This window comes from Streptomyces sp. NPDC052114 (assembly GCF_040680155.1).
In the GTDB taxonomy this organism is placed as follows: Bacteria; Actinomycetota; Actinomycetes; order Streptomycetales; family Streptomycetaceae; genus Streptomyces.
The window spans coordinates 225,335-277,350 of the sequence record NZ_JBFAWC010000013.1; the positions used below are offsets into that span (position 1 = coordinate 225,335).

The window sequence follows — 52,016 nt, forward strand, 5'->3', positions numbered from 1 at the left end:
GCGGGGCGGCCGCCGGGCCGTCGTCATGACCATGGGCGCCCTGCACGACGGACACGCCTCCCTGATCCGCGCCGCCCGCCGCATGGCCGGCACCGAGGGCGAGGTCGTCGTCACGGTCTTCGTGAACCCCCTTCAGTTCGGGGCAGGAGAGGACCTGGACCGCTACCCCCGCACCCTCGACGCCGACGTCAAGATCGCCGAACAGGCGGGCGCGGACGCCGTGTTCGCCCCCGCGGTCGACGAGGTCTATCCCGGCGGCGAGCCCCAGGTCCGCGTCGGCGCGGGCCCCATGGGCACCGTCCTCGAAGGCGCCACCCGCCCCGGCCACTTCGACGGGATGCTCACGGTCGTCGCCAAGCTGCTGCACCTCACCCGGCCGGACGCGGCGCTGTTCGGACAGAAGGACGCCCAGCAGCTCGCCCTGATCCGCCGCATGGTGCGCGACCTGAACTTCGACGTGGAGATCGTCGGCGTCCCCACCGTCCGCGAGGACGACGGCCTGGCCCTCTCCAGCCGCAACCGCTACCTCTCCCCGGACGAGCGGCGTACCGCCCTCGCCCTCTCCCAGGCCCTCTTCGCGGGCCGCGACCGGCATGCCGCGCAGGAGGCGCTGCGCGCGCGGGCCGCCAGCGCCCCCGCCACGCGCGCGCGTGCCGTCGCCCTCAGCGCGATCGGCGAGTCCCGCGCGGCGGCCGACGCGCACGCCGTGGCGCAGTCCGCGACGCCCTCCGCGACCGGTGGCCCGGCCGCCGTCGTCGCGGCGGCCAGGCTGGTCCTGGACGAGGCGGCCCGCCTGCGGCCCCCGCTGGAGCTGGACTACGTGGCGCTGGTGGACCCGGCCGACTTCACCCCGGTCCGCCCCGGACACACCGGGGACGCCGTCCTCGCCGTGGCCGCCAGGGTCGGCGCGACCCGGCTGATCGACAACATCCCGCTGACGTTCGGAGCCGCCGTATGAGCGTGATCGAGACGTCCCTCCAGCGCGATCGGAGTCGCCGTATGCGCGTGATCGGAGCCGCCGCATGAGTGCCACCGGAATACGGCTGCACGCCCCCGCCCCCGGCTGGTCCCTCGACGCCGACGTCGTGGTCGTCGGCTCCGGAGTGGCCGGCCTGACCGCCGCCCTGCGGGCCTCGGCCGCCGGACTGCGCACGGTCGTGGTCACCAAGGCCCGCCTGGACGCCGGTTCCACGCGCTGGGCCCAGGGCGGCGTCGCCGCGGCGATCGGCGAGGGCGACACCCCCGAACAGCACCTGGACGACACGCTGGTGGCGGGCGCCGGGGTGTGCGACGAGGCGGCCGTGCGCACCCTCGTCACCGAGGGTCCCGGCGCCGTGCGCCGCCTCATCGGGACCGGTGCCCTCTTCGACCGGGGACCCGAGGGCGAGATCCAGCTGGGCCGCGAGGGCGGCCACCACCGCAACCGCATCGTGCACGCGGGCGGCGACGCGACCGGCGCGGAGATCTCCCGCGCCCTGGTCGACGCCGTCCGCGCCGAAGGCATACCGACCGTCGAGAACGCCCTGGTCCTGGACCTGCTCACCGACGCCGAAGGACGTACCGCCGGAGTCTCCCTGCACGTCATGGGGGAGGGCCAGCACGACGGCGTGGGCGCCGTCCACGCCCCCGCGGTCGTCCTCGCCACCGGCGGCATGGGCCAGGTCTTCTCGGCGACCACCAACCCGTCCGTGTCCACGGGCGACGGCGTGGCGCTCGCCCTGCGCGCGGGCGCGGAGGTCTCCGACCTCGAATTCGTGCAGTTCCACCCCACGGTGCTCTTCCTCGGCGCGGACGCGGAGGGCCAGCAGCCGCTGGTCTCCGAGGCGGTCCGCGGCGAGGGCGCCCACCTCGTGGACGCCGACGGCGTGCGCTTCATGGTCGGGCAGCACGAACTCGCCGAGCTCGCGCCCCGCGACATCGTCGCCAAGGGCATCACGCGCCGCATGCTGGAGCAGGGCGCCGAGAACATGTACCTGGACGCCCGGCACTTCGGCGCCGACATGTGGGAGCGCCGCTTCCCGACGATCCTCGCCGCCTGCCGCGCCCACGGCATCGACCCGGTCACCGAGCCGATCCCGATCGCCCCGGCCGCGCACTACGCCTCCGGAGGCGTCCGCACCGACCTGTACGGCCGCACCACGGTCCCGGGCCTGTACGCCTGCGGGGAGGTCGCCTGCACCGGCGTGCACGGCGCCAACCGCCTCGCCTCCAACTCCCTGCTGGAAGGCCTCGTCTACGCCGAGCGCATCGCCGCCGACATCGTGGCACGGCACGCGGAGAACACCCTCCACGCGCGCGTGCCCGCGCCGGTCGCGCGGCCCCGGACGCCGACGCACCCCCTGCTGCCGCCCGAGGCGCGCTTCGCGATCCAGCGCGTGATGTCCGAGGGCGCCGGCGTCCTGCGCTCCGCGCAGTCGCTCTCCCAGGCGGCGGCCCGGCTGGCCCGCATCCACGCGGAGGCGGCGGGCGCGCTCGCGGACGAGGGCAAGACCGCCGAGCCCGGCGTCGACACCTGGGAGGCCACCAACCTCCTGTGCGTCGCCCGCGTCCTGGTGGCCGCCGCCCAGCGCCGCGAGGAGACCCGCGGCTGCCACTGGCGCGAGGACCACGCCGACCGCGACGACGCGGCCTGGCGGCGCCACATCGTCGTACGCCTGAATCCGGACCGGACCCTGGCGGCGCACACCACCGAGACCCCCGACTTCCCGCCGACGAGCAGCCCCCAGGAGAAGTGACCGTGAGCACCCCCGACGACCTCCCCCTCGCCCCGACCGGCGGCTGCGGCGACGCCTGCGGCTGTGGCGGGGACGACGCGTTCGACCCCATGGAGTGCGGTCTCGACCCCGCGCTCGCGCAGCTCCTGACGGAGTCGGGCCTCGACCCCGTGCAGATCGAGGACATCGCGCACATGGCCATCGAGGAGGACCTGGACGGGGGGGTGGACGTCACCACGGCCGCCACCATCCCCGAGGACGCCGTCGCCACCGCCGACTTCGCCGCCCGCGAGGCCGGCACGGTGGCGGGCCTGCGCGTCGCCGAGGCGATCATCTCCGTGGTCTGCGAGGACGAGTTCGAGGTCGAGCGGCACGTGGAGGACGGCGACCGCGTCGAGGCGGGCACCGTGCTCCTCAGCGTCACGACCCGCACCCGCGACCTGCTCACCGCCGAGCGCAGCGCGCTGAACGTGCTGTGCCGCCTCTCCGGCATCGCGACCGCCACGCGCGCGTGGGCGGACGCCCTGGAGGGCACGAGGACGAAGGTCCGCGACACCCGCAAGACGACGCCCGGCTACCGCGCCCTGGAGAAGTACGCGGTCCGCATGGGCGGCGGCGTCAACCACCGCATGTCCCTCTCCGACGCGGCCCTGGTCAAGGACAACCACGTGGTCGCCGCGGGGGGCGTGGCCCAGGCCTTCAAGGCCGTGCGCGAGAACTTCCCCGGACTGGCCATCGAGGTCGAGGTCGACACGCTCCACCAGCTGCGCGAGGTCGTCGACGCGGGCGCCGACCTGATCCTTCTGGACAACTTCACGCCGGGCGAGACCGAGGAGGCCGTCGCCCTCGTGGACGGCCGCGCGTTCCTGGAGTCCTCGGGCCGCCTCACCCTGGAGAACGCCCGCGCGTACGCCGAGACGGGCGTCGACTACCTCGCGGTGGGCGCCCTCACCCACTCGTCGCCGATCCTCGACATCGGCCTGGACCTGCGGGAAGCGGTGCGGGACTGATGCTGCTCACCATCGACGTAGGCAACACGCACACGGTCCTCGGCCTCTTCGACGGCGAGGACATCGTCGAGCACTGGCGCATCTCCACGGACGCCCGCCGCACGGCGGACGAACTGGCCGTGCTGCTCAACGGACTGATGGGCATGCACCCCCTGCTCGGCGAGGAGCTGGGCGACGGCATCGACGGCATCGCGATCTGCTCGACGGTCCCCTCGGTCCTGCACGAGCTGCGCGAGGTCACCCGCCGCTACTACGGGGACGTGCCCGCCGTCCTGGTCGAGCCCGGCATCAAGACCGGCGTCCCGATCCTCATGGACAACCCCAAGGAGGTCGGCGCCGACCGCATCATCAACGCGGTGGCGGCGGTCGAGCTGTACGGCGGCCCGGCGATCGTCGTCGACTTCGGTACGGCGACGACGTTCGACGCGGTGTCCGCGCGCGGGGAGTACGCGGGCGGTGTCATCGCCCCCGGCATCGAGATCTCCGTCGAGGCGCTCGGCGTGCGCGGCGCCCAGCTCCGCAAGATCGAGCTGGCCCGTCCGCGCAGCGTCATCGGCAAGAACACCGTGGAGGCCATGCAGGCGGGCATCCTGTACGGCTTCGCGGGCCAGGTCGACGGTGTCGTGAACCGTATGGCGCGTGAGCTGGCGGGCGCGGGCGGTGACCCGGACGACGTGACGGTGATCGCCACGGGGGGTCTCGCTCCCATGGTGCTCGGTGAGGCGTCGGTCATCGACGAGCACGAACCGTGGCTGACGCTGATCGGTCTCCGGCTCGTCTACGAACGGAACGTCTCCCGCGGCTGACCGGTTGCCGCCGGGGCGGGGTGCGCAACCCTCCGTTCTCTGCAAGAGTCTCGGCAGGGACGGGACTTGAGTGGGTGTTGGGCGGGCTGGGGCGAATGAGGCGTAGGGGTCGGGGTCGGCTGGCGGTTGTCGCGGCGGCGCTGGTGGGTGTGTGGTGCGGGCCCTTGGACACGGCACGCGCGTCGTCGCCCGCCGTGGCCGGGGCCGGGGCGGGGGCGGGGGTTCTGCCGTGGCTCGCGGTGGCGGCGGTGGCCGCGCTGGGGATAGGGGCGGTTACGTACGCGCTGGCGCGTCGCCGCCCGGACTAGCCGTCGGGCGCCTTTCCCCTGCCGGGGCCGGCGCCACCTTCCTCGCCCCTCGGCACCGGGGCCCTGCCTCCCCGCACCGTGGCTGCCGCCACCTTGCCCTCCCTCGGCACGGTCCGGCTGCGCCGGGCTGGAGCCACGGTCATCGCTGCCCGGCACCGGGGTTCTTCCCCGCCTGCGCCGGGGTGGGTGCCTCCTTTATCGCCACCCGGCACGGTTCGGCTGCGCCGGGGCTGGAGCCACACTTGTCGCCACCCGGCACCGGGGGCTGTGCCCACCCGTTCCGCCTTGCGGAACGCCTGCCCACAGCGGGGACGGCCACGTGCCCACCGCGCCACCGCACACAGCAGGGAGTACCGACGGCCGGTTGCCGCCCACCGCGGGGACCAGCGGCCCGCCCCCACCGGCCGGCAGGCGCAGACGCTCCCGAGGGGACGTGGGGGTATGTGCGAACGGAGCACCGAGCACACCCTGGCGTCTTTGGACTTGAGGCGCGGCGCAGGGATGGCGAGTACGCACATACCCCCGCGGCCCCGCCCCACAGACGAACCCAAGGCGCACCAGCCCAAGGCGCCCCGCCAGACGCCCGCGGCCCCGCCCCACAGTCGAAGCGACCGCGCCCCGCCCAAGGCGCCCCGCCAGACGCCCGCGACCCCGCCCCCGAGACGAACCCAAGGCGCCCCGCCAGAGCCCGCGACACATATTGGCGTTAAGCCGATTTTGTGCCGTTGGCGCGTATCGTCGGGTCATGCCCACGCCCTACGGATCCCGAGGCGGGATGGCCTTCAGTGCGGAGGAGCTGCGTGTGCTCCGCCGCGCCCTGGCGCTCGCCCTGCACCCCACCCCCGCCCGTGACGAGGACGTCCAGGACTGTCTCCGGCTCGCCGAGTCCGTCGACGAGGCGGCGCGCGAGGGCGCCCGGCTCCGCGCGTTCCTGCTGGCCGACCTCGCCCGCTACCGCGCCGCCCTCCCCGGCACGGCGTCCGGCTACCTCGTCCTCCTCGACGACGCGCTCGCCGCAGGACACCAGCCGGGCCCCGACGACCTCGCCGCCCTGCGCGCCCTGCGCGGCAACCCCGTCGCCGCCGCCCTGCTCGACCGCTGCCGCACCCTCGCCGAGCAGGCGGTCCGCGCCCGCCTCGCGGGCCGCGCCGTCCCGGCGGCCCCGCTGCCCGTCCCCGCCTCGCGCCGCGCCCGCCTGCTCGCCCTCCCCGGCGGCCTCGACGCGACAGGGGACCCGTCCCGCCCGGTCCCCACCCCGGCCGAGGTCTTCCCCCCGAAGCGCCGCCCGGCGCCCACCGCGCCGACCCCGCCCACCCCTGCGCCCTCGCCCCCGCCTCCGCCGGGCCCCTCGCACACGCTCGTCGCGGGCTAGCTACTCTGGGGGCATGGACTACGTCTCCGCGCTCCTGCCCCCCGTAGTGATGGCCGTGTTCTTCACCGGGCTCATCGTGACGATCGTGAAGACCCAGGGCGGCGCCAACAAGGCCAAGGAGGACGCGGCCGTCGACGCCGCGATCTCCCGCGCCGAAGCCGTCCAGCAGGGTCCGAAGGCCGGCAGCGCCTGACAGCAGGGTCGGCCCACCCCGGCAGGCCCACCAGCCCGGCGCCCCCCGCGCCCCCGGCGTACGACTCGCATGCCTTTCGAGTCGTACGCCCTTTTTGTTGCAGAAATTAGGGGTACGCCACGTCCCTCACGCATCACGCCAATAGTGACGTCTCCCACTATTGTTCTGCTGTGCCTCGTCCATTGGGAGAACTCGAAGACTCAGTCATGACGCGGGTGTGGAAGTGGAACCGCCCCGTGACCGTTCGAGAAGTCCTGGAAGACCTACAGCAGGAACGGTCCATCGCGTACACGACCGTCATGACCGTTTTGGACAATCTCCATCAGAAGGGCTGGGTGCGCCGCGAAGCGGAGGGGCGTGCCTATCGATATGAGGCGGTCTCCACTCGCGCCGCCTACGCCGCCGCACTGATGAACGAAGCCTGGTCCCGCAGCGACAACCCGGCCGCCGCTCTCGTCGCCTTCTTCGGCATGATGTCGCCGGAACAGCGGGAAGCCCTGAGCGACGCGATGCGTATCGTCCAAGGGCCGGAGAACCCCGCCTCGGCGGAGCGCGAGGCAGAGCGATAGCGTCCGCTCATGGCACCCGAGGTCCCCGAACTCAGCGAACTCAGCGCAAAAGCGGTCTCCGTCCGCAGGGCGCGAACGTCCGATGTGCCGGCGGTCCGCCGCCTGCTCGACTCGTACGTCGGCGAGCGGATCCTCCTGGACAAAGCGACGGTCACGCTTTACGAGGACATCCAGGAGTTCTGGGTGGCGGAACGCGACGACAACGCCGAGTTGGTCGGCTGCGGCGCTCTGCATGTGATGTGGGAAGACCTCGCGGAAGTGCGCACGCTCGCGGTGAACCCGGAGGTCAAGGGCGCCGGTGTCGGGCACCAGCTGTTGGACAAGTTGCTCCAGACCGCTCGGTGGCTCGGTGTCCGGAAGGTTTTCTGTCTCACCTTCGAAGTCCACTTCTTCGCGAAGCACGGCTTCGTGGAGATCGGTGAGACTCCCGTGGACGGAGATGTCTACACCGAGCTCCTGCGTTCCTATGACGAGGGCGTCGCGGAGTTCCTCGGCCTCGAACGAGTGAAACCGAACACCTTGGGCAACAGCCGGATGCTTCTGCATCTGTGATCGCCGCCGTGGTATTCACGACTGCCTCCTGCCCCGGTGGCCTATGTCCGAAACGCGCATGTTTCCAGGCTTCTAGGGGTGCCAGGTCTCTCCTAGGGGTTTGTGTTTTTCCAGCAAAAGCGGTTTGCTTTCCGACGTACTGCAGTACTGCATATAACAGGGGCCGGTGAATCGGCGGCACACGTCGTGCGGGCAGGCCTCGAAGTTATCGATGAAAGGAAATCCGGTGGCACAGAAGGTTCAGGTCCTTCTTGTCGACGACCTCGACGGCGGCGAGGCGGACGAGACCGTGACGTTTGCGCTGGACGGCAAGTCCTACGAGATCGACCTCACCACGGCCAACGCGGACAAGCTCCGTGGGGCCCTTGAGGACTTCGTCAAGGCCGGTCGGCGTACCGGGGGCCGTGGTTCGAGCGGTCGTGGCAAGGCACGTGCGGCCGCGGCCGGCGGCGGTCAGGACACCGCCGCGATCCGCGCCTGGGCAAAGGAGAACGGATTCGAGGTCAACGACCGCGGGCGCGTTCCCGCGTCCATCCGTGAGGCCTACGAAAAGGCCAACGGCTGACGGCTGCGACGCCGCAGCCGGACCCGGTGGCACTGCGTTGCCGCCGTGTCCACAAGTCGTACGAGATCGGAGCCCACGGCGGGGTCGCTGTGGGGCGCGGTCCCGCCCACCCCCACACCGGGCAGGGACGGCAGCGCCGGCAGCGTCGGCTCCACCTCGCACCCGGGCTCCGGGGGTCGCAGCCAGACGGCGGCCCCCAGTGAGCCGGACCAGCCGGGCGGTGTGGGCGCGTCCATACGCCCGCCCAGCCCGATCGCGGTCAGACCGAGGGGAATGCCCCTCCACTCCAGCCAGTCGAGCAGCCCCGGCAGCTCGTCCGCGCTTCCCGCGCCCACCAGGAGCCGCATCGTTTCCCCGCGCAGTGCCACCGGAGCCTTCGGCCCGAGATGACGCAGCGCCGCGAACCCCGCCTCCGCGGGCAGCTCCAGGACATCGAAGCGCAGCCCCGTCAGCAGGCGCACCGGACCGGGCTCCGGCGCGGTCGCCCAGCCGAGCGCGTTCTCGTACCACTGCCGCACCGGGTCGCCGTGCTCGACCGGTACGCGGGGGTGGGGAACCGTGGGGGCCATGTCCGAGCAACAGCCCTGAGGGCACCGGGGTTACGCATTGTCGTGAAGCGAATGCGTTCCGTGTCCGGAAAGGGGGCGTAAGGGCGTGTTCGGCCGCGCAAGAGTGTTCGCCCGTAGCGGAGGGAACCGGGGCGCGCCGCATGGAGTGTCAGTCCTTACGGGTAAGACATCCCTAGTGGGAAGGGGCGACACGCAGGCTTCGACGTCTCACGTTCGCCATCGGCGTAGTGATGGTAGGGGTAACTGCCTGGCCTGCGGGAACATCGTCTCGCACCATCGGGTTGGAGCAGTTGTCGGCGTTCGGGGTCAGGAGATCCTCCGAGATGGGGTCCGGGTGTCGGCAGTTGGAATGAGCGGTCCCCGCTTGCGGGACTAAGCTGCGGAAGGACAGGGAGGGGACCGACCCCTTACTGCCTGACCGCTCTGAGGAGCGATTAACGATGTTCGAGAGGTTCACCGACCGCGCGCGGCGGGTTGTCGTCCTGGCTCAGGAAGAAGCCCGGATGCTCAACCACAACTACATCGGCACCGAGCACATCCTCCTGGGCTTGATCCACGAGGGCGAGGGTGTCGCCGCTAAGGCCCTGGAGAGCCTCGGGATTTCGCTCGAGGCGGTCCGCCAGCAGGTGGAGGAGATCATCGGTCAGGGCCAGCAGGCCCCGTCCGGCCACATCCCCTTCACCCCCCGTGCCAAGAAGGTCCTGGAGCTGTCGCTCCGCGAGGCCCTTCAGCTGGGCCACAACTACATCGGCACGGAGCACATCCTGCTCGGCCTGATCCGCGAGGGCGAGGGCGTCGCCGCCCAGGTCCTGGTCAAGCTGGGCGCCGATCTCAACCGGGTGCGGCAGCAGGTCATCCAGCTGCTCTCCGGTTACCAGGGCAAGGAGACCGCCACCGCCGGCGGTCCTGCCGAGGGCACGCCCTCCACGTCCCTGGTGCTCGACCAGTTCGGCCGGAACCTCACCCAGGCCGCTCGTGAGTCCAAGCTCGACCCGGTCATCGGGCGCGAGAAGGAGATCGAGCGGGTCATGCAGGTGCTGTCCCGCCGTACGAAGAACAACCCGGTCCTCATCGGTGAGCCCGGCGTCGGCAAGACCGCCGTCGTCGAGGGCCTCGCCCAGGCCATCGTCAAGGGCGAGGTGCCCGAGACCCTCAAGGACAAGCACCTCTACACCCTCGACCTCGGTGCCCTGGTCGCCGGTTCCCGCTACCGCGGTGACTTCGAGGAGCGCCTGAAGAAGGTCCTCAAGGAGATCCGCACCCGCGGCGACATCATCCTGTTCATCGACGAGCTCCACACCCTGGTGGGTGCGGGCGCCGCCGAGGGCGCGATCGACGCCGCGAGCATCCTCAAGCCGATGCTGGCCCGCGGTGAGCTGCAGACCATCGGTGCCACCACGCTCGACGAGTACCGCAAGCACCTGGAGAAGGACGCGGCCCTCGAGCGCCGCTTCCAGCCGATCCAGGTCGCGGAGCCGTCGCTGCCGCACACCATCGAGATCCTCAAGGGTCTCCGTGACCGGTACGAGGCCCACCACCGCGTCTCGATCACGGACGAGGCCCTCGTCCAGGCCGCGACGCTGGCCGACCGGTACATCTCGGACCGCTTCCTGCCGGACAAGGCGATCGACCTGATCGACGAGGCCGGTTCCCGGATGCGCATCCGCCGGATGACCGCGCCGCCGGACCTCCGCGAGTTCGACGAGAAGATCGCGGGCGTGCGTCGCGACAAGGAGTCGGCCATCGACTCCCAGGACTTCGAGAAGGCGGCCTCTCTCCGCGACAAGGAGAAGCAGCTGCTCGCGGCGAAGGCCAAGCGCGAGAAGGAGTGGAAGGCCGGCGACATGGACGTCGTCGCCGAGGTCGACGGCGAGCTGATCGCCGAGGTCCTCGCGACCGCCACCGGCATCCCGGTCTTCAAGCTGACCGAGGAGGAGTCCTCGCGTCTGCTGCGCATGGAGGACGAGCTCCACAAGCGCGTCATCGGCCAGAAGGACGCCGTCAAGGCGCTCTCGAAGGCGATCCGGCGTACGCGTGCGGGTCTGAAGGACCCGAAGCGTCCCGGCGGCTCGTTCATCTTCGCGGGCCCGTCCGGTGTCGGTAAGACCGAGCTGTCCAAGGCGCTCGCCGAATTCCTCTTCGGCGACGAGGACGCGCTGATCTCCCTCGACATGTCGGAGTTCAGCGAGAAGCACACGGTCTCGCGTCTCTTCGGTTCCCCGCCCGGATACGTGGGTTACGAAGAGGGCGGCCAGCTGACCGAGAAGGTCCGCCGCAAGCCGTTCTCCGTCGTCCTTTTCGACGAGGTCGAGAAGGCCCACCCGGACATCTTCAACTCGCTCCTGCAGATCCTGGAGGACGGTCGCCTGACCGACTCCCAGGGCCGGGTCGTCGACTTCAAGAACACGGTCATCATCATGACGACCAACCTCGGCACCCGTGACATCTCGAAGGGCTTCAACCTCGGCTTCGCGGCCCAGGGCGACACGAAGTCCAACTACGAGCGGATGAAGAACAAGGTCAGCGACGAGCTGAAGCAGCACTTCCGCCCGGAGTTCCTGAACCGCGTGGACGACGTCGTCGTCTTCCCGCAGCTCAGCCAGGACGACATCCTCCAGATCGTCGACCTGATGATCTCCAAGGTGGACGAGCGCCTGAAGGACCGGGACATGGGCATCGAGCTCTCCCAGCCCGCCAAGGAGCTGCTCGCGAAGAAGGGCTACGACCCGGTGCTCGGCGCGCGTCCGCTGCGGCGCACGATCCAGCGCGAGGTCGAGGACACCCTCTCCGAGAAGATCCTCTTCGGCGAGCTGCGCCCCGGCCACATCGTGGTCGTCGACGTGGAGGGCGAGGGCGACACCGCCACGTTCACCTTCCGCGGCGAGGAGAAGGCGGCGCTGCCGGACGTGCCGCCGATCGAGTCGGCCGCCGGCGGCGGTCCGAACCTGAGCAAGGAGGCGTGACGCTCGCACCGAGCCGACCGCTTGAAGGGGCTGCCCCGGACCGTTTCGCACGGTTCCGGGGCAGCCCCTTTTTTTCGCCTGTCCGCCTTTGTCCGATGAATATGCCGGTGATCCGGTCGTCCGCCGTGAATGCGCGTTCCGGGCATGCCGGTGCCATGAATACGAGGGCGGAATGCGGGATCAGGCCGTGATCGTGATGCCCTCGGGGACATTCCGCAGCCGTGGCAGGCGCGGATTGACGCGCAGGACGCGCAGGGCGGGGAGCCGGTCCAGCCACGACATGTCCGTGTCGGGCAGTTCGGCGTTGACCCACAGATGCGTGAGCCGGTCGTGGACCAGGCCCGCCAGCAGCTCCTCGGTGCGCATGACGCCCGCCACCTGGATCATGGGGCGCCCGCCGAGGCCGCGCAGCGCCGCGAGCTCGGCCGCGTCGGAGACGGGGAAGTACAGGCCGTCGGGGGCGAGGTGGGCGATGATCTCGCGCGCATAGCGCTCGGTGTCGAAGTGGCGCCAGGGGCGGGCCAGCTCGGTGCGGATCGCCAGGGACGTACGGGAGCGCAGCCGGGCGAGGTAGTCGATGGCCGCGTCGTCCTGGACGCGGGTCGCGGTGATGGCGAGGAGCAGCGCCTGCTGGTCGCCCGGGACGTGCTCGGGGTCCGGCAGCTGTTCCAGGACGATGGGGCCGACCCAGCCGAGGCTGCGGGCGCCCTGCTCGGTGGTGGGGCGTACGAGGTTCTTGGTGCGCCGGTGGACGAGCGCCTGGACGGCGGGGTCCAGTTCGCTGACGTGTTCCAGGCAGGCGGCGGCCATGAGCCTGCGGTGGTTGACGTGCGGGCGGCGCAGTCCGGGCGCGGCGGACAGCAGGTGCTCCAGGAATCGCGCGCACTCCTCGGGGCGGGCGTGGGCCGCGGACATGCGGATGACCTCCTCCCACTCCGGCTGGTGGGCGTGGTCGACGAGGGTGTGCAGATCCCCGCGGGCCACGATCTCCTTCGCGGCCAGGTAGTCCTGGAAGGTGCGGTGGATGAAGTCGACGGAGACGCCCGCCTGTTCGCGCAGCAGCCCGGTGCGGTGCAGGAGGTGGCGGAAGATCTTCTCGCCGTCGCCCGCCGCGCGGGCCGAGGGGATGGCGGGCAGCGCGCCGTCCAGGACGCCGACGACGCGGTGGCGGGGCAGCTCCGAGAGGCCCTCCGCCAGCATGGCGTGGGCGAGTTTGCGCAGGAGCAGTTCGCGGGCGCCGCGCTGCAGGCGCACGTCGTCCGCGTACAGCACGTCGCGTTCGGGGTCGCGGCGTTGCAGGAGCATCTCCAGGGCGGCGTCGTAGAGCTCCTTGCGGCCCTGCGGCAGGGAACCGGCGCGGTCGCGGTTGAGGGCGCAGATCAGCCCGCACATCAGCGGGTTGGTGGCGAGCTGGCGCAGCTCGCGGTAGAGGCGTACGGAGTGCAGCAGGCGCTGCTCGTACTCCTTGAGGGCGTCGGCGTCCTGTCCCGCGTCGCCCCGCGCCGCGGAGTGCCAGTCGCGGATGAAGCGGGTGACCTGGTCGCGGGACATCGGCGCGAGGGACAGCTCGGTGAAGCCCTCCTCGGCGAGGCGCTCCTGGGTGAGCCAGCCGTCCTCCACCGCGGAGGGGCGTGAGGTGACCAGGCAGGCGGTGCCGGAGAAGATCCGCAGCAGGCGCCTGAGCTGGTCGCGCAGGGCGCCGCGGGTCTCCTCGGGGGCCTCGTCGATGCCGTCGACCAGGAGCAGGGCGCGACCCGCGAGCAGCGTGCGCACGACCCAGCCCTCGGGCGCCCGGTCCGCGAGCGGGTGGCGCACGGCGTGCAGGAAGTCGTCCGGGGCGGGGAAGCCCTCGCGGGCGAAGCGCCGCACGGGCAGGACGAAGGGGACGCGGGTGCCCTCGCGGGCGGCGCCCACGGCGAGCCACTGCACCAGGGTCGTCTTGCCCGACCCGGCGACACCGCGCAGCAGGACCCGCTCGTGGCCCTCCAGAGCCCGGTCGGCGAGGAGCACCGTGCGCTGCGGCGCGCCCACCGCCGGGCCGCCGCCGTTCTCCTCGGCCTGGAGGCTGAGGTAGGTGTCCTCCAGGGGCCAGCGGTCGGGCGCGTGGGCGAAGTCGACGCCGACGATGGTCAGCCAGCCGTGCTGGCGCACGACCTCCCGGGCGTACGCGGCCTCGAAGTCGGCGTCCTCCTGGGAGGGTTCGGCCCGGCGGGTCGCGGCGGCCGCCTCGGCGTCGTTGAGGTCGACGAGCTGGCGGATGCGGCTGGCGCGCTCGGGCAGATGGCGCTGGATGTGCGGGGAGCGGCGCACGAGGTGGTGCAGGACGTGCAGGCAGACGGCGACGAGCAGTTCGTCGTGGAACCAGGCGGCCTCGGGGCTCAGGCCGCGGTCCGCGCCCTGGACGGCGCCGCGCAGCCGCCGGGCGTAGTCCTGCGGGCCAAGGCGCACGGCGTCGGCGTCGGTCAGGTCGAGTTCGCCGATCGCGAGCAGGGTGCGGGTCAGCACGTCGGCGACCGCGGGGAGTTCGGCGGTGGGGGTGGTGTGGGTCTCGGCGGCCAGCTGGAGGAACTCGGCGGCCGTGCGGTGGACCTCGTCCGGGTCGGCCGGGGCGTCGGCGCCGCGCCAGGTGGTGAGCGGCGCGACGAGCTCGGGGGCCGGGGGCGGGCGGTCCGGGGTGCGGAAGAGCCGCCGCACGAGCGGTGCGGAGGCAGCGGAGTGGGTGCGTACGACCGGCTCCACGGGCCTCAGCCCCGCCGGGCGCGCTGGGTGATGAGCGTGCTCCACGCGGGCACCTGGCCGGCCACGGCGGGCGGCACCTCGGTCGGCACGAAGACGCTCTTGAGGTGCGGGAACGCCGACAGCCAGGCGAGGCCCTCGACGGGGTGGGGCGCCTCCAGCCACAGGTGCACGAGCCGTTCGCGCACGACGAGGTCCGTGAGGTCCTCGACGCGGTAGGCGCCCTGGACCCGGATGTCCGCCCAGCCGCCGATGGCGCGCAGCGCCCGCAGGTCGTCGGCGCCGCGCACGTCGACGGTGTGCTGCCGCGGCAGGTGGGCGAGGATGTCGCGGGCGTAGGGGTCGCGCTCGAAGTGCTGCCAGGCCTCGGTGAGGGTCGCCTGGACCACGGCGCTGGTGTGCTTGCGGAAGCGGGTCAGGAAGTGCAGCGCGGCCTCCGAGCCGACCTGGGCGGCGGTCCAGGCCACGCGGTCCGCCATCTGGTCGTCGAGCCCCTTGGGCCCCGGCAGCAGCGAGAGCACCAGGTCGCCGCCCGCGCGGGCGAGTTCGCTGGCCTCGGGGAGCGAGTCGGGCGGGATGAGCGAGCTCACCCCCTCCTGGACGACCCGGCGCACGGCCGGGTCCACCTCGGCGGCGTACGGCAGCCCGGCCGCCGCCAGGAGCTTGCTGCGGGAGGTGTTCTGGCCGACCAGGCGGCGCAGCATCTGCTCGGCCTCCTTGGGGCGGGCGTGGGCGACGGCGAGCAGGATGACGTCCTCCCACTGGTCCTTGTCGGCGTTGTTGAGCAGCAGGTCGAAGTCGAGCTCCTGCACGGCGAGCCGGGAGCCCAGGTAGTCCTGGAAGGTGCGGTGCAGGAAGTCGACGCGGCCGTCGCCCGGTTCGCGCAGCAGGCCCGAGCGCAGCAGCAGCGAGGTGTAGACCTCATCGCCGGTCGCGTCGAGGTTCACCGAGGGGACGGCCTGCCCGAGGATGTGCAGCGCGTCCGCACGGTCCATCTCCAGGCGGCTGTTGCGGATCAGCCACCAGGCGAGCTTCTGGAGGAGCTGCACCTGGATCGCGTACGGGACGCGCACGCCGTCGGGGTGCTCCAGCTCCCTCTCCCGGTCGCGCCGTTCGAGCAGCATCGTCAGGGCCGCCTCGTACAGCGACTTGCGGTCCTGCGGCAGGAAGCCGCGGCGGTCGCGGTGCAGGGCGCAGAGCATGCCGCACATCAGCGGGTTGGTGGCCAGGCGGTTCAGCTCGCTGGTGCCGCGTACGGCCTGCAGCAGGGCCGTGCCGGTGGCCTCGTCGGCGCCGGCGGCGCGGTGCCAGCGACGGACGAACGTGGCCACGCCGTCGCGGGACATCTGCGACAGGGTGAGCTCGCTGAAGCCCGCCGTGTCGAGCCACTTCTCCGGGACGGCGGACGGGCGGGAGGTGACGAGCCAGAGGTTGCCGGGGAAGGTCCGGGTCAGCTCGCGCAGCCAGCGCCGCGCGGACTCGCGGCGGTCGGCGGCGATCTCGTCGATCCCGTCGACGAGCAGGACGCCCCGCTGGGCGCGCAGCACCCGCTCCACCCAGCCGCGCGGCTGCTCGCCGCCGACGGGGCAGCCGACGGCCTTCAGGAAGTCGCCGGGCACCGGGAGCTCGGCGCCGGGGCGCACGATCCGCCGCATCGGCAGCACGAAGGGCACGCGTCCGATGAGGTGGGTGAGGCCGTGTTCGTACGTCCGGTCGACCGTCGTCACGGCCAGCCACTGGACGAGGGTGGTCTTGCCGGATCCGGCGACGCCGCGCAGCAGCACCTGGTCGTGCTGGGCCAGGACGCGCTCGGCGGGGAGGTGGCTGCCGGCGCGGGGACCGTCGGGGCCGCCGCGTCCGGCGCGGTCGCGGGTGGCCTCCAGGCTGAGATACGCGGTGTCCAGCGGCCATTCGCCGGTCCCGGTGTCCAGGCCGTAGATGGTCAGCGTGCCGTGCCGCTCGGCGATGTGCTCGGCGTACCGGGTCTCGAAGGCGGCGTCCTCGGCGGACTGCGACGGCAGGCGTTCGACGAGGACGTCGACGGCCTGGACGAGCCGGGCGAGCTGCTGGCTCTGGGCGGTCTGGCGGCGGGCGACGTAGGTGGAGCGCTGGGTGAAGAAGTTCAGGATGTGCAGGGACGCGGTGACCAGCAGCCGTTCGTAGAAGAGCTCGGCGTCGTGGCCGAGGGCGAAGGAGGCCACGGAGGTGCGGGACCTCAGCTCGGCGGCGAACGCCTCGGGGCCGAGGGCCACGGCCTCGTAGTCCTCGATCGTGAGGGTGCCGAGGGCCGCCAGCGAGCGGGCGAGGGCGTCGCGCACGGCGACCTCCTCGGTGGCCGCCACGGGCCGTTCGCCGGGCCCCGCGGCCCGCAGCGCCCGCCGCACGATCTCGTCGGCGATCTTCTCGACGTCCTTGGGCGTGACGCTCCGCTTCTCCCGCCCGAACGACACCAGACCGGAGATCCGCACCGGCTCGGTCACCAGGCCCGCGCCGGGCAGGTCCTTCACGAAGAGTTTCTTCACGAGCGGTGTGACCACGCTGGACGCGATGCGTATTCCTGCGGCTCCGGGGTCGACCATGTGTCGAGGGTAGGTCAACTGGGACTGTGGTGAGGGGAGTTGTTCCGGCTCATCCGGAGGCGGGCCGGGCCCGGTGGGCGCCGCCGCGGCCGGGCGGGGGTGTCCGGAATCAGCCCCTGGTGCCCGGGGCCGGGGTAGCGGGCGTCACATCCGGGGCGGGGTGGATCTTGCCTCCCGGTGACATGGCGCACAGGCGTTTTGTCCGGTACTACGCGGAATAGTGGATGCGTCATGATCCGCTTCCGGGACCTTGGTCCCGCAACCTGCGGGACCTTCGCCGCGTCGCACGACGGCGGGCGGGGGCCCGTCGTGCGCGGGCGGCGGCGGGGTGCGTGACGTGCGGGCAAACCTCCTGCCCGGAAAAAGTTCCGTTACCGGGTCGCGGGGTAATTGTCCGGATTTGGTGGTGTCAAGGGGGCGAAATCATGGCCCATGACTACGACTTTGGGTAGTAGAAGGGCGTTTTGGGCGCGGGCCGGGGTGGGGGTTACCAAGGGATGGCCGACCCGGCGACGCGTGGCCCCTCGGACGAGACATCCGACGGTCGCCCGCCAGCCGGGTCCCTTCTTGCCCCTGGGCCGGCACCGAAGCCGGTCCTTGCCCCTGGACCGGCGCCCGAAGCCGGTCCTTGCCCCTGGACCGGCGCCCGAAGCCGGTCCTGCCCGTGGAGCCGGTCCGCAGCCGGCTCCCGCCCCTGAGCCGGCCCCGGCCGGTTCTCGCCCCCTGAGTGGCGCCGCAGCCGGCGCCGCAGTCGTACACCCGGAGGACAGCACCCATGTCGAAGCGCACCAAGTCCCACCATCCCCGCCCGTCGACGCTCCGTACGCGAGCGGCCGTCGTCGCCGCGGGCATCGGAGCGTCGGCGGTTCTCGGGGCCGGGGTCTCGGTCGCTGCGGACGGCGCCACGAGCGGTTCGCTGCCCGGCGTCGCCGTGAACTCCCTCCAGGCGCAGGCCGCCGCCCAGGCCAAGGCCGCCGAGAAGGCGCAGCAGGCCCAGGCGAAGCAGGCCGCCGACGCCCGGCGGGCCGCGGCCGCGAAGGCCGCCGCCTGGGTCCACCCGGTCACCCACTACACGCTCTCTGCGAGCTTCGGCCTCGGCGGCAACATGTGGGCCCACAAGCACTCCGGCCAGGACTTCGCCGTGCCGGTCGGCACCCAGGTCGAGGCCGCGCACACCGGCACCGTCGTCAAGGCGGGACCGAACGGCGCCGGTGACGGTCCCGCGTACGGCAACGCCGTCGTGATCAAGCACGCCGACGGCACCTACTCGCAGTACGCGCACCTCTCGCAGGTCGACGTCCGCGTGGGCCAGGCCGTCACCACCGGCCAGCGCATCGCCCTCTCGGGCAACACCGGCAACTCCAGCGGCCCGCACCTGCACTTCGAGATCCGGACGACCCCGAACTACGGCTCGGCCGTCGACCCGGTCGCCTTCCTCCGCTCGGAGGGCGTGCGCGTCTGATCCAGCGCGCCCCGCGCCCCGCGGCGCGCCTACGCGCCCGTGTGCGCCCGCGTCACCAGATCGATGGCGACCTCCAGGATGGCCTCGCGCTTCTCCTCGGGGTCGCCTTCGACGTCCTTGAGCACGAACATCCCGCCGTGCATCGTGAACAGGGCGCTGAAGCAGCGCACCTGGTCGGTCATCGGCGCGTCCGGGTCCTTGAGGATCTCGTAGAGGCCGAGCATGCGGTCCTTGAAGCTCTCACCCGTCTTCAGGTCGCGCATCGTGGCCTGGTTCTCCTGCATGAAGCGGAACAGCGGGGCCGCGCCGACCAGGAGCTCGCTGTAGCGGCGCAGGGTCTGCTGCTTGGTCTCCAGCGAGACGGGCCGCGGCTGCTCGTGCCCCCAGGCGATCAGCTCGTCGATGGGCCTGGTGAGGTCGTCGAAGATGCTGGTGAGAATGTCTTCCTTGGTCTTGAAGTGGTAGTACAGCGCCGCCTTCGTGACCTCCAGGCGCTCCGCGATCTCGCGCAGCGACGTCTTCTCGTACCCCTGCTCGGCGAAGAGTTCGAGGGCCACGTCCTGGATGCGCTGGCGGGTGTTCCCGCGGCGTCCCTGCTTGCCCGTGTCCGTGCCCATCGGGTCTCCTCGCCTCCATTTAACTTACTTGACGCCCGGCTAGTTAGGGGTCTACCTTCCCACAGTGTAGTCAACTAGCCGGGCGGCAAGTAAGTGGTCCGGAATCGTTCCGGGTATGCGGGGAGCAGGGAAGATGGCAGAGAAGACCACGGCGAACGCCGTGCCGAGTCCGGTGCCGGACGGCGCGGGGGCCGGCACCACGAAGGCCGAGCCGCAGCCGCGCAGCGTGCGCGTCGTGCTGATGGCCCTCATGATCGCGATGCTGCTCGCGATGCTCGACAACATGATCGTGAGCCCCGCGATGCCGACGATCGTCGGCGACCTCGGCGGCATGGCGCACCTGTCGTGGGTCGTGACCGGGTACACCCTGGCCACCGCCGCCTCCACCCCCATCTGGGGCAAGCTCGGCGACATGTACGGGCGCAAGGGCGCCTTCCTCGCCTCCATAGTCATCTTCCTCGTCGGCTCCGCGCTCAGCGGCATGGCGCAGGACATGACCCAGCTCATCGGCTTCCGTGCGGTCCAGGGACTCGGCGCGGGCGGCCTGATGGTCGGCGTCATGGCGATCATCGGTGACCTGGTGCCGCCGCGGGACCGCGGCAAGTACATGGGCATGATGACCGGCGTCATGGCGGTCGCGATGATCGGCGGACCGCTGGTCGGCGGCACCATCACCGACCACCTCGGCTGGCGCTGGGCCTTCTACATCAACCTGCCGCTCGGCGTCGTCGCCCTCGCCATGGTGACCGCCGTCCTGCACCTGCCCAAGAAGAAGGCGCAGGGGCGCATCGACTACCTCGGCGCGGCCCTGCTCACCGTCGGCATCAGCGCGCTCGTGCTCGTCACCACCTGGGGCGGCACCGAGTACGCCTGGGGCTCGGCCGTGATCATGGAGCTCATCGCGATCGGCGTCGTCGCGCTCATCGGCTTCCTCCTCGTCCAGAAGAAGGCCGCCGAGCCGATCATGCCGCTGCACATCTTCCGCAGCCGCAACTTCTCGCTGATGTCCGTGATCGGCTTCATCACCGGCTTCGTGATGTTCGGCGCGATGCTCTTCCTGCCGCTCTACCAGCAGTCGGTGCAGGGGGCCTCCGCGACCAACTCCGGTCTGCTGCTGCTCCCGATGCTCCTGTCGATGATGGCCGTCTCCATGGTCGCGGGCCGGATCACCACCTCCACCGGCAAGTACAAGGTCTTCCCGATCGCCGGCACCATCCTGATGATCGTCGGCTTCCTGCTCCTGTCGACGATGGACACCGACACCACGCGCTTCACCTCCGGCCTCTACATGGCCGTGCTCGGCGCCGGCATGGGCTTCCTGATGCAGATCACCATGCTCGTCGCGCAGAACAGCGTCGAGATGAAGGACATGGGCGTCGCCTCCTCCTCGGCCACGCTCTTCCGCACCCTCGGCTCCTCCTTCGGCGTCGCGATCATGGGCGCGCTCTTCAACCGCCGCGTCCAGGACGTGATGGCCGAGCGCGCCGGTGAGCTGGGCGGCAAGGTCACCGAGCAGTCCGCGCAGCTGGACGCGGAGAGCCTCAAGCAGCTGCCGGCGGCCATCCGGGACGCCTACCAGCACGCGGTGTCGTCCGGCACGCACTCCGCCTTCCTGCTGGGCGCGGCCATCGGCGTCGCGGCCCTGCTCGCCGCCTTCTTCGTGAAGGAGATCCCGCTGCGCGGCTCGGGCCCCGCGGACAAGAAGCCCGCCGGGGACGCGGACGGGGACTCCGCGAAGGCGGTCGCGGACCAGCACGTCGCAGAGGTCGTCTGATCCCGCCGCCCCCTCCCCGGCGCACGGCGACGGCCCTCGGTGCACACCGCACCGGGGGCCGTTGTCAGTGCCGCGTGCCAGCATCGGAGGCGTGGAGAGACTGCGGCTGCTGCGCCGCGCCAAGGACGTCATGGACCGCGACTGGGCCGATCCGGACCTCGACCTGGACGCGATCGCCGCCCACGCGGGCTACTCCCGCCATCACTTCCTGCGCGCCTTCAAGGAGGTGTACGGCGAGACGCCCGGCCGCTATCTGTCGCGCCGCCGCATCGAGCGCGCCGAGGACATGCTGCGCTCGCCCGGCCCGTCGGTCACGGAGATCTGCATGCGGGTCGGCTTCAGCAGCGTCGGCACCTTCTCGTCGACGTTCAAGCGGCAGACGGGCCTGACCCCCAGCGAGTACCGCACGCGGCACGTGGGCCGCGGCGCCGCGCTCATCCCCGGGTGTTACGCGATGCTGTGGGCCGGCGGTTTTCCGGCCCGGGGGAGCAGGGGCGACGGCGGGTCGCCAAAGGCGCCGGAGAAGTCCCGCACTTCTGAAGAAGCGGGCTGAGGCCGGTCCTGCCTACGGTGAATCGGCGGGCGGCGAGCAGGCCGCCCCGCACCCCGCACCCCGCACACCGACCGGGCGGAAGCCGCCCGGTATCCCTCCCGCCCCTCTCCCACTTGGAGCACGCCATGATCAAGGGACTCGCCATCTCCACCGTCTGGGTCCTCGACCAGGAACGGGCCAAGGAGTTCTACACGGAGAAGCTGGGCCTGGAGGTCCGCACCGACATGACCCTGGGCGACGGCGGCATGCGCTGGCTCACGGTCGGCGCGAAGGACCAGCCCGACGTCGAGCTCACCCTGATGGTGCCGGGCGCGCCCGCCATGGACGCCGAGTCCGCCGAGGCCGTCAAGAAGCTGGTCGCCAAGGGCATGCTCGGCGCGGGCGTCCTGGTCACCGACGACGTCCACGGGGACTACGAGAAGCTCAAGGCGCGCGGCGTCGAGTTCGTCCAGGAGCCGCAGGAGCGCCCCTACGGCACCGAGGCGCTGTTCCGCGACGACTCGGGGAACTGGTTCTCGTTCACGCAGCGCCGCGAGGGCGGGCTCGACCTGGACAAGGACTGGAGCTGCTAGCGGCCCGCGGACGGGCGGCGCCCCTCACACGGCGCCCCTCACACGGCGCCCCTCACACGGCGCCCCTCACACGGCGCCCCTCACACGGCGCCCCTCACACGGCGCCCCTCACACGGTGTCCGGCAGCTGCAGGATCGGATAGCTGCCCGTGTTCGTCGGCGCGTGCTCCGGCAGCCACAGCACGGCGACCGCGCCCTCGGCGGGCTCGTCGGGCGCCGCCCCCGCCGGGCGTACGTTGCGGAAGGTGAGCCGCGCGCCGAGCACCCGCGCCTGGCCCGCGGCGATCGTCAGACCGAGGCCGTGCCCGTGCCCCGCCCGGTCGGCGCTGCCCGTGCGGAACCGGCTGGGTCCCTCGTCCAGGAGCGCCTCGGGGAAGCCCGGCCCGTGGTCGCGCACCCGGACCACCCGGCCCTCGACGCTGACCTCGATGGGCGGCTTGCCGTGCTTGACGGCGTTGGCGACCAGATTGCCGAGGATCCGCTCCAGGCGGCGCGGGTCGGTGGTGACCTCCGACTCGTGCACCACCGTCACCGTCACGTCCGCGCTCAGCGTCGCCATCCGCCGCGTGACGAACTCGCCCAGCGTGATGTCCTGCAACTCGGCCCGCTCGGCGGCGGAGTCGAGGCGGGCCACTTCCAGGACGTCCTCGACGAGCGTACGCATGGCTTGCGCGCGGTCCTTGACCAGCTCGCTCGGCCGGCCCGGCGGCAGCAGCTCGGCTGCCGTGAGCAGCCCGGTCACCGGCGTGCGCAGCTCGTGCGCGATGTCGGCGGTCACCCGGCGCTCGGCCTCAAGACGCTGCTTGAGCGCGTCCGCCATGGCGTCCACGGCGCTCGCCACGTCGTCGGTCTCGTCCTTCACGACACCGCCGATCGCCTGGCGCACGCTCACGTCCGTCTGGCCCTGGGCGACCTCGCTCGCCGCCGTCGCCGCCTTGCGCAGCCGCCGCGACAGCTGACCGCCGATCAGCACGCCCAGCGCGCAGCCGCCGAAGACGACCGCGATCGAGCCGATCACCAAGGCCTGGTCGAGGTCCTTCATGACGGTGGCGCTGCGGTCGGTGAAGCGGGAGTGCAGCGACAGGACGTGCCCGTCGGCGAGCGGCACGGCCGCCCAGATGTCGGGCACGCCGTCCGGCTTCTCCTCGACGAAGGTGGCGCGGCGGCCCTTGAGCACCTTCTGCCGCAGTTCCTGGGGCAGCTCGGGGTCGTCGACCTTCGTGCCGAACTGGAGGGTCTGCCGCTGGCCGGGGGAGGAGTAGAGGCGCAGCGCGAACTGGATGCGCTCGTCCTGCACGTCGCGCGCGTTGTCGAGCATCGAGACCCGCGCGGCGTTGTGCACGACCAGGCTCAGCGCGACCGCGACCAGCGCCCCGACCAGCGCGATCGCCGCGGCGATCTTCCAGCGCACGCCGGTGCGCAGGCGGGTGCGGAACAGTTCGCGGACGCGCCCGCCCAGCTCACGGACGTGTGCGGCCAGCTCGCGGCCGCGCTCGGCCGCGCTCTTGCCCCCGTTCATATGAGCCGTCCCCCGCGTCCCCTGAAGCGCCGCGGTCGCGGCACGCCGTTCGTCACCTGTTCCGTCACGCCTTGAGCTTGTAGCCGAAGCCGCGGACCGTCTCGATGCGGTCCTGTCCCACCTTCGTGCGCAGCCGCTGCACGTGGACGTCGACGACACGGGTGTCGCCGCCCCAGCCGTAGTCCCACACCCGCTCCAGGAGCTTGTCGCGGGACAGGACCGTGCCCGGCGCGGAGGAGAACTCCAGGAGCAGGCGCATCTCGGTCGGCGTCAGCGCCACGGGCGCGCCGCCCCGGTGGACCTCCATGCCGACCGTGTCGATCTCCAGGTCGCCGAAGTTCAGCACGCCGCCGTCCGCCGCGGAGCCCTCCTCCGGGCCGCCGGAGGCCGAGCCGGGGCCGCTGGCGTGCCCGAAGCGGCGCAGGACCGCGCGGATGCGGGCGACCAGGACGGCACCGTCGAACGGCTTGGTCACGTAGTCGTCGGCGCCGGCCTCCAGGCCCAGCACCACGTCGATGGAGTCGGCACGCGCCGACAGCATGATCACCGGAACGGTCGACTCCTCGCGGATCCGGCGGCACAGCGAGACGCCGTCCATGCCCGGCACCATCACGTCGAGCAGCGCGATGTCCGGCTGGTTCGCGCGGAACGCCTCCAGGCCCGCGAGTCCGTCGGGCATGGCGGTCACCGCGAAGCCGTCGCGCTCCAGGGCGAGCTGGGTGGCCTCGCGGATGACGTCGTCGTCCTCGACGAACAGGACGTGGGTCTGCTCTGCCATCGGGTGCTCTCAGTCCTTCTCGGTGCGTGCGGCGGTGCGTGCGGCGGTGCGTGCGACGCCGCACAGGGCGGTGCGGGCGTGCCCGTGGGCGCCGGTGGTCGCGCGCCGGTGGGCGGCTGGGCGCGAGGTCATCTCGTACGTCAGTCCGCCGACGGCGCGGTCGGCTCGCCGCCCACCGCGTTGCTGAAGTCGCTGCGGGTGCGCTGCGTCTCCGTGAAGCGGTTCGACGACCAGTGGTACGTGATCACTTCCTCGCCCGAGGGGTACGCCACCGAGTCGCCCTTCTCGTACATCTGCTTCGTCACGACCAGATCGCCCCGGTCGATCTCGGCGTAGACGGAGGCGGGCTCCTCGGCACTGAAGACATTCTCGTACTTCTCGCCCTGGGCGCGATACACGTAGCTGCCGATGCCCACCGCGTCGGCGCAGGTCTGGACGTTCACCACCACATCGGCGGAGGGCCCGCCGGTCAGGTTCCCGTACGTGACGTCGATCGGGTACGCGTTCCCCGTGCACGGCTTGAGGTCCCGCTTGATGTCGGGGCTCACCTTCGGGTCGTTCTTGACCAGCCGCACCGCGTCGATCTTCTCCGCCGGCATCGAGGCGGACGCCGAGGACGAGGACGAGGGGGAGGGCGTCGAGGACACCACCGGCTCGCTGTGGGCCGGGCCCTCGTCGCGCGCGCCGGAGCCGCCCGTCGAGCAGGCGGAGAGCAAAAGGCCGAGGGCGGCGACCGCGACCCCTGTCGCGCTCACCGCCTGCACGCTTCTTCTGGCCCGGGGGCCTAGGCCGCGCAACTCTCCCGCTCCTCACGTTCGAGCGCGCGGGCGTCCAGGTCGCGGCTCTCCAGCTCCTGGCGGAGCCGGGCGAGGGCCCGGTGCAGCGTGCTCTTGACCGTTCCGGCCGACATGCCGAGGGCGGCGGCCGTCTCCTCCGTGGACATCTGCTCCCAGTGTCGCAGCACGACGACGCTGCGCTGCTTGGGTGCGAGCACCTTCATGACATCCATCAGCAGCGCGCGGTCCGCGTGCTGCTCGGTGGAGTCTTCCACGCTCGCGTCGGGCAGCTGCTCGGTGGGCACCTCTTCGAGCTTGCGGGCCCGCCACCACTCCGTACGCGTGTTGATCATGACGCGGCGCAGATAGGCGTCCGCGAGCCGCTTGTCGGCTATGCCCTCCCAGCGGCCGTACGTCCGCACGAGCGCCGTCTGCAGCAGGTCCTGGGCGTCCACGGGGTCCGGGACCAGGCGCCGGGCACTGCGGAGCAGAGCATCCTGCCGAGTGCGGACGTACTCTTCGAACTCGAGCACCTCGCCGTGCGCCATACCAAACCGCCTCCGTTCCGTCCCCATTGCTGCCCGCGGTCCCTGCCTGTGCGGTACAGGTATGAAGCTACGGAGGCGTTGTCACGAGGTTGTGCGGAGCAGCCAGCGGCGAACGCACGGCTGTACGTCGGTTGTGTAACAGAAGCGGGTTCCGCGTCAACGCACGCGTTCGCAGAGGCCCCGGCCGCCACTGCCGTCAGGTCAGCGGCAGCCGGTAGAAACCGTCCGCGAGCGGCTCGACGAGACCGTCCGCGACCAGGCCGTCCAGCGCGCGGGCCCGCTGCACCGGCTCGTCCCACACCCGGTCGAGCGCGGACTGCGGCACCGGTGTCACGGCCTCGCGGAGCACCGCGAGCAGCTTGCCGCGCACCTGGCGGTCCGTGCCCGCGTACGTCTGGCCGCGGCGGGCCGGGCCCTCGTGCGCGGGCTTGCCGGCCGCGCGCCAGGCGCACTGCGCGGCGATCGGGCACTTCGCGCAGTCCTCGTTCTTGGCGGTGCACACCAGCGCGCCCAGCTCCATCGAGGCGGCGGCCCAGCGCGACGCGGTGCCCTCGTCCTCGGGCAGCAGGGCGCGGGCGAGCTTGCGCTCGGCGGCGGTGGTGGCGTTCGGCGGGTACTGCACGCCGGTCACGGCCCGCGCGAAGACGCGCCGGACGTTCGTGTCGAGCACGGCGTGCCGCTGCCCGTACGCGAAGGAGGCCACGGCGGCGGCCGTGTACTCCCCGATGCCGGGCAGGGCGAGCAGCTGGGCGTGCTGGGTGGGTACGTCGCCGCCGTGCCGCTCCGTTATGGCGACGGCGGCGCCGTGCAGGCGCAGGGCGCGGCGGGGGTAGCCGAGCCGCCCCCAGGCGCGGACGGCCTCGCCCGGCGCCTCCTTGGCGAGGTCGGCGGGGCGGGGCCAGCGGGCGAGCCACTGCTCGTACACCGGCAGGACGCGGCTGACGGGCGTCTGCTGGAGCATGAACTCGCTGACCATCACGCCCCACGGCCCGGCGTCCTCGCGACGCCACGGCAGATCTCGGGCGTGCGTGTCGAACCACGCGATGACGGGCCTGTGCAGGTCCTCACCAGCGGGCTCGGGGACGTCCCCGGGAGCGGGACTGTGGGCGGGGCTGTTCGGCGTGGGCTTCGTGGGCGCAGTCATGGCAGCTCCGATCCTGCCACGGTGCCACCGACCGACGGGCCAACCGCGCGGCCCGGACTCCGGATTCGCGGGGGAACGGGGCGGGTGGGCTGGGCATGGTGCCGGTCGGGTGCGGTGAGGTGCGGGGCAAACGGGTGGGTGGGTGGGACATCCGCCGCGGAGCGGCGGAAAACAGAGCCCAGTCGCCGGGCACGGGACAAACGGGCCCACCCGAGCCCCGCCGCCGGGCACGGCACAAGCGGGCCTACCCGAGCCCCGTCCCCGGGCAACGGGCAGGCCGACGTACAGAGCCCCGTCCCCCGGGCCACAAGGCGCCCCGCACCTGACGATCGGCAGAGGCGCCCAAGGCCCCCGGCCAGCTAGCGTCGACGACGTGCAAAGCCGTACCCGAGACGCCCTGCTGTGGGCCGCCCTCGCCGTCCCCGTCGTGACGGTGGACCGCCTGGGCCTGAACGAACCCCGTTCCGCCGCACAGCAGGTCCTCGCCCTGGCGGTCCTCGCCACGGCCGTCGCCGTCGGCCGCGCCCGCCCCCTGCCCGCCTTCCTCCTCGCGGCCTCCCTCGGCCTCGCCACCGCCTCCTCCCTCTTCACGCTCTCCTACGGCCCTGCCTTCGCCGTCCTCGCCGTGCTCCTCGGCCGCCGCGCGCCCCGCGCCCGCCCCGCCCTGCTCGCCTTCGCGGGCATCGCCCTCGTCGGCACCGTCAAGATCGCGGCACGGGACGTGGACCCGGTCGTCGAATGGCTCGTCCTCATGGGGACGCTGGTGTTCGGCGCCGTCTTCCCCTGGCTCGTGGGCCGCTACTGGCGCCAGGGCCGTGAGCTGGCCGCCGCCGGCTGGGCCAGGGCCGACCAGCTGGAGCGCGAGCAGCGCATCGTCGCCGACCGCGCCCGGCTGCGCGAACGGGCCCGTATCGCGCAGGACATGCACGACTCCCTGGGCCACGAGCTGAGCCTGATCGCGGTGCGGGCGGGCGCCCTCCAGGTCGCCCCCGACCTGCCGGACCCGCACCGCACGGCCGCCGCCGACCTGCGCGCGGCCGCCTCGCAGGCCACCGACCGGCTGCACGCGATCATCGGCCTGCTGCGCGACGAGGGCGACGAACGGGCCCCGCTGGCCCCGGCGGGCGAGAGCGTCGCCGCGCTCGTGGCCCGCGCCGCGGAGTCGGGTCTCGACCTCACGTACGTCGACGAGGAGGGGCAACACGGCGCCCGCGAGGTGCCGGGTGACCCGGCGGGCGACACGTTGACCGACCGCACGGTCCACCGCGTCGTCCAGGAGGCCCTGACCAACGCCGCCAAGCACGCGCCGGGCGCCCGTGTCACCGTCACGGTGGCGCGCGACGGCGCCACGACGACGGTCGCGGTCACCAACGGCCGCCCCCAGGGCGACGGTTCACGGCCCGCGCCGCCCGCGCCCGGCGGCGGCACCGGTCTGCGCGGCCTGCGCACCCGCGTCACGGACCTGGGCGGCACCCTCGACGCGGGCCCCCACGGCGAGGGCTTCCGGGTCACCGCCCGCCTCCCCGCCGGGGCGCACGCCCCCGCGCCGCCGCACTCCGGCACCCGCATCGCGTACGCAAGGCACCGCACCGCCCTGGCCTTCGGCGCGGCCGTCGCCACGGGCGTGCTGCTCGTCGGGGGAACCTTCGCCTGGTACGCGTACTCGCGCACGCACTCCGTCCTCGACCCCGCCGAGTACGCGCGCCTGCGCATCGGCGAGACGCGCGCCGAGGCCGGGCCCGCGCTGCCGGACCGCACCGTCGCCGACCCGCCGCTGGAGCGCGCGCCGACCCCGCCCCCGGCGGCCGCCGACTGCGCGTACTACCGGGCGAGCGGTGAACTCTTCACCGCCGTCACGCACTTCAGGATCTGCTTCGGCACGGCGGGGACCGCGAAGGACCGCCTCGTCGACAAGGCGGTCATCCCCACGGCGCGCGAGGCCGAGCGGATCCACGAGCAGGAGAAGAGCCAGGACGGGACGAAGGAGAAGGAGCGGACGTGAGCGCGGTGGACGGGGAGCGGACGGACGAGAAGCGGGCGGACGGCGGGGCGGAGCCCGTCATCCGGGTCCTGCTGGCCGACGACGAGGCCATGATCCGGGCGGGGGTGCGCGCCATCCTCGCCGCGGGCCGGGACATCGAGGTCGTCGCGGAGGCCGGCGACGGACGCGAGGCCGTGGACCTCGCGCGGGCCCACCGCCCGGACGTGGCGCTCCTGGACATCCGCATGCCGCGCCTGGACGGGCTCGCGGCGGGCGAGGAGATCGTCCGCACGGTGCCCGGCACCGCGGTCGCGATGCTGACGACGTTCTCCGAGGACGCGTACATCGCGCGGGCCCTGGGCGGCGGGGCCACCGGCTTCCTGCTGAAGTCCGGCGACCCCCACGAACTGATCGCGGGGGTACGGGCGGTGTCGGGCGGCGCCGCCTTCCTGTCGCCCAAGGTCGCCCGGCACGTCATCGACGGCTTCGGCGCCCGGCGCATGGGCCGCGGCGCCGAGGCCCGCGCCCGCGTCGAGGTCCTCACCCCGCGCGAGCGCGAGGTGCTCGGCCTGGTCGGCGCTGGTCTTTCCAACCCGGAGATCGCGGCCCGGCTGCACCTCGTGGAGGGCACGGTCAAGGCGTACGTGAGCGCGGTCCTGGAACGGCTCGGCGTCAGGAACCGCGTCCAGGCGGCGATCGTGGCGTACGAAGCGGGGCTCGTCCCGGAGGCGTGATCGCCGCCGGAACGAGCCCCGTGGGCCGTGCCGCCCGATTCAGTCCTGGCCCGAGTCGTGGCGGCGGAACGTCATCGTGGGCTGGTCGTACGCGGCGGGGTCGTGCGGCCGGCCCTGCTGCTGGTCCTGCTGGCCCTGCTGGTGGCCGTACGGCTGGTCCTGCGGGTGGCCGTACTCCTGGCCGTACTGCTGTCCGTACTCCTGGCCCTGCTGTCGGCCGTACTGCTGTCCGTACTGTTGCTGCTGGTCGTACGCGCCCGGACCCCGCGTGCCCGGATACTGCGCCGTCGCTCCCTGCGCCGGCAGCACGGCGGCGGCCGGGGCGGGGCCCGGACCCGCGAACCACCGCACGATCCCCGTGTTCGACCCGCGCATCGTCTGCCCGATCCGCGCCACCGGGCGCGTGCTGACCCGCACGACCAGGAACGCGACCACCGCGCCGAAGACGAGACCGACGGCGACGTCGTGCGGGTAGTGCACACCGACGAAGACCCGCGAGAACGCCATCAGGACGGCCATCGGCACCGTCAGCGCCGCGATGCGCGGCCAGGCCAGCGCCAGGCCGATGGCCGCGGCGCCCGCGATCGTGGAGTGGTTGCTGGGGAAGGACCAGTCGCCGTGCGGCGGGCACTCGACGAGCGGGGTCAGCGCGCCGGCCACCGCCCGGCAGGGACGATCCTCCTCGATCACCGACTTGAACAACTCGCTGCACACGTACGCCACCGCGGTGGCCAGCGGAGCGAGCACCGCGATCGCCAGGGCACGGGGTTCCCCGCTCCTGGCGCGCCACCAGGCCACGATGAAGAGCACCCCGAAGAGCAGCAGCCCGAGCTCGGTCCACACCTCGGCGAGGTGCTGGAACCACGTGGGCGTGTCGTGGGCGAAGCCGGTGATGTCGCGGTAGAGATCGTCGGTCATGGTGTCCATGATTACGGACGGTACGGAGTGGGGCCGAATCGTCACATCTGGCGATCGGCCCGTCACACCCCTGTCGATGGACAGGGGGCGCGAGGGGTCTCCGTGATGATGATCCGCAAACTTTGTGGCCCAAGGCGGCGGGTGGGGCAGGACAAGCAGCGGATCTCTCGTAAGGTTTGGGCGTGGGATCTCTGCGCAATCCGGTCGGGCCACTTCCCTCCACCATCTACTGGCGTCGGAGGGCCGTTCTGCTGTCCGTGCTAGGGCTGTTGACGCTGCTCGTCGTCTGGGTGGTCACCTCCGGCGGCGGGGGCGGGAACAACGGCGCCTCGGGGCCGGGCGACAAGGGCCCCGCCCCGTCCATCACCCCTGGGCCCTCCCATTCCGGTCCCGCGATCAGCGAACACCCGGGCGGCCGGGACGAGTCGGACGACGGGTCCGGCTCGGGCTCCGGTTCGGGCGGTTCCGAGGGCTCGGACTCCGGCGGCTCGGACGGCTCCGGCGGTTCCGAGGGGTCCGGCGGCGGTTCCGACGACGGCGCCAAGGGCGGCGGCGGCTCGGGCGACCGGCTGCCGGCCGGTACGCGTCTGCCCAACTGCACCAGCGGCGACGTGCACTTGAAGGTGCGCAGCGTCCAGAACGAGTACGCGATCGACGAGAAGCCCAAGTTCGAGCTGATCGCCGAGAACGGCGGCGGCAAGGCCTGCAAGGTCGACCTCGGTGCCAAGGGAACGGTCCTGACGATCACTCAGGCCGAGGGCGACAAGGAGTTCTGGTCCTCGGCCGACTGCCCGTCAGGAAACGCCAGCCTGCTGCTGCGGGTGCCGGCCGAAGGCCGCGTCACGCACGCGGTCCAGTGGGACCGCCGGGCCAGCACCCCGCAGTGCGCGACGCCTTCGGCGGGATCGGCGGCCCCGGGTACGTACCTGGTGGAGGCGAAGGCCCCGGGCCTCGGGACCGCCCGCGCCTCGTTCGTGCTGGAGAAGGACTGAGTTCGCGGCTGCGGGTCCGTTGTGGTGGGGCGCGCAGTTCCCCGCGCCCCTTCGGGGTGCTAGACGTAACGCTCCAGGATTGACGACTCGGCCAGGCGCGAAAGGCCCTCGCGGACGCTGCGCGCCCGCGCCTCGCCCACGCCGTCCACGGTCTGGAGGTCGTCCACGCTGGCGGCGAGCAGCTTCTGCAGGCCGCCGAAGTGCTCGACGAGGCGGTCGATGATCGCGCCGGGGAGCCGGGGGACCTTGGCCAGGAGGCGGAAGCCCCGCGGGGACACCGCGGAGTCCAGGGCCTCCGGAGAGCCGGTGTAGCCCAGGGCGCGGGCCACGATGGGGAGTTCGAGGAGCTCCGCGTGGCTGAGGGAGTCCAGCTCGGCGAGCGCCTCGTCGACCGTGCGGGAGCGCTTGGCGGTGGGCTCGGGGACGTAGTCCCGCACGACCAGCTCGCGCTCGGGCTCGACGCCCGCGATCAACTCGTCCAGCTGGAGGGCGAGAAGGCGCCCGTCCGTGCCGAGCTCCACCACGTACTCGGCGATCTCCGTGGCGATGCGGCGCACCATCTCCAGGCGCTGCGCGACCGCCGTGACGTCCCGGACCGTCACCAGGTCCTCGATCTCCAGGGCGGAGAGCGTGCCCGCGACCTCGTCGAGGCGGAGCTTGTACCGCTCCAGGGTCGCGAGGGCCTGGTTCGCGCGGGAGAGGATCGCCGCCGAGTCCTCCAGGACCCGGCGCTGACCGTCCACGTACAGCGCGATCAGGCGCATGGACTGCGAGACGGAGACGACCGGGAAGCCGACCTGCTTGGAGACGCGGTCCGCCGTGCGGTGCCGGGTGCCCGTCTCCTCCGTCGGGATCGTCGGGTCCGGCACCAGCTGCACGCCGGCCCGCAGGATCTTGGTGATGTCCTTGTCCAGGACGATGCCGCCGTCGAGCTTGCACAGCTCGCGCAGGCGCGTCGCCGTGAACTCCACGTCCAGGATGAAGCCGCCCGTGCACATCGACTCGACGGTCTTGTCCCAGCCGAGGACGATCAGCCCGCCGGTGTTGCCGCGGAGGATGCGCTCCAGGCCGTCGCGGAGCGCCTGGCCGGGCGCGACGGCGCTCAGGGAGGCGCGCATCAGCCCATCGGCACCGGAGCTCGAACCGGGCTTGCCGGGATACGCTGCCCGGTCGTTGGCTGCCACTGCACTCCCTCGGTCGCAGGTTGTCCGGGCCTCTGCCGCACGCTTGCTCCGTACGGAGCGCACGCCCTGCTTCGTACGGATGGGCGAGACCAGGGCAAAGTCTACCGGCGGTCCTCCTCCTCCCGTGGGGCCTCTCGACGACGGGATCTCGGAAGGACACGCAGGGCGTCCCCCATGTCGGCGACTTCGATGACCTTCATACCGGCGGGGATCTTCCCGGGATCGGCCGGTACGAGGGCGTGCGTGAAGCCCAGCCGGTGTGCCTCGGCGAGCCTGCGCTGGACGCCCGTGACCCGTCTGACCTCGCCCGCCAGGCCCACTTCTCCGATCGCGACGAGATTCTTCGGGAGCGGGGTGTCGCTCGCGGCGCTCGCCAGGGCGAGGGCGACGGCGAGGTCGGCCGCGGGCTCGGAGAGCTTCACTCCGCCGACCGTCGCGCTGTAGATGTCCCGCTTGCCGAGGGCGGTGATCCGGCCGCGCTGCTCCAGGACGGCCAGCATCATCGAGACGCGGGAGGTCTCCAGGCCGGAGGTGGTGCGCCGGGGGCTCGGGATCTGCGAGTCGACGGTGAGCGCCTGGACCTCGGCCACCAGGGGGCGGCGGCCCTCCAGGGTGACGGTCAGGCAGGTGCCGGGGACGGGCTCGGCGCGGCGGGTGAGGAAGAGGCCGCTGGGGTCGGCGAGACCGGTGATGCCCTCGTCGTGCAGCTCGAAGCAGCCGACCTCGTCCGTCGTCCCGTACCGGTTCTTGACGCCGCGGACCAGGCGCAGGCGCGCGTGCCGGTCGCCCTCGAACTGAAGGACCACGTCGACGAGATGCTCCAGGAGGCGGGGGCCCGCGATCGCGCCGTCCTTGGTGACGTGACCGACCAGGAGCGTGGACATGCCGCGCTCCTTGGAGGCGCGGATCAGGGCGCCCGCGACCTCGCGGACCTGCGCCATGCCGCCGGGCGCCCCGTCGATCTCAGGGGACGCCACCGTCTGCACCGAGTCGAGGATCAGGAGCGAGGGCTTGACCGCGTCCAAGTGGCCGAGGACGGCGGCCAGATCGGTCTCGGCGGCCAGGAACAGGTGGTCGTCGATGGCGCCGATGCGGTCGGCGCGCAGCCGGACCTGGCTCGCCGACTCCTCGCCGGTCACATAGAGCGTGCGGTGCTCGTCGCTCGCCGCCTTCGCCGCGACGTCCAGGAGCAGCGTGGACTTGCCGACGCCGGGCTCGCCCGCGAGGAGCACGACGGCGCCGGGGACCAGGCCGCCGCCGAGGACGCGGTCCAGCTCGGGCACGCCGGTGGAGCGCGCGGTGGCCTGGCGGCCGTCGACCTGGCCGATCGGGACGGCGGAGGACGTGACGCGGCCGGGGGCGGTGGTGCGGACGGCGGGCGCGCCGTACTCCTCGACCGTGCCCCAGGCCTGGCACTCGGGGCAGCGGCCGAGCCATTTGGCCGTCTGCCAGCCGCACTCCGTGCAGCGGTAGGACGGCCGGTCCTTGGCGGATTTCGTACGGGCAGCCATGGTCGAAACCGTAGCCGAGCCCACTGACAACGCGGCCGGTGGCGGCTCCGGCCGCCATTTCGCTCCGCCTTCCGTTCGCGCCGCGTACGGGCCAAGGCCACGGAATGGGCTCTTCCTGTCCCCTTTTGAGGGATCTGTTCACCCGTAAGGATTAAATGTGCGCAAGAGGGCGGAAGGGGCCTGCATCATCCGCCTAACTTCGCACGGGTGATGAGCAGCAGGCCGGAAACTCCCACGAACGCAACCGGCGCACACCGGGCGCACCGAGACGCGCGCAAGCGCACGGTGCCGCGCCCGGCGCCCCGGACGGCGCCGCCCGCTCGCTACGAACCGTGTCTGGACGGTCTGTTCACGTACTGCCTCTCCGTACTCTGCGACCACGACGCGGCGACCGCCGCCCTGGGAGACGCGCTCCACCTCGCCGAGCGGCGCGGTTCGCGCGGACCGGAGGCCGAGAGCGACCTCAAGGCGTGGCTCTACGCCCTCGCGCGCTGGGTCTGTCTGCGCCGGCTCGCCGAGGCCAAGCGCAACCGGCAGGGCGCGCACGCGCACGCCGCCAAGGGGGCGGGGTCCGGTGGCCCGGGGCGGACGGATGCCCGGCGCGGCGCGCAGGCCGACCCGCGCGCCCCCAAGCCCACCGTCACGTCCTCCGAGTCCGCGGCGTCCCCCGAGTCCGTCCTGTCCCCGGCATCCACCGCGTTCCCGGAGCCCACCGCGTCCGCCGCCCCGCAGAAGGCATCGCCCTCGGACGCCCCCTCCGAGACCCCCGCCGAGGAGACCGAGCGGCAGCGCCGCCGTGAACTCGCCCAGCTGGCCTGGCCGGAGGCCGCCGGGACCACCCCCGAGCAGCGCGAGGCCCTGGAGCTCGCGGTGCGCCACCGGCTCGCCCCTGCCGAGGTCGCCGCCGTCCTCGGCCTCGACCTCACCCGGACCCGCGGCCTGCTCGCCTCCGCCGCCTGCGAAGTGGAGCGCACCCGCGCCGCGCTCGCCGTGGTGGAGACCGGCAGCTGCCCGGTGGTCGCCCGCCTCACCGGCGACAACCAGCTGCTCCTCGGCACGGCCCTGCGCCGCGAGCTCGTCCGGCACGTCGACGACTGCCCGCGCTGCCGCCGCACCGCCGAGCGCGCCGGAGCGGGCGCCTGGCCCGGCACCGCCGTCAGCCCCGCCGCGCTCCCCGTCGTCGAGGCGCCCCGGGCCGCCCTCCACAGGGCGATGGCCCACGCCCCCCGCACCCGCGTGCGCAACCCCCGCTACGACCGGCGGGGTTTCCCGATGGACCCCAAGGACCGCGCCGCCCGCCGCGACCGCATGCGCGCGCGTGCCGTCACGACGACCGTCGTCGCCACCGTCGTGGCCGCCCCGGTGCTCGCCCTCTGGGCCGCCTACCGCGGAGCGCCGCTCACCGGAGAGGGTCACGACGGGAGTTCGGTGACCGCGAGCGAGGGCGACGGCCCCGACGGCCTGGGCAGCGACCGCGCGCGGGACAGCTACGAGAACGCGGGCAACGCCCGCACGGGCCCCGACTCCCGTTTCGACGCGAGCACCCGCTCGCGCGACGTGTCCGTGGAGGTCATCAGCGGCGGCGGGCCCCCGTCCCGCTCCCGCACGGGCCCGGGACGGCTCACCGTCGAGGCCCAGCCGAGCGGCGACACCACCCTCATCACGCTGACGGCGTCCGGTGGTTCACCGGTCCGCTGGTCGGCGAGCGAGGGCGCGTCCTGGCTCTATCTGAGCCGCTCGTCGGGGACGCTCGCGCCGGGCGAATCGGTCACGATCCAGGTCTACGTCGACCACACCCGTGAGCCGTCGGGGCACTGGCGCGCACGGGTCTCCATCGCGCCGTCGGGCGCGGTCATCTCGATCGACGGATTCGGCAGGGGACGGCCGCCGGGCACGCCGGGGCCGAGTGATCCCGGTCCGAGCGATCCGGGCCCGTCCGACCCCGGCCCGTCCGATCCGGGGCCCTCCGATCCCGGTCCCTCGGACCCTGGGCCCTCCGATCCCGGCCCGTCCGACCCCGGTCCCTCCGACCCGGGCCCCTCGGATCCCGGGCCCACCGACCCCACGCCGACGCCCACGGACCCGACGCCCACCCCGTCGGACCCGGGGCCCTCCGACTCGTCGCCGCCACCCGGCGGGGGCAGCGGGGGGCCGGGCCCGAGTTGAGCGTCAGGGGGCCGGGTCCGCCGGATGCGGGGCCACCAGCGGGAGCTGGGACGCCAGGCGCTCCTCGCACAGCTCCACCAGGCGGTCGTACCCCTTCTTGCCCATCAGCTCGATCAGCTCCGGGCGGTAGGACACGTACACCGGGTCGCCCGCGCCGTGCGCCGACGTCGCCGACGTGCACCACCAGTGCAGGTCGTGGCCGCCGGGACCCCAGCCCCGCCGGTCGTACTCACCGATCGACACCTGGAGCACACGCGTGTCGTCAGGCCGGTCGATCCAGTCGTACGTCCGCCGCACCGGCAGCTGCCAGCAGACGTCCGGCTTCGTCTCCAGGGGCTCGCGGCCCTCCTTGATCGCCAGGATGTGCAGCGAGCAGCCCGCGCCGCCCGCGAAGCCGGGGCGGTTCTGGAAGATGCAGGAGCCGTTGTACGGACGGGTCTGGCGGTCGCCGTCCTCGTCCGTGGCGATCCAGCCCGTCTCCCGGCCCACGTCGTGGTGCTGCCAGATGTCCGGCGTGAGCCGCTCTACGTACCCGGCGACCCGCTTCTCGTCGTCCTCGTCCGAGAAATGGGCCCCCAGCGTGCAGCAGCCGTCGTCGGCGCGGCCCGCCTGGATGCCCTGGCAGCCGCTTCCGAAGATGCAGTTCCAGCGAGAGGTCAGCCATGTCAGATCGCAGCGGAAGACCTGCTCGTCGTCCGCGGGATCAGGGAACTCCACCCAGGCGCGGGCGAAGTCCAGGCCCGTCTCGTCCGGGGTCCGCCCCTGCGGGCGCTTCGCCTTCTCCGGCTGCTTCGCCCGGCCGGCCTTCTCCGGCTGCTTCGGCTTCTTCTGCTTGGGCGGCTTCGTCGACGACTTCTCCGACTTCGATTTGTCGGTCTTCGCCTTTTTCGTCTTTGGCACGACTCCAGGGTATGCGTGCGGTGGACCGCCCGAGGCCAGACGAGGGCCCCACCCGGCGTAGCGTTCCGTACATGAGACTCGGTGTCCTCGACGTGGGGTCGAACACGGTGCATCTGCTCGTGGTCGACGCCCACCCCGGCGCGCGCCCGCTGCCCGCGCACTCGCACAAGACCGACCTGCGCCTTGCCCAACTCCTCGACCCGGCCGGGGCGATCGGCCCCGAGGGCGTCGAACGGCTGGTCTCCATCATCCGGGAGGCGATGGAGGCGGCCGAGGACAAGGGTGTCGAGGAAGTGCTGCCGTTCGCCACCTCCGCCGTGCGCGAGGCGACCAACGCCGACGAGGTGCTCGCCCGCGTCAGGGACGAGACCGGCGTCGACCTCCAGGTCCTGTCCGGCGAGGAGGAGGCGAGACTGACCTTCCTGGCCGTGCGGCGCTGGTTCGGCTGGTCCGCGGGCAAGCTGCTCGTCCTCGACATCGGCGGCGGCTCGCTGGAGATCGCGTACGGCATCGACGAGGAACCGGACGCCGCGGTCAGCCTGCCGCTCGGCGCGGGACGCCTGACCGCGGGCTGGCTGCCCGTGGACCCGGCGGACCCCTCCGACGTGAAGGCCCTGCGGCGCCATGTGCGCGCCCAGATCGCCCGCACGGTGGGGGAGTTCAGCCGCTTCGGCGCCCCCGACCACGTCGTGGCGACGTCGAAGACGTTCAAGCAGCTCGCCCGCCTCGCCGGTGCCGCGCGCTCGGCCGAGGGGCTCTACGTCCAGCGCGAGCTCAAGCGGAAGTCCCTGGAGGACTGGGTGCCACAGCTCGCCGCGATGACCGCGCAGGAGCGCGCGGAGCTGCCGGGCGTCTCCGAGGGACGGGCCGGACAGCTGCTCGCGGGGGCGCTCGTCGCGGAGGGCGCGATGGACCTCTTCGGCGTCGAGACGCTGGAGATCTGCCCGTGGGCACTGCGCGAGGGCGTCATCCTGCGCAGGCTGGACCACCTGCCGGAGGCGTAGCGGAGGAGCGGGGCGCGTGCCACGAGCGGGGTGCGACGGCTTCTGAGCAGGGTGTTGGGAGGTCACCTCCCCGGCGCCCGGACGGGGCCCGTACGCTGTCCCTCGTGGCAGAACCAGTGGTGCGCGTCCCGGATGCGAAGGTCGCCCTGTCGACGGCCTCCGTCTATCCGGAGTCGACGGCGACGGCCTTCGAGATCGCCGCGCGTCTGGGCTACGACGGCGTCGAGGTCATGGTCTGGACCGACCCCGTCAGCCAGGACATCGAGGCCCTGCGCAGGCTGAGCGACTACCACCGGATCCCGATCCTGGCCGTGCACGCGCCCTGCCTGCTGATCACCCAGCGCGTCTGGTCCACGGACCCCTGGGTCAAGCTCCAGCGCGCGAAGGCCGCCGCCGAGAAGCTGGACGCCTCGGCCGTCGTCGTGCACCCGCCCTTCCGCTGGCAGCGGCAGTACGCGCGCGACTTCGTCGACGGCATCTGGCGCATGGCCGACGAGACGGACGTGCGGTTCGCCGTCGAGAACATGTACCCCTGGCGCTACCGCGACCGCGAGATGCTCGCCTACGCCCCCGACTGGGACGTCACCCAGGACGACTACCGCCACTTCACCGTCGACCTCTCGCACACCGCGACCGCCCGCACGGACGCGATGGACATGATCGACCGCATGGGCGACCGCCTCGCGCACGTCCACCTCGCCGACGGCAAGGGCTCCGGCAAGGACGAGCACCTGGTCCCCGGCCGCGGCACCCAGCCCTGCGCCGAGCTCCTGGAGCGCCTCGCCACCACCGGCTTCGACGGGCACGTCGTCATCGAGGTCAACACGCGGCGCGCGATGTCCAGCGCCGAACGCGAGGCCGATCTCGCCGAGGCGCTCGCCTTCACCCGGCTGCACCTCGCCTCCGCGGTGCGGGTGCCCCGCTCATGACCCCCGGCGCGCCGTCCGGGCCCCCGGCCCCGCGCCGCAGGGGACGCCCCTCCCGTACGCAGTCGGAGAACGGCCCCGCGACGCGCGACCGCATCCTGGACGCGGCCCGCGAGGAGTTCTCCGAACGGGGGTACGAGAAGACGTCCGTGCGCGGCATCGCCAAGGCCGCCGGGGTGGACTCCGCACTCGTGCACCACTACTTCGGCACCAAGGAGCAGGTCTTCGAGGCGGCCGTCACGATCGCCTTCGCGCCCGCGCTGGAAGCGCCCGCCGCGATCGAGGAGGGCCCGCTGGAGGGGGTCGGCGAGCGCCTGACCCGCTTCATCCTCGGCGTCTGGGAGAACCCCGCGACGCGCGTCCCGCTGCTCGCCATCGTGCGCTCCGCGGTCAACAACGAAACGGCCGCCGCGGTCTTCCGGCGGCTCATCGCCACCCAGCTCCTGGGCCGGATCGCGCGCCGCCTGGAGGTGCCGGACGCCCAGCTGCGGGCCGAGCTCGCGGCCGCGCAGCTGGTGGGCGTCGCCATGCTGCGGTACGTGATCAAGGCCGAGCCACTGGCGTCGGCGGACCCGGAGCTGCTCGTGGCGCGGGTGGCGCCGGTGGTGCAGGGGCATCTGACCGGGCCCTGACGCGTCCTGTTCGCGCGCCGGGTGGTCGCTCACCGAGACACCCGTCCCGCCATCCGGACGGCCTGTCCAGATCCTGGAGCGGCGGCGTACGCTCGGCAGCAAGTCTTACCCTGCCTCGAAGGTCCCACCAGGGACCCCTGAAGGAGCGAGCGACGATGCCCGAGCTGAGGTCCCGTACCGTCACCCACGGCCGCAACATGGCGGGCGCCCGCGCCCTTATGCGCGCCTCCGGTGTACCCGGGGCCGACATCGGGCGGAAGCCGATCATCGCCGTCGCCAACTCCTTCACGGAGTTCGTGCCCGGCCACACCCACCTCCAGCCGGTCGGCCGCATCGTCTCCGACGCGATCCGCGAGGCCGGCGGCATCCCGCGCGAGTTCAACACGATCGCCGTGGACGACGGCATCGCGATGGGCCACGGCGGCATGCTGTACTCCCTGCCCTCGCGCGACCTGATCGCCGACTCGGTCGAGTACATGGTCGAGGCCCACTGCGCCGACGCCCTGATCTGCATCTCCAACTGCGACAAGATCACCCCCGGCATGCTGATGGCGGCCCTGCGCCTCAACATCCCCACCGTCTTCGTCTCCGGCGGCCCGATGGAGGCCGGCAAGGCCACCCTCGTGGACGGCACGGTCCGCAAGCTCGACCTGGTCAACGCGATCAGCGACGCGGTCGACGAGAGCATCTCGGACGAGGACATCCTCCGTATCGAGGAGAACGCCTGCCCGACCTGCGGCTCCTGTTCCGGCATGTTCACCGCCAACTCGATGAACTGCCTGACCGAGGCCATCGGCCTCTCGCTGCCCGGCAACGGCTCGGTCCTCGCCACGCACACCGCCCGCAAGGAGCTGTACGAGCGCGCGGGCCGGACGGTCGTCGACATCACCAGGCGCTACTACGACGGCGACGACGCCACCGTCCTGCCGCGCAACATCGCCACGCACGCCGCCTTCGAGAACGCCATGGCCCTCGACATCGCCATGGGCGGCTCCACCAACACGATCCTGCACCTGCTGGCCGCCGCCCGGGAGGCCGAGGTCGGCTACGACCTCTCCGACATCGACGCCGTCTCGCGCCGCGTCCCCTGCCTGGCCAAGGTCGCCCCGAACGCGGCGCCCACCACGACGTACTACATGGAGGACGTGCACCGCGCCGGCGGCATCCCCGCGCTCCTCGGCGAGCTCTACCGCGGCGGCCTGCTCAACGAGGACGTGCACACCGTCCACTCGCCCTCGGTCAAGGAGTGGCTGGACGCCTGGGACATCCGCTCCGGCTCCGCCTCCGACGAGGCGGTCGAGCTGTGGCACGCGGCGCCCGGCTGCAAGCGCTCCGCCGAGGCCTTCTCGCAGTCCGAGCGCTGGGACACCCTCGACACGGACGCGGCGAACGGCTGCATCCGCGACGTCGCCCACGCCTACTCCAAGGACGGCGGCCTCGGCGTCCTCAAGGGCAACATCGCCGTGGACGGCTGCGTGGTGAAGACCGCGGGCGTCGACGAGTCGATCTGGACGTTCGAGGGCCCCGCGGTCGTCTGCGAGTCGCAGGAGGAGGCCGTCGAGAAGATCCTCAACAAGCAGGTCACGGCGGGCGACGTCGTCGTCATCCGCTACGAGGGCCCCAAGGGCGGCCCCGGCATGCAGGAGATGCTCTACCCGACCTCCTTCCTCAAGGGCCGCGGCCTCGGCAAGACCTGCGCCCTGGTCACCGACGGCCGCTTCTCCGGCGGTACGTCGGGCCTGTCGATCGGCCACGCCTCGCCCGAGGCGGCGTCCGGCGGCACGATCGCGCTGGTCGAGGACGGCGACCGGATCCGCATCGACATCCCGGGCCGCTCGATCGAACTCCTCGTGTCCGACGAGGAACTGGCCGCCCGCCGCGCCGCCCTCGGCGGTGTGTACGCGCCGAAGGCCCGCGAGCGCAAGGTCTCCGCGGCCCTGCGCGCGTACGCGGCGATGGCGACCAGCGCCGACAAGGGCGCGGTCCGGGACGTGTCGAAGCTGGGCTGACCCCGAAGGGTTCACGGGAACCTTTGTGCGGCGCGGGTGCGTCCTTGGTGTGAGCGACATGCCGAGGGCGGCCCGCGTCGCCCGTTACGGGGGGAGAGCACGGTGAGCGAGAACGTCATTGCGCCGCAGGACACGGCGGGGACGGCCGAGGCCGTCGAGGCCACGGCGGCCAGGACCTACGCGGTGGTGGCGGACGTCAACGTCCGGTCGGGCCCCGGCACCTCGTACCGCACGGTCGGCCGCCTGCGCGCCGGCGCCCGCGTCACCATCCAGTGCCAGAAGCCGGGCGAGACGGTCACGGGCCCGACGGGCACGTCGAAGCTGTGGGACCGCATCGGCAGCGGCCGCTACATCTCGGACACGTACGTCCGTACGGGCAGCGACGGGTACGTGGCGCCGCGCTGCTGAGGTCCACAGGGTGGGGAAGCCGCCGGGACCGGTGCGTCAGCCGGCCTTCGGCGGCTTCGTCGCGTCGAAGGCGAACACCGTGTTCGTGGCGGCCGCCACGACCACCACGCTCCCGGCCACGCTCACGCGCGCGCTGGCGTTCGTCTCGCCCGCGAGGCCCTCGGCCCGCGGGTTCGTCGTCCACCGCGGCTCGCCCCCGCGCGCGGCGAGCGCGACGACCCGGCCGCTGGCCGAGCTGAAGTAGAGATTCCCGTCGCCGGCGCCGCCCACCGGCCCCGAGACGCCCTCCACACCGGTCTGCCGGGACCACTTCTTGCGCCCGTTCGCCGGGTCGAAGGCCGTGACCATGCCGGTCTGCCCGCTCACGAAGACCGTGCCGTCCACCAGGCCCGGCGTCCCCGCGTACGTCTTCGGCAGCCGGGAGTACGTGACCTTCTGCGTGTCCTGGTCCACCCGCATCACGCCGTCGTAGCCGATCGTTTCGAGCCGCCGCTCGTCCCGGTGCAGGAGGACGAGGCCGCCGTCGGCGGTGCCGAGCGGCTGGGCGGGGCCCTTGAGGGCGACGGCCTTGCCGAGCCGCCCCGAGGCGAGGTCGACGACGTGCAGGGTGGAGTGGCGCACCTCGTTCGCCGACAGCTCGGCGGCCGGCGCGCACATCGCGTAGAGGCGGGGGCCCGCGGGGACCGGGGCGCACTGCGTGCCCGAGGGGAACGGCTGCTTCCAGGCGACCGAGCCGCTGTGCGCGCGCCGGGCCTCCAAGCGGGTGTTCGACGCGTCGACCGTCACGACCGTCGAGCCGACGACCACGGCGTCCTGCGTACGCCCGGTCACGGCCGTCGACTGGGCGCCCGACGGCACCGACCACAGCTCGTCGCCCTTGTCCGCGTCGACGGCGACCACTTCGGTGGCCGGGTCGCCCGGCGCGTCCTCGGCCGCGAAGCGGTAGCCGAGCACCGTGTCGTCGGTGGCGCCCACCAGGTGCATGCCCTGCACCGGGATGCCGGGGCTCTTCTCCGTCCAGACCCGGGAGCCGTCGGAGAGCCGGAGCCGTGTCGCCACGACCCCGCCGCCCCCGCAGAACAGCGCGTCGCCCCGCGTCACGCAGCGCAGCTCGTCCGAGAGGTCCTCGCGGCCGCCCTTGACGGTCTTGCGCCACGGCGCGAAGCCGCCCGGCAGCCGCGCCCCGGCCGCCGCGATGTCGTGGCCCCGGTCGCCCCCGCCGTCCGAGTCGCCGGCCCGCATCACCGCGACCCCGCCGCCGATCGCGGCCACGGCCACGGCGGCGGCGAGCACCGGGCGCCAGCGGCGGCGCAGGCGGCCGCCCATCAGGGTGCCCGGGTCGGAGCCGGGGGCGGTGCCGTCGGCCGAACCGGCGGGCGCGGGCGAGGCGACCGGCGCCGGGGTGTCGTCGTCCGCCGACAGATGGTGCTGCGTGTCCGTCTCGCGCGTGCTGCGCCCGGCCGCCGCGGGCCCCGCCGCGCCGCCCAGGTCGGCGGGCAGGTCCCGCAGCCGTACGAGCAGCTCATCCGCCGAGGGCCGGTCGTCCGGCGTCTTCGCCAGACACGGCTCGACCACCTGCCGCAGCTTGTCCGGCACCATGTCCAGCGCGGGCGCCTCGTGCACCACTTGATACGCCGTCATGTACGGGCTGTCCGCGTCGAAGGGCCCCTGACCCGTCGCCGCGTACACCAGCAGCGTGCCCAGCGAGAAGACGTCGGAGCGCGGCCCGACCCCGCGCGGTGCCTGCAACTGCTCGGGCGACATGAACGGCGGCGTGCCGATCACCCGCCCCGTCATCGTCAGCGTCTGCTGGTCCGCCGCGCGCGAGATGCCGAAGTCGATGACGCGGGGGCCCTCCGAGGAGAGGACCACGTTCGACGGCTTGAGGTCGCGGTGGACGACGCCCGCGCGGTGGATGTCGCGCAGCGCCTCCGTGAGCCCGATGGCCAGTGTGCGCAGCTCGGCACCGCCGATGGGGCCCTGCTTGGCGATGCGCTGGGCGAGGGTGGGGCCCTCGATGTACGCGGTGGCCATCCAGGGGTGCTCGGCCTCGGGGTCGGCGTCGATCACGGCCGCCGTGAAGGCGCCGCTGACCCGCCGGGCCGCGGCCACCTCCTGCCGGAACCGGATCCGGAACTCGTCGTCGTCCGCGAACTGCTGGTGGATCAGCTTGATCGCGACCGGGCGCCCCGATGCCGTACGTGCCAGGAAGACCGTGCCCATGCCGCCCGAGCCGAGGCGGGCCTCCAGCGGGTAGCCGCCGATCTCCTCAGGGTCTCCTCCGCGGAGCGACACTCGCACCGACCTCCCCCGTGTTCCCCGGTTGCGCATCAGTCCCGGTTACGCCTTACGCAGCCCAAACTAGCTGCCGGGCCGGGCGGCCTGGCAAGGCGGGGGACGAATAGGGCGTGCCGTCGCGCCCGGGGGCGACGGTCCGTCCGCCCCGGCAGGCGATAATCAAACGGTGAGCGAAGAATCCGGCACCCAAGGCCCCACCGGCACGTCCGGCACCACCGGTGTGTCCGGCTCCACCGGTGTGTCCGCCTCTACCGACACCTCCGGCCCCACGGGCACCTCTGGTCCCACGGGCACCTCCGGCCCCACCGACACCTCAGGCACCGCGCCCGGCCCGCAGCCCGAGCCGCTCCGTTTCTTCGGGACGACCTGGCTCGACCACGACGGCGGCTACGGAGCCCGCCGCGCCGGTGTCGCCGTCGGCTCCCTGCTCGCGGCGGCCGCCGGCTGCTTCGTGCTGCGCTTCGCCTACGAGGGCCTGACCATCGCGAACGTGGGCACGTTCGTGAACCTCCTCGTCGTCGTGATGTTCGCGATCTGCAGCGCCCTCGCCTTCCGCCGCACCTGGGAGGGGTTCACCCGCCGCCACGACCCGGCGTCCCAGGCCTCCATGCGCGGCCTGCTGACGATCGGCTTCATCGGCAGCCTCCTCGCCTACTTCTTCCGCTCCCTGACCGAGGCCCCCGGCGAGAAGCTGCACCGCGACGAGTACGAGACGGCACGCGAGCAGTACGAGAAGCGCACGGCACGCCGCACGGGCAACCCCTCCAAGAAGAAGCGCAAGCGCTGACCCGGCGCCACGGCCTTTCGCCGACCGGTGCCGCGAGGCCACGATGACCGCATGACCCCTGCGCCCGCCCCGTCCCGCGCCCACTCCTTCAACGCCGCCGCCGCCCGCTACGCCGCGTACCGCCCCTCCTATCCGCCCGCCCTCTTCGACGCCGTCGAACGCCTCGCGGGCCGCCCCCTCACCGGCGCCCGCGTCGTCGACGTGGGCGCCGGCACCGGCATCGCCAGCGCCCTCCTCGTCGACCGGGGCGCCGACGTCGTCGCCGTCGAACCCGGCCAGGGCATGGCCGAGCAGTTCCGCCGCACCCTGCCGCGCACCCCTCTCGTACGCGGCGACGGCAACGCCCTGCCCCTGGCCGACGCCTGCGCCGACCTCCTCACCTACGCCCAGGCCTGGCACTGGACCGACCAGGAACGCTCCGTGCCCGAGGCCCTGCGCGTGCTGCGCCCCGGCGGCGCCCTCGCCCTGTGGTGGAACGTCCAGGACCCCGAGACGTCGTGGTTCGACGCCCAGACCGCACGCGTCGCCCGCTTCCTCGGCATGGAGGACGACGCCCGCCACACCGCCGACCGCACCAGCAGGCTGACGACCGCCCTGGACTTCCGCCGCGACCGCGTCCGCTGGAGCCGCAGCGTCCCCCTGGACACCCACCTCGCCAACCTCGGCACGCACTCGGCGTTCCTGGTCCTCGGCGAGGAACGCACCGCGGCCTTCCTCGCCGAGGAGCGCGCCGAACTGCTCCAGGTCTTCCCGGACGCGGTGGTCGAGGAGCGCTACGTCGTCGACCTGCTGGTCGCGATCCGCCCCGCCTGATCCTCGTCCGCCCCCTCGTCCGCCCCCTCCTTCGCCGACTGCGGCTCGCGGCGCTGGACCCACCCCTCCAGCGCCGCCGCGCACGCGTGGTCGACATGGCGCAGCCCCGCGAGGTCGAGCCGCACCCGCCGGTCGACCGGCAGCGCCTCCAACGCGTCCAGCAGCTTGGGCAACCGCAGGAAGGTGGCGTTGCCGATCACGCGGACGACCAGGCCCGCCGCGCCCCGGTCCACGGTCTCGACGTGCACATGGCTGATGTCCCACGCCGTCTTGCCGACCGCGAGCGCCAGCCCGATCAGCACGCCCTCGAAGAGGTTGGTCCCGACGATCGCCACGGCCGTCACCCCGAGCACCACCGCCTCGCCTCGGTGCTCCCGCCACAACGGCACCAGCTCCCGCACGGGAATGAGCTTGCACCCCGCGTGCACCAGCAGCCCCGCCAGCGCCGCCACCGGAATCAGCCCGAGCGCCGCGGGCAGCGCGGCCGCGAAGAGCAGCAGCCACACCCCGTGCAGCACCCGCGACGCCTTGGTCCGCGCCCCGGCCCGCACGTTCGCCGCGCTGCGTACGATCACGGCGGTCATCGGCAGCGCGCCGAGCAGCCCGCACACCGCGTTCCCCGTGCCCTGCGCGATCAGCTCCTTGTCGTAGTCCGTGCGCCGCCCCTGGTGCAGCCGGTCCACCGCCGCGGCACTGAACAGCGACTCCGCGGACGCGATCAGCGCGAACGCCAGCACGGTCCCGACCACGCCCACTTCCGTCAGCCGCGCGAACTCGCCAGCCCCCGGCGGCCGCACCGCGTCCAGCAGCCCGTGCACCTCGATCCTGCGCACGGGCAGCCGCAGCACCGCCGTGACCGCCGCGGCCAGCACGACCGCGACCAGCGGCGCGGGCAGGAGCCGCGCGGCCGCCCGCCAGCGCGGCCACAGGACGAGCACCAGCACCGTCCCCGCGCCCACGGCGAGCGCGGCGGGCTCGGCGGCCCCCGCGAGCCCGGCAAGACCGGCGATCTTCCCGCCCGCCCCGGCCGGCGCGGCGACGTCCCCCAGCGCGTACAGCTGCCCGGCGATCAGCACGAGCCCGATCCCCGCGAGCATCCCCTGCACCACGGCGACCGACACGGCACGGAACCACCGCCCGAGCCGCAGCGCCCCCAACGCGATCTGCACCAGCCCCGCGGCCAGCACGAGCACCCCGAGCGCGGCGAGCCCATACGCCCGCACCGCCTCGTACACGAGCACCGTCAGCCCGGCCGCGGGCCCGCTGACCTGCAGGCTGCTGCCCGGCAACGCACCGACGACCAGCCCGCCGACGATGCCCGTCACGATGCCGACCTCGGCGGGCACCCCCGACGCGACGGCGACACCGAGACAGAGAGGAAGAGCGACAAGAAAGACGACGAGCGACGCGACGAGATCGGCTCGCGCGGTACGGGGAAGCGGCTTGGCCAAGAAAACGGACAACGGGCACCTCCGGCGATGAACGCGCACGCGTACGTACGCGCTGCGGAAACGGGAGATGCGTGGGTACGGGCGCCGGGGCGGGGGAGTCCGCGACGCTGAAATCCATTGTCACGTACGGCAGTTGATCGCGCAGCGCCCCCGGCCCGTCTCCACGTCCCACCGGAAGCACGGGGTCACACCCACCCGCCCCCTCCACGCGCACGCCCCCTGAACGCGCACCCCAGCGGCGCACCCCCACCCATACGCCCCGAGCACTCACCCCCTTCGTACTCGCTTCCTCGCAACCGCCTCCCCCTTCTCCTCCTCGCACGCACCTCCGGATGTGCGGTTCCTTGACGGGGCGCACCCCCGAGAGGATTATTCATCACATGATGAATAATCGAAGCCCGGCCATCCAGGCCAAGGCCCTGACCGTCGTCCGAGGCCCCCGCACCGTCCTGCGCGGCCTCGACTTCGCCGTCCCCCGAGGACAGATCACCGGCCTCCTCGGCCCCTCCGGCTGCGGCAAGTCCACGCTCATGCGCGCGATCGTCGGCACCCAGGCCAAGGTCACCGGCACCCTGAACGTTCTCGACCACCCCGCCGGCGCCCCCGGCCTCCGCTCCCGCATCGGCTACGTCACCCAGGCCCCCTCCGTCTACGACGACCTCTCCGTCCGCCAGAACCTCGACTACTTCGCCGCTGTCCTCGCCCCAGGCCGCGCCACCGCGACCGCCCGCCGCCGCGACGTCGACCGCGTCCTCGACGACGTCGACCTCGCCTCCCACGCCGACGTCCTGGCCGGCAACCTCTCCGGCGGCCAGCGCAGCCGCGTCTCCCTGGCCGTCGCCCTCCTCGGCACCCCCGAACTCCTCGTCCTCGACGAGCCCACCGTCGGCCTCGACCCCGTCCTGCGCCGCGACCTCTGGCAGCTCTTCCACACCCTCGCCGCCGACCGCGGCGCCACGATCCTCGTCTCCTCCCACGTCATGGACGAGGCAGAACGCTGCCACCGCCTCCTCCTCATGCGCGAGGGCGAACTCCTCGCCGACGACACCCCCGACGCCCTGCGCACCCGCACCCACTCCGACACGGTCGAAGAGGCCTTCCTCCACCTCGTCGACCAGGCCGCCGAAACCCCCAGCCCAGCCAGGAGCCCCCGATGAGCGCCTACCGCACCTTCGCCACCGCGGCCCGCGTCCTGCGCCAGCTCCGCCACGACCCGCGCTCCATCGCGCTGATGCTCCTGGTCCCCTGCGTGATGCTGCTGCTCCTCCGCTATGTGTTCGACGGCAGCCCGCGCACCTTCGACTCCATCGGCGCCTCGCTGCTCGGCATCTTCCCCCTCATCACGATGTTCCTGGTGACCTCGATCGCCACCCTCCGCGAACGCACCTCCGGCACCCTCGAACGCCTCCTCGCCATGCCCCTCGCCAAAGGCGACCTCATCGCCGGATACGCCCTCGCCTTCGGCGCCCTCGCGGTCGTCCAGTCGGTCCTCGCCACCGGCCTCGCCCTGTGGGCCCTCGGCCTGGACGTCACCGGCTCCGCCTGGCTGCTCCTCCTGGTCGCCCTGCTCGACGCCCTGCTCGGCACCGCACTCGGCCTCTTCGTCTCGGCCTTCGCCGCCTCCGAGTTCCAGGCCGTCCAGTTCATGCCGGCGGTGATCTTCCCCCAGCTGCTCCTCTGCGGCCTGTTCGCACCGCGCTCCGAGATGCAGCCGGTCCTCGAATCGATCTCCGACGTCCTCCCCATGTCGTATGCCGTCGACGGCATGAACGAAGTCCTCCGCCACCCCGACATCACCGGCGCCTTCGTGCGCGACGCCGTCATCGTCGCCGCCTGCGCGGTGCTGGTGCTGTGCCTGGGCGCCGCGACCCTGCGCCGCCGCACGCCGTGACCGGCGGCCCACCCACGTCCGCCCCGGCCCGCCCACCCGGAGTCCGCCCACCGGACAGCCCCACTGCCCCCGGAATCCCAGTGCGAGGATGGCCTCCGAACGACGCACCCCCGGAGGCCCCCGCTCATGAGCAGCAAGACGAGCCAGAAAGTCGCAGTCCTCGGCACCGGAAAGATCGGTGAAGCCCTGCTCAGCGGCATGATCCGCGGCGGCTGGGCGCCGACCGACCTCCTGGTCACCACCCGCCGCCAGGAGCGCGCCGACGAACTCCGCACCCGCTATGGCGTCACGCCCGTCAGCAACGCCGAGGCCGCCAAGCAGGCCGACACCCTGATCCTCGCCTGCAAGCCGCAGGACATGACCAAGCTGCTCGACGAGCTCGCCCCGCACGTCACCCCCGACCGCCTGATCGTCAGCGCCGCCGCGGGCATCACCACCGCCTTCATCGAAGAGCGCCTGGCCGAGGGCACCCCGGTCGTCCGCGTCATGCCGAACACTCCCGTCCTCGTCGACGAGGGCATGTCCGTCATCTCGGCCGGCAGCCACGCCTCCGCCGCCGCGCTCTCCCACGCGGAGGACATCTTCGGCGCCGTCGGCAAGACGCTGCGCGTCCCCGAGACCCAGCAGGACGCCTGCACCGCGCTGTCCGGATCGGGCCCCGCCTACTTCTATTTCCTGGTCGAGGCCATGACCGACGCGGGCATCCTGCTCGGCCTGCCCCGCGACAAGGCCCACGACCTGATCGTCCAGGCGGCGGTCGGCGCGTCCGTCATGCTCCGCGACAGCGGCGAGCACCCGGTGAAGCTCCGCGAGAACGTCACGTCTCCCGCGGGCACGACGATCAACGCCATCCGCGAGCTGGAGAACCACGGGGTGCGCGCGGCCCTCATCGCGGCCCTCGAAGCGGCCCGCGACCGCAGCCGCGAGCTGGCGTCCGGCAACAACAACTGACGCGACCGCCCGCACCAGGGCACGGCCCCGGCGCGGCCCGGCCGTGACGGGAGCACGCACCCCGCCACAGCCGGGCCCGCCCCGGCCGGACCCCGCTCTCCGTCTACCGCGTCTCGCCCACGGGCGGCAGCAGCCCGATCGCCCGATAGGCACCGTCCACCGTCGGCTTGGCCATCTCCCTGGCCCGCTCAGCACCACGCCGCAGCACCTCCTCCACGTACGAGGGATCCGCCACCAGTTCCTTGTGACGGTCCTGTACGGGCCTGAGGAGCTCCACCACGGCCTCGGCGGTGTCCTTCTTCAGTGCGCCGTACGACTCATATACACCGCTCAAGGCCTCCGGGTTCCCTCCGCGGCAGGCGGCGAGGATCTCGAGCAGGTTGGAGACGCCGGGCTTGGCCTCCCGGTCGTACGCGACCTCGCTGCCGCTGTCGGTGACGGCGCGCAGGATCTTCTTCCGCGCCACGTCCGGCTCGTCCAGCAGGTAGACGATCCCCGCGCCGGCCTCGTGGGACTTGCCCATCTTCGACGTCGGGTCCTGCAGGTCCATGACCCGCGCCGCCACCTTGGGCGGCGTGGCCCGCGGCACGACGAAGGTCTGTCCGTACCGCTGGTTGAACCGCACCGCCAGATCCCGCGTCAGCTCGACGTGCTGCGTCTGGTCCTCGCCGACGGGCACTTCGTCGGCGCCATAGGCCAGGATGTCCGCCGCCATCAGCACGGGATAGGTGAGCAGAGACAGCCGTACGCTCCCGCCCCGCGCCCGCTCCCGCACGGACTTCTCCTTGTACTGGATCATCCGCCGCATCTCGCCGTCCGTCGCGACGCACTCCAGCAGATACGAGAGCCGGGCGTGCTCGTCCACATGGCTCTGGACGAAGACCGTGGCCTGCTCGGGATCGATCCCCGACGCGAGCAGCAGCGTCGCCGCCTGCCGACTGAGCCTTCGCACCCGGCCGGGATCGTGGTCCACGGTCAGCGCGTGCAGGTCGACGATGCTGAAGAGCGAGTCGGCCCGGTACTGGTCGACCTCTGCCCACTGCCGGACGGCGCCCAGGTAGTTCCCGAGGGTCAGATGCCCCGTCGGCTTGACCCCGCTGAAGATCCTCGTCATCTCTCCGCCTCCTGATCAGGACCGCCGACCCGACGACCGGGCTTCAGGTCCTCCAGGGGGAGAAACGAGAACGGCCGCCGAGGCGGCGGCCGTTGAGTACATGCGCAAGCGCGGCCGCCGTCAGGCGGCCCACCACAGTTGGGTGTACGCATGTGTAGTCACGCCTCCCAGGGTAGCCCTCCCGGGGCCCTCGCGGTCGGGAGTTGACACTCCCGGGGCGGATACGTAGTGTTCTCCGAGTTGCCCGACGTGAGCGTCGACCAATCAGCACTCGGTCGGTCCCCGGGCAGCCATTCCGCAACAACCATTCAAGCGATCGATGTCGTGCTCTCTTCTGGGCTCCGCTGTCGTCTCGTTTACATGCGTATTTGCGAAATGAGGAATCGGCGTTCGAAAGGACGCCCCCGATTAGGTCGGGAGCCGAGATTCCGCTAAAGTCTCACTCGTCGGAACGGCCCAACAGCCGCGAAGACAAACCTCGCTGACTGGGAGTCAGGCCCGAAAGGATCTGATAGAGTCGGAACCGCCGGAAAGGGAAACGCGAAAGCCGATAGGCCGGAGCGGGAACCGGGAAGGCACCGAGGAAATCGGACACGAAAGAGTCTGATAGAGTCGGAAACGCAAGAACAAAAGAAACACCGAAGGGAAGCGCCCGGAGGAAAGCCCGA

The 52,016-nt window shown here is 72.6% G+C and carries 45 protein-coding genes and 1 pseudogene (1 of these 46 cut by a window edge); 28 read left to right on the forward strand and 18 right to left on the reverse strand.

Features of this window, described 5'->3' with window-relative positions:
* The 9 genes from panC to AB0L89_RS28035 form a co-directional block, all read left to right on the forward strand.
* Positions 1-958, forward strand: the 3' portion of a protein-coding gene (gene panC / locus AB0L89_RS27995; protein ID WP_365146434.1) for a pantoate--beta-alanine ligase. Its footprint begins 47 nt before the window's first position; the window shows 958 of its 1,005 coding nt (coding positions 48-1,005); the start codon falls outside the window, past its left edge; its stop codon occupies positions 956-958.
* 64 nt (positions 959-1,022) lie between these two features.
* Positions 1,023-2,735, forward strand: coding sequence for an L-aspartate oxidase (locus AB0L89_RS28000; RefSeq protein ID WP_365146436.1), 1,713 nt, complete (start codon positions 1,023-1,025; stop codon positions 2,733-2,735).
* Between the two features lie 2 nt (positions 2,736-2,737).
* Positions 2,738-3,724 (forward strand): carboxylating nicotinate-nucleotide diphosphorylase, encoded by a 987-nt coding sequence (nadC, locus tag AB0L89_RS28005; RefSeq protein WP_365146439.1) that lies wholly within the window; start codon positions 2,738-2,740, stop codon positions 3,722-3,724.
* A complete protein-coding gene (locus AB0L89_RS28010; protein ID WP_365146442.1) occupies positions 3,724-4,530 on the forward strand; it encodes a type III pantothenate kinase in 807 nt (268 codons plus the stop codon). The genes nadC and AB0L89_RS28010 overlap by 1 nt, the downstream gene beginning before the upstream one ends.
* Positions 4,531-5,613: 1,083 nt before the next feature.
* Positions 5,614-6,210, forward strand: coding sequence for a hypothetical protein (locus AB0L89_RS28015; RefSeq protein ID WP_365146586.1), 597 nt, complete (start codon positions 5,614-5,616; stop codon positions 6,208-6,210).
* A gap of 13 nt (positions 6,211-6,223) precedes the next feature.
* Positions 6,224-6,403 carry a hypothetical protein gene (locus tag AB0L89_RS28020; protein WP_365146445.1) on the forward strand — a complete coding sequence of 60 codons (180 nt, stop codon included), beginning with the start codon at positions 6,224-6,226 and terminating at the stop codon, positions 6,401-6,403.
* Positions 6,404-6,585: 182 nt separating this feature from the next.
* On the forward strand, positions 6,586-6,972 hold the full coding sequence (locus AB0L89_RS28025; RefSeq protein WP_365146447.1) for a BlaI/MecI/CopY family transcriptional regulator: 387 nt from the start codon (positions 6,586-6,588) through the stop codon (positions 6,970-6,972).
* 9 nt (positions 6,973-6,981) lie between these two features.
* A complete protein-coding gene (locus tag AB0L89_RS28030; protein WP_365146450.1) occupies positions 6,982-7,524 on the forward strand; it encodes an amino-acid N-acetyltransferase in 543 nt (180 codons plus the stop codon).
* Positions 7,525-7,750: 226 nt separating this feature from the next.
* The gene (locus tag AB0L89_RS28035; protein WP_365146453.1) at positions 7,751-8,089 is read left to right on the forward strand and encodes an Lsr2 family protein; all 339 of its coding nucleotides are present in this window, start codon (positions 7,751-7,753) and stop codon (positions 8,087-8,089) included.
* Here the strand turns inward: AB0L89_RS28035 and AB0L89_RS28040 are convergent.
* Entirely contained in the window at positions 8,068-8,658 is a 591-nt protein-coding gene (locus tag AB0L89_RS28040; protein ID WP_365146456.1) for an SCO3374 family protein, read from the reverse strand. The two genes, AB0L89_RS28035 and AB0L89_RS28040, sit on opposite strands and share 22 nt — an antisense overlap.
* 440 nt (positions 8,659-9,098) lie before the next feature.
* Here AB0L89_RS28040 and AB0L89_RS28045 point away from each other — a divergent pair, with 440 nt between their 5' ends.
* Positions 9,099-11,621, forward strand: a complete 2,523-nt coding sequence (locus AB0L89_RS28045) for an ATP-dependent Clp protease ATP-binding subunit (RefSeq protein ID WP_365146459.1) — start codon at positions 9,099-9,101, stop codon at positions 11,619-11,621.
* A 180-nt stretch (positions 11,622-11,801) separates the two neighbouring features.
* On the opposite strand, the gene AB0L89_RS28050 is transcribed toward AB0L89_RS28045, so the two are convergent.
* Positions 11,802-14,360: an NACHT domain-containing protein gene (locus AB0L89_RS28050; protein ID WP_365146462.1), complete on the reverse strand. Its 2,559-nt coding sequence runs from the start codon at positions 14,358-14,360 to the stop codon at positions 11,802-11,804.
* Positions 14,361-14,365: 5 nt separating this feature from the next.
* Entirely contained in the window at positions 14,366-16,936 is a 2,571-nt protein-coding gene (locus AB0L89_RS28055; RefSeq protein WP_365146465.1) for an NACHT domain-containing protein, read from the reverse strand.
* Positions 16,937-17,711: 775 nt separating this feature from the next.
* Here AB0L89_RS28055 and AB0L89_RS28060 point away from each other — a divergent pair.
* Complete coding sequence (locus tag AB0L89_RS28060; RefSeq protein WP_365146467.1) at positions 17,712-18,398, forward strand: M23 family metallopeptidase; 687 nt, start codon at positions 17,712-17,714, stop codon at positions 18,396-18,398.
* Between the two features lie 29 nt (positions 18,399-18,427).
* Here the strand turns inward: AB0L89_RS28060 and AB0L89_RS28065 are convergent, their stop codons facing one another.
* Complete coding sequence (locus AB0L89_RS28065; protein ID WP_365146470.1) at positions 18,428-19,015, reverse strand: TetR/AcrR family transcriptional regulator; 588 nt, start codon at positions 19,013-19,015, stop codon at positions 18,428-18,430.
* A gap of 133 nt (positions 19,016-19,148) precedes the next feature.
* Here AB0L89_RS28065 and AB0L89_RS28070 point away from each other — a divergent pair, with 133 nt between their 5' ends.
* The 3 genes from AB0L89_RS28070 (at position 19,149) to AB0L89_RS28080 (ending at position 21,914) form a co-directional block, all read left to right on the forward strand.
* Positions 19,149-20,789, forward strand: a complete 1,641-nt coding sequence (locus AB0L89_RS28070; protein ID WP_365146473.1) for an MDR family MFS transporter — start codon at positions 19,149-19,151, stop codon at positions 20,787-20,789.
* A 130-nt stretch (positions 20,790-20,919) separates the two neighbouring features.
* Positions 20,920-21,342: a helix-turn-helix transcriptional regulator gene (locus AB0L89_RS28075; RefSeq protein ID WP_365146589.1), complete on the forward strand. Its 423-nt coding sequence runs from the start codon at positions 20,920-20,922 to the stop codon at positions 21,340-21,342.
* Positions 21,343-21,467: 125 nt separating this feature from the next.
* Positions 21,468-21,914, forward strand: a complete 447-nt coding sequence (locus tag AB0L89_RS28080; RefSeq protein WP_365146476.1) for a VOC family protein — start codon at positions 21,468-21,470, stop codon at positions 21,912-21,914.
* A 108-nt stretch (positions 21,915-22,022) separates the two neighbouring features.
* Here the strand turns inward: AB0L89_RS28080 and cseC are convergent, their stop codons facing one another.
* The 6 genes from cseC to AB0L89_RS28110 all read right to left on the reverse strand — a co-directional run bounded on the left by cseC (position 22,023) and on the right by AB0L89_RS28110 (position 26,678).
* On the reverse strand, positions 22,023-23,432 hold the full coding sequence (gene cseC, locus AB0L89_RS28085; protein ID WP_365146479.1) for a two-component system sensor histidine kinase CseC: 1,410 nt from the start codon (positions 23,430-23,432) through the stop codon (positions 22,023-22,025).
* 64 nt (positions 23,433-23,496) lie between these two features.
* Positions 23,497-24,210 carry a two-component system response regulator CseB gene (gene cseB / locus AB0L89_RS28090; protein WP_365146482.1) on the reverse strand — a complete coding sequence of 238 codons (714 nt, stop codon included), beginning with the start codon at positions 24,208-24,210 and terminating at the stop codon, positions 23,497-23,499.
* A gap of 9 nt (positions 24,211-24,219) precedes the next feature.
* Positions 24,220-24,342, reverse strand: coding sequence for a hypothetical protein (locus AB0L89_RS28095; protein WP_365146485.1), 123 nt, complete (start codon positions 24,340-24,342; stop codon positions 24,220-24,222).
* Positions 24,343-24,350: 8 nt separating this feature from the next.
* Positions 24,351-24,965 (reverse strand): hypothetical protein, encoded by a 615-nt coding sequence (locus AB0L89_RS28100; RefSeq protein WP_365146488.1) that lies wholly within the window; start codon positions 24,963-24,965, stop codon positions 24,351-24,353.
* Between the two features lie 29 nt (positions 24,966-24,994).
* A complete protein-coding gene (locus AB0L89_RS28105) occupies positions 24,995-25,534 on the reverse strand; it encodes a SigE family RNA polymerase sigma factor (protein ID WP_055697761.1) in 540 nt (179 codons plus the stop codon).
* Positions 25,535-25,730: 196 nt separating this feature from the next.
* Positions 25,731-26,678 (reverse strand): A/G-specific adenine glycosylase, encoded by a 948-nt coding sequence (locus tag AB0L89_RS28110; protein WP_365146491.1) that lies wholly within the window; start codon positions 26,676-26,678, stop codon positions 25,731-25,733.
* Positions 26,679-27,051: 373 nt separating this feature from the next.
* Here AB0L89_RS28110 and AB0L89_RS28115 point away from each other — a divergent pair, with 373 nt between their 5' ends.
* Both AB0L89_RS28115 and AB0L89_RS28120 read left to right on the forward strand, forming a co-directional pair.
* Complete coding sequence (locus AB0L89_RS28115; protein ID WP_365146494.1) at positions 27,052-28,680, forward strand: histidine kinase; 1,629 nt, start codon at positions 27,052-27,054, stop codon at positions 28,678-28,680.
* Positions 28,681-28,685: 5 nt separating this feature from the next.
* Positions 28,686-29,393, forward strand: a complete 708-nt coding sequence (locus tag AB0L89_RS28120; protein WP_365146592.1) for a response regulator transcription factor — start codon at positions 28,686-28,688, stop codon at positions 29,391-29,393.
* A 318-nt stretch (positions 29,394-29,711) separates the two neighbouring features.
* On the opposite strand, the pseudogene AB0L89_RS28125 reads toward AB0L89_RS28120, so the two are convergent.
* A pseudogene (locus tag AB0L89_RS28125) lies at positions 29,712-30,320 on the reverse strand (phosphatase PAP2 family protein); the annotation flags it as partial.
* A gap of 173 nt (positions 30,321-30,493) precedes the next feature.
* On the opposite strand from AB0L89_RS28125, the gene AB0L89_RS28130 reads away from it, so the two are divergent.
* The gene (locus tag AB0L89_RS28130; protein ID WP_365146497.1) at positions 30,494-31,303 is read left to right on the forward strand and encodes a hypothetical protein; all 810 of its coding nucleotides are present in this window, start codon (positions 30,494-30,496) and stop codon (positions 31,301-31,303) included.
* A 59-nt stretch (positions 31,304-31,362) separates the two neighbouring features.
* Here AB0L89_RS28130 and disA read toward each other — a convergent pair whose 3' ends face one another.
* Positions 31,363-32,487 (reverse strand): DNA integrity scanning diadenylate cyclase DisA, encoded by a 1,125-nt coding sequence (gene disA, locus AB0L89_RS28135; protein ID WP_365146500.1) that lies wholly within the window; start codon positions 32,485-32,487, stop codon positions 31,363-31,365.
* 101 nt (positions 32,488-32,588) lie between these two features.
* On the reverse strand, positions 32,589-33,998 hold the full coding sequence (gene radA / locus AB0L89_RS28140; RefSeq protein WP_365146502.1) for a DNA repair protein RadA: 1,410 nt from the start codon (positions 33,996-33,998) through the stop codon (positions 32,589-32,591).
* A 210-nt stretch (positions 33,999-34,208) separates the two neighbouring features.
* Between radA and AB0L89_RS28145 the strand changes: the two genes are divergently transcribed.
* Complete coding sequence (locus tag AB0L89_RS28145) at positions 34,209-36,164, forward strand: hypothetical protein (RefSeq protein WP_365146505.1); 1,956 nt, start codon at positions 34,209-34,211, stop codon at positions 36,162-36,164.
* A gap of 3 nt (positions 36,165-36,167) precedes the next feature.
* Here the strand turns inward: AB0L89_RS28145 and AB0L89_RS28150 are convergent, their stop codons facing one another.
* On the reverse strand, positions 36,168-37,064 hold the full coding sequence (locus tag AB0L89_RS28150; protein ID WP_365146508.1) for a hypothetical protein: 897 nt from the start codon (positions 37,062-37,064) through the stop codon (positions 36,168-36,170).
* Positions 37,065-37,135: 71 nt separating this feature from the next.
* Between AB0L89_RS28150 and AB0L89_RS28155 the strand changes: the two genes are divergently transcribed.
* From AB0L89_RS28155 to AB0L89_RS28175, 5 genes are all read left to right on the forward strand, one after another.
* Positions 37,136-38,068 (forward strand): Ppx/GppA phosphatase family protein, encoded by a 933-nt coding sequence (locus AB0L89_RS28155; protein ID WP_365146511.1) that lies wholly within the window; start codon positions 37,136-37,138, stop codon positions 38,066-38,068.
* A gap of 104 nt (positions 38,069-38,172) precedes the next feature.
* Positions 38,173-38,997: a sugar phosphate isomerase/epimerase gene (locus AB0L89_RS28160; protein WP_365146514.1), complete on the forward strand. Its 825-nt coding sequence runs from the start codon at positions 38,173-38,175 to the stop codon at positions 38,995-38,997.
* Positions 38,994-39,626 carry a TetR family transcriptional regulator gene (locus AB0L89_RS28165; protein ID WP_365146517.1) on the forward strand — a complete coding sequence of 211 codons (633 nt, stop codon included), beginning with the start codon at positions 38,994-38,996 and terminating at the stop codon, positions 39,624-39,626. Before AB0L89_RS28160 ends, AB0L89_RS28165 begins: the two co-directional genes overlap by 4 nt.
* Positions 39,627-39,781: 155 nt before the next feature.
* Complete coding sequence (ilvD, locus tag AB0L89_RS28170; protein ID WP_365146520.1) at positions 39,782-41,635, forward strand: dihydroxy-acid dehydratase; 1,854 nt, start codon at positions 39,782-39,784, stop codon at positions 41,633-41,635.
* Between the two features lie 183 nt (positions 41,636-41,818).
* Positions 41,819-42,043, forward strand: coding sequence for an SH3 domain-containing protein (locus AB0L89_RS28175; protein ID WP_365146595.1), 225 nt, complete (start codon positions 41,819-41,821; stop codon positions 42,041-42,043).
* Positions 42,044-42,079: 36 nt separating this feature from the next.
* Here AB0L89_RS28175 and AB0L89_RS28180 read toward each other — a convergent pair whose 3' ends face one another.
* Positions 42,080-44,338: a protein kinase gene (locus AB0L89_RS28180; protein ID WP_365146523.1), complete on the reverse strand. Its 2,259-nt coding sequence runs from the start codon at positions 44,336-44,338 to the stop codon at positions 42,080-42,082.
* A gap of 241 nt (positions 44,339-44,579) precedes the next feature.
* Here AB0L89_RS28180 and AB0L89_RS28185 point away from each other — a divergent pair, with 241 nt between their 5' ends.
* Both AB0L89_RS28185 and AB0L89_RS28190 read left to right on the forward strand, forming a co-directional pair.
* Positions 44,580-45,128: an EamA/RhaT family transporter gene (locus AB0L89_RS28185; protein ID WP_365146598.1), complete on the forward strand. Its 549-nt coding sequence runs from the start codon at positions 44,580-44,582 to the stop codon at positions 45,126-45,128.
* Positions 45,129-45,179: 51 nt separating this feature from the next.
* Entirely contained in the window at positions 45,180-45,941 is a 762-nt protein-coding gene (locus AB0L89_RS28190) for a class I SAM-dependent methyltransferase (RefSeq protein ID WP_365146526.1), read from the forward strand.
* On the opposite strand, the gene AB0L89_RS28195 is transcribed toward AB0L89_RS28190, so the two are convergent.
* Positions 45,902-47,404, reverse strand: coding sequence for a SulP family inorganic anion transporter (locus tag AB0L89_RS28195; RefSeq protein ID WP_365146529.1), 1,503 nt, complete (start codon positions 47,402-47,404; stop codon positions 45,902-45,904). The genes AB0L89_RS28190 and AB0L89_RS28195 overlap by 40 nt on opposite strands.
* Positions 47,405-47,772: 368 nt before the next feature.
* Here AB0L89_RS28195 and AB0L89_RS28200 point away from each other — a divergent pair, with 368 nt between their 5' ends.
* From AB0L89_RS28200 to proC, 3 genes are all read left to right on the forward strand, one after another.
* A complete protein-coding gene (locus AB0L89_RS28200) occupies positions 47,773-48,549 on the forward strand; it encodes an ABC transporter ATP-binding protein (protein WP_365146532.1) in 777 nt (258 codons plus the stop codon).
* Entirely contained in the window at positions 48,546-49,283 is a 738-nt protein-coding gene (locus AB0L89_RS28205) for an ABC transporter permease (protein ID WP_365146535.1), read from the forward strand. Before AB0L89_RS28200 ends, AB0L89_RS28205 begins: the two co-directional genes overlap by 4 nt.
* 126 nt (positions 49,284-49,409) lie before the next feature.
* A complete protein-coding gene (proC, locus tag AB0L89_RS28210) occupies positions 49,410-50,234 on the forward strand; it encodes a pyrroline-5-carboxylate reductase (RefSeq protein ID WP_365146538.1) in 825 nt (274 codons plus the stop codon).
* A 103-nt stretch (positions 50,235-50,337) separates the two neighbouring features.
* Here the strand turns inward: proC and trpS are convergent, their stop codons facing one another.
* A complete protein-coding gene (trpS, locus tag AB0L89_RS28215) occupies positions 50,338-51,348 on the reverse strand; it encodes a tryptophan--tRNA ligase (protein ID WP_365146541.1) in 1,011 nt (336 codons plus the stop codon).
* Positions 51,349-51,787: 439 nt separating this feature from the next.
* A partial coding sequence (locus AB0L89_RS28220; protein WP_365146544.1) for a hypothetical protein occupies positions 51,788-52,016 on the reverse strand: 229 nt, incomplete at its 5' end.

Excerpts from the sequence above, each read along its gene's own strand:
- AB0L89_RS28000 (WP_365146436.1), top strand. The coding sequence starts at position 1,023 with ATGAGTGCCACCGGAATACGGCTGCACGCCCCCGCCCCCGGCTGGTCC.
- trpS (WP_365146541.1), bottom strand. The coding sequence starts at position 51,348 with ATGACGAGGATCTTCAGCGGGGTCAAGCCGACGGGGCATCTGACCCTC.
- AB0L89_RS28145 (WP_365146505.1), top strand. The coding sequence starts at position 34,209 with ATGAGCAGCAGGCCGGAAACTCCCACGAACGCAACCGGCGCACACCGG.
- AB0L89_RS28205 (WP_365146535.1), top strand. The coding sequence starts at position 48,546 with ATGAGCGCCTACCGCACCTTCGCCACCGCGGCCCGCGTCCTGCGCCAG.
- ilvD (WP_365146520.1), top strand. The coding sequence starts at position 39,782 with ATGCCCGAGCTGAGGTCCCGTACCGTCACCCACGGCCGCAACATGGCG.
- AB0L89_RS28155 (WP_365146511.1), top strand. The coding sequence starts at position 37,136 with ATGAGACTCGGTGTCCTCGACGTGGGGTCGAACACGGTGCATCTGCTC.
- AB0L89_RS28065 (WP_365146470.1), bottom strand. The coding sequence starts at position 19,015 with ATGGGCACGGACACGGGCAAGCAGGGACGCCGCGGGAACACCCGCCAG.
- AB0L89_RS28070 (WP_365146473.1), top strand. The coding sequence starts at position 19,149 with ATGGCAGAGAAGACCACGGCGAACGCCGTGCCGAGTCCGGTGCCGGAC.
- AB0L89_RS28030 (WP_365146450.1), top strand. The coding sequence starts at position 6,982 with ATGGCACCCGAGGTCCCCGAACTCAGCGAACTCAGCGCAAAAGCGGTC.
- cseB (WP_365146482.1), bottom strand. The coding sequence starts at position 24,210 with ATGGCAGAGCAGACCCACGTCCTGTTCGTCGAGGACGACGACGTCATC.
- AB0L89_RS28105 (WP_055697761.1), bottom strand. The coding sequence starts at position 25,534 with ATGGCGCACGGCGAGGTGCTCGAGTTCGAAGAGTACGTCCGCACTCGG.
- AB0L89_RS28045 (WP_365146459.1), top strand. The coding sequence starts at position 9,099 with ATGTTCGAGAGGTTCACCGACCGCGCGCGGCGGGTTGTCGTCCTGGCT.
- AB0L89_RS28165 (WP_365146517.1), top strand. The coding sequence starts at position 38,994 with ATGACCCCCGGCGCGCCGTCCGGGCCCCCGGCCCCGCGCCGCAGGGGA.
- proC (WP_365146538.1), top strand. The coding sequence starts at position 49,410 with ATGAGCAGCAAGACGAGCCAGAAAGTCGCAGTCCTCGGCACCGGAAAG.
- AB0L89_RS28075 (WP_365146589.1), top strand. The coding sequence starts at position 20,920 with ATGGACCGCGACTGGGCCGATCCGGACCTCGACCTGGACGCGATCGCC.
- AB0L89_RS28060 (WP_365146467.1), top strand. The coding sequence starts at position 17,712 with ATGTCGAAGCGCACCAAGTCCCACCATCCCCGCCCGTCGACGCTCCGT.
- AB0L89_RS28010 (WP_365146442.1), top strand. The coding sequence starts at position 3,724 with ATGCTGCTCACCATCGACGTAGGCAACACGCACACGGTCCTCGGCCTC.
- AB0L89_RS28110 (WP_365146491.1), bottom strand. The coding sequence starts at position 26,678 with ATGACTGCGCCCACGAAGCCCACGCCGAACAGCCCCGCCCACAGTCCC.
- AB0L89_RS28040 (WP_365146456.1), bottom strand. The coding sequence starts at position 8,658 with ATGGCCCCCACGGTTCCCCACCCCCGCGTACCGGTCGAGCACGGCGAC.
- AB0L89_RS28080 (WP_365146476.1), top strand. The coding sequence starts at position 21,468 with ATGATCAAGGGACTCGCCATCTCCACCGTCTGGGTCCTCGACCAGGAA.
- cseC (WP_365146479.1), bottom strand. The coding sequence starts at position 23,432 with ATGAACGGGGGCAAGAGCGCGGCCGAGCGCGGCCGCGAGCTGGCCGCA.
- AB0L89_RS28055 (WP_365146465.1), bottom strand. The coding sequence starts at position 16,936 with ATGGTCGACCCCGGAGCCGCAGGAATACGCATCGCGTCCAGCGTGGTC.
- AB0L89_RS28190 (WP_365146526.1), top strand. The coding sequence starts at position 45,180 with ATGACCCCTGCGCCCGCCCCGTCCCGCGCCCACTCCTTCAACGCCGCC.
- radA (WP_365146502.1), bottom strand. The coding sequence starts at position 33,998 with ATGGCTGCCCGTACGAAATCCGCCAAGGACCGGCCGTCCTACCGCTGC.
- AB0L89_RS28095 (WP_365146485.1), bottom strand. The coding sequence starts at position 24,342 with ATGACCTCGCGCCCAGCCGCCCACCGGCGCGCGACCACCGGCGCCCAC.
- AB0L89_RS28015 (WP_365146586.1), top strand. The coding sequence starts at position 5,614 with ATGGCCTTCAGTGCGGAGGAGCTGCGTGTGCTCCGCCGCGCCCTGGCG.
- AB0L89_RS28020 (WP_365146445.1), top strand. The coding sequence starts at position 6,224 with ATGGACTACGTCTCCGCGCTCCTGCCCCCCGTAGTGATGGCCGTGTTC.
- AB0L89_RS28200 (WP_365146532.1), top strand. The coding sequence starts at position 47,773 with ATGATGAATAATCGAAGCCCGGCCATCCAGGCCAAGGCCCTGACCGTC.